The following is a 53490-nucleotide window of genomic DNA, read 5'->3' as shown; positions in this document are numbered from 1 at the left end:
CGCTTCCGACATCCTGCATGTGCCGCGGGTCGCCTATATCGGCATCGACAACCGCGCCGCCGGCCGGCTCGCCGGCTACCTGCTCAACCGCTTCATGGGTGCAGGGCGTCCGGGCAAGGTCGCGCTGTTCGCCGGTTCGCTCTCCTACCGCGGCCACGAAGAGCGCGAGATGGGCTTCCGCCACATACTGACGGAAGAATCGCCCAATCTGCAGATCGTCGAGATGCGCGAAATGCTCGACGATCGGGAAAAGGCCTATTCGGAGGCTTCCGCCCTGCTGGATCGGCACCCGGACCTGGCCGCCATCTACAATGTCGGCGCCGGCAACACCGGCATCGCCCGCGCGCTACGGGAACGCGGGCGTGCACTGTCGACGGTCTTTCTCGGCCATGAAGTAACGGAAGGCACCAAGGAGCTTTTGCTCGACGGCACGCTCGACGCGGTCATCGACCAGAACCCGCGCGTCGAAGCCCGCGAAGCGCTCAACACCTTGACCCATGCGGTCAGGGGATTGCCTTACGAACTGCACCAGCCAAGGCTGCAGGTGATCTTTAGGGAAAGCATCCCGGAGATCTGAACGGAAGCTTGGGGCAGATGGGGCGCGAGTACCCACTGAACATGACGTCATAAAGTTCATGACTTAGTCGGCGTCTGCTGTCTCCGAATACAGCGCCTGCGCCAGGTCGCGGACTGCATCGGCGGTGCGCGGGCCAAAGCCGACCATATAGGCGCCGTCCAATACGATCAGCGCCTTTGCCTTCGCCGCCGGCGTGGCGCTCAGCGCGCGCGTGGCGAACACCTGCTCGGCGGTGGGTCCGCCCTTGCCGTCGCTCATCATCAGGATGACGTCGGGCGCCATTTCGATCAGCTTCTCCTCCGACGCTGCCTTGTAACCCTGCATTACGGCCATCGATTGATGCCGCCGGCATAGCGGATGATCGCGTCGGCCGCAGTGCCCGCACCGGCAGCACTCAGCCGCACGAGGCCGTGGAAGAACACCACCTTCTTGCGGCGCTCGGCCGGCATTTTCGCGGCCAGGTCGGCAGCGGCCTGGAAGGCGTCGAGCACTTGCCTTGAAACCTTCCTGCCCTTGTCCTCGAGGTGGAGCGAGGCAGCGATCAACGTAATCTTGTGGTCGATGCCTTGAGGACTGTTGTCTTCCGGGACAAGAACAATCGGGATCGCCAGCGATTTGAGCACTTCGATCGCCTCCGGCGGCCCACTGTCTTCGGCCGCCAGGATCAGGTCCGGGCGAAGCGCGACCAAGCCTTCGGCGGACAACTGCGCCGGTAGCCGACATTGGGCTTTTGCGCGACGGAAGCGGGATATTTGCTGCCGCGATCGACGGCGATGATCCGCTCGCCGGCACCCAGCGCATCGACGATCTCGGTAACATCGGAACCGAGTGTCAGGATCCTGGTTCCCGGACCGGTCGCGACGGTGCGCCCCGATGCATCGACAATCGTCTCGGCGGCCAGCGCCTTGAAGCCGCAAGACGGCGCAAGAGCAGAAAGCGCCAGCATCAGCACCGCCACCATCCCGCCCAATTGAAACCAGCGCGTCTGCCTCCACCGTCTACCGCTGCAGACCCCGCCGTTTCGCTGCTCCATTTTAGATAATTCGGTCATGGTCGCGGCCTGTAAAATTAAGTTGACTATTATCATCATGTTTTAATAAGTAGCCCTGCCCGGCCCGCGTGTCGAGGCTTCTCCATCATGCCAGCCAGGGCCAACGGCCGCCGCCAGCAATCTTTGCTTTTCCGGGGCTGCACGCATGAAACTGACAAGCAACAAAACCTTGATGGCGTGCACCGCGCTCGCCTTCGCGCTCGGCCTGTGTGCCGCGCCGCCCGCCGCAGCACAGGAGCCGGAGAAGAAGGGCGCCGCCGCCAAGGCCGACCGGCCGGTCAAGCCGCCCCAGCAGGCCAGGACTGGGCAGAACGAGCCGACCGTGCTCGACCTGATCACCATCTCGGCGACGATGATCAAGACGGCGATCATCGAATCGATGGCCGCCATCAGCGCCGTCGATCAGGAAGAACTCGAACGCATCCAGCCAGACACCGCCGCCGACATGTTCCGCACCACGCCCGGCGTTGCCGCCTCGATGAACGGCGACGATCCGGCGACCGCCATCAACATTCGCGGCCTCGAACAATATGGCCGCGTGGTGGTGACGCTCGACGGCGCCCGCCAGGATTACTGGCGCGTCGGCCACGGCTCGGGCTCATTCTATGTCGAGCCGGAACTGATCAAGGAAGCGACCGTCATTCGCGGCCCGGTCTCGAATGCCTATGGTTCGGGCGGCATCGGCGGCGTCGTCTCCTTCGAAACCAGGGATGCCGGCGATTTCCTCAAGCAGGAGGAACGCTGGGCGCTGAGCGAAAAGCTGGGCTATGAGGGTAATGGCGACGGCTTCACCACCAGCACCACCGGTGCCTACCGTTTCAGCGACGACGCCGACATCATCGGCAACGTCATTTACCGCGACCGCGACAGCTACACCGATGGCAATGGCGACACCGTGCCATGGACCGGAGAGAGCATCACCAGCGGCTATGTGAAGGCGACCCTGCGGCCCGCCGACGGCCACGAGCTCAAGCTCGGCGCGATCCTTCAGCGCTACAGCGACCAGGTCACCGGATCGAGCGGCTCGACCTCGCCGACGCTGAGCCGCTACGACACCGACACGACCAACCAGACCTACACGGCTGGCTATACGTGGAGGCCGGACGACAACGAGCTGGTCGACCTCAGTGTCAACGCCTACCACAACCGCACGCGCGCCGAGCAGACGCAGGTCTGGCCGGCAACGGCGATCGGCAACTTCCGCTACTACGACGTCGCCACGAGCGGCTTCAACCTGAAGAACTCCTCACGCTTCGATGCCTGGGAGATCGCTCACACCCTCACCTACGGCCTCGATTACTACTATCTGAAGGCTTCGTCGGACGCCGCGCATTTCGGCGCCGGCGAACAGCAGGGCTATGGTGGCTTCCTGCAATGGCAGGGCGACTATGAGAACTGGCTGCAGCTCATCGCCGCCATGCGCTATGACGGCTATCAACTCGACGGTGAGACAAAGACCGTGCCGCCGGCGGAAGCCTCGATTTCCGGCGACCGCTGGTCGCCGCGCCTCACCGTCGGGTTAACGCCATTGGAAGGTTTCCAGCTTTACGGCACCTATTCGGAAGGCTACCGGGCGCCGGGCCTGCAGGACGTCTACCGCGGCGGCGGCGCGCATGGCGGCGGCGACAGCTACCAGCCCAACCTGCTTCTGCAGCCCGAAACGGCGAAGAACTGGGAAGCCGGGATCAATCTTAGATATGACGATGTGCTGGCCGCGGGTGACCTGTTTCGTGCCAAGGTCAACGTCTTCCACACCGCCGTCGAAGATTATATCGACGTCGACCTCACTGTGTTGCCGCGCACGGCGATCAACATCGGCGACGCACGGCTGAAGGGCATCGAGGCCGAGGCCGTCTACGACTATGGCTGGGGTTTCGTGAACCTCGCCGGCGCCCTGATCGACGCCAAGGTCGTCAGCGGCGTTTACTCCGGCCAGGCGCTGAACAACACGCCGCTCGACCGCTTCTCGGCGACCGTCGGTTTCCGCATGCTGGAGGACCAGTTCACCGTCGGTGCGCAATATCTCAGCGTCGGCAAGATCACCCGGACAAGCCGCACCAACCCCGACGCGCCGCCCGTGGTCGATGAAGGCTTCGACCTGGTCAACGTCTTTGCCAACTGGCGCATCAATGACCATGCCAAGCTCGATTTCGGCGTCGATAACGTCTTCAACACCGCCTACACCGACCCGCAAAGCGCCTGGTCGACGACGGCGGCAACGGAACAGGGCAAGGGCCGCACCTTCAAGGTGGCGCTCACAGGCAGGATCGGAGGTTGAGAATGAGGCAAGCATCAGCGAGCGGACTGGCCTGCGAAGCGCGCTTGAACCTGCGCAACCTGCCGCATTACATCGACCGCATCAGCGATAGGCTGCAAAGCTTCGATGCCGATGCCTCGCGCGAGGGGCAGCGGCTCGACTTCCGCTTCGCCTTCGGCGACGCGTCCCTTGACATGGAGCGGCTGGTGATGCGGGCCAACGCCGCCGACCGCGATGGGCTGGCCCGCATCAAGGACCTGCTGGCTACCGCTGTCGAAGTCTATGCCAAGGAAGAAAAACCCGAGATCGTCTGGACCGGCGATCTCGCCGAAGAAACCCGACTTGCGCAGTTCCGTGAGATGGTCGTCACCCAGGTCGGCGACCTGACCCCGCATATGCGCCGCATCCGCTTCGCCGGCGAGGATTTGACGCGCTTCGCAAAATTCGGCGGCATGCATATCCGCATGCTGTTCCCGACCAGGGATGTCCCCGATCCGCTCTGGCCCGTGCTTGGCAGCAATGGCTTGCCGGCCTGGCCCTCGGACGACAGGCGCCCGGTAGCGCGCGTCTATACCATTCGAGCCCTCGACGTCGAAAACGGCATCATCGACGTCGACTTCCTCATCCATCCCGGCGACAGCGTCGGCGCCTGCTGGGCCATGCAGGCGGCGCCTGGCATGAAGATCGGCATCATGGGGCCGGTCGGCCGTCCGGTACGACCGGCATCATGGTATCTCATGGGCGCCGACGAAACCGGCCTGCCGGCGCTGGCCCGCATGCTGGAGACGCTGCCCGCCGAGACCAAAGGCGTGGCCTTCATAGAGATCGCCGACGACGGCGAACGGCAGGCCATCGACAACAAGACCGGTATCGAGCTGCATTGGCTGCCGAGAAATAGCGTGCCGGCCGGGCTCGACGACAGGCTGGCGCGCGCCATCCGGTCGGTCGCATGGCCGACCGGTTCGGCATTCGGCTGGTTCGCGGCCGAAGCAGCCGCCGCCAGGACCGTGCGCGAACACTGGCGTGGCACGCTGACGCTCGGCCGCAACGAAACATTGGCGGCAGCCTACTGGCGGCGGGGCGCGGCGGGACTGATGGCCGGCTAGATCTTGCTCACCATCGCTTGGGCATCTTCGCCCAGATCGATTGCGATCCGGTCGCCGGAGACAATGCCTGATATCTCGCAGACGACCAGCGGCATGCTGATTCATAGAGGAATTCGGCAACGATGGCGCCGACGGCAAGGATCGGGTCCGGCCGCTCCAGGATAATGCCGGCCGGCGCCGTGCCCCTGCGGATCGCTTCGGCCAGAACCGAAGACGAGGACGACGACCCCCGCCCGCTCGGCATCACCAGGATCTTGCCGGCGATGTTGCCGCCGAGGTTCGGGTGCGAATGGTCGATGATGTCGCCCGTTTCGACGTCGATTCCGCCCCAGAAGCTGAGCGCCTGCGAAAGCACCAGCGCCGGGCCTTGTGCCGAGCCGGCAAGGTGGAATGTACCTGTTCTGTCCGGCCCCCTCATGGCGCGCCTCGCACGACGCGGCCGGCAGCAGCCGAGCGGACGCAGTCCTCCATGTCACCGAAGGCCACCGAGACACCGATATTGCCAGGTGCGTAATGCGCCCATTTGCCCGAATTGGTCATCACCACACCGTCGAGCCGCTCGATGATCGTGGTGACGTAAGTGCAGGTGTCGGCGACCGGAACGAGGCCGAATGCTCCCATGCCGGCCAGTGCGCCTTCGTCCTGCAGCCGCGCCAGGGTGGCACGCCCTGTGTTGACATAGATCGGAACGCCTCTGCCCGGCGCGACCTCGCGCAGCAACGGCAACAGGCGCATCCATTCCTCGTAGGAGAAATGCGGCGTGCCTAACGAGACGGCGGCAAGCAGCACACCGTCGGGGACGCTCGATAGCCTGGCCAGAGCATGGTCGATGTCGGCGCAGCTGATACGGATTTTTTGCTCCGGCACCAGGCCGTGCAACGCCTCATCGCGGGTCTTCGCCTCCGGTGTGATGCCGACGGCATGAAATAGCGCCACCGCGCCCGTCGTTGCCGCCGCCGCCCCCAGCGCCTTCAGTTGGTCCTCGTCGCGCGGCGGCGGCAGGCCCGATATCACCGGAATGCGGTCGCCACTCCTTTGCCCGACGATCAGCCCGACGCCGACAAACAGGGCGTCGGTAGGCTCGAGGCCGCCAGTCAGCTCGAACAGTACCTGGCCACGCCGGTTTTCGATCAGGTGCAACCCCCAGGCTGGCGCGCGCCCGGTGATTGCGCAGCACAAATCGATAAAATCGCCATAGCGGTTGGTCCGCGCACCGATCACCGAATTGGCAAAGACGATGGCGTTGGATTCACCCCAGGCAATCTGCTCGCCAAACCCTGGCCGAAACCGCGTCTGATAGGGCGCGCAGGTGAAAGTCGCCTGGCAGCCGAGTTCCAGATGCGCCTTCATCAGACGGCGCGCCGGCACTTCTTCCGCGGCTGTCCAGGATGGATCAGATCGAACGAGCCGACATTCAGCGTCGTTGGCACTCGAACGCGGCCGCCGCCCTCGATCAGCCTTTCGACGAAATCGAGGCTGGCCTGGCCGTGATAGAGGCAGCCGTCGATATGGGCACCGGCAATGTCCAGCAATTTGCGCGCGTCGACCGCCTTCGCGAAGGCGACCAGGATCTTCATGGCGGCAGCCGCTGCCGAGCCTTGCTCGCCATGCAGCATCGACTGGTCGCCCGCATTCAATTCAAGGGGCATCGAGCATTCCGCTTCGGAGTTTGCCCGACCATGCTTTCCCCGATTGCCGACCGCCTGGCAAGACTGAAGGATTGGATCTGCTAGCTCGCGTCGATCAGCACCGTACTCTCGGACGACCAGCGCAGCACCACCTGTTGTCCTTCCGCCAGCTTTTCGATGCCGGTGTTCTGCACGATGACCTTGATTGTCTGGCCATCGCGATCGACAAAATATGTGCTGTTGTTGCCGGCGAAGATACGCTTGGAGACCCGCCCCGTGAGTATGTTGGCATGGGCTCGGTCCGGAACGCCGGCATTGGTGGCGATGCGGATTCGTTCGGGCCGCACGGCGCAGCTCGCCTTCATGCCGGCGACAAGCGTAACCCCCGCGCTTGCGGCAATCCCCGTTCCGTCAGGCAGCCGGATGCCCGTACCAGTGGCGTTGCCGCGAAGGATGTTCGCGTCGCCCAGGAAGGTGGCGGCAAACTCACTCTTCGGCCGATCGTAGATCTCCTCGGGCGGGCCTTCCTGCACCAGCTTGCCATCGCGCAGAATGCCGATGCGGTCGCTCATCGTCAGCGCTTCTTCCTGGTCGTGGGTGACGAAGATCGTGGTGATGCCGATCTCGCGCTGAATACGCTTCAATTCGATTTGCATGTCCACGCGCAGCGCCTTGTCGAGCGCGCCGAGCGGCTCGTCGAGGAGAAGCACGCGCGGCGTGGTGACGATCGCGCGAGCGAGCGCCACCCGTTGGCGCTGGCCGCCGGAGAGCTGGTGCGGCCGGCGACCACCGAGCGTGCCGAGTTGCACGAGGTCGAGTGCGCGCTGCACCTCGCTGGCAATCACCGCCTTGGGCTCGCCGCGCACCGACAGTCCGAAGGCGACATTGTCGGAGACGCTCATATTGGGAAAGAGCGCGTAGTTCTGGAACACCATGCCGATGCGCCGCTTCTCCACCGGCACCCGCTCAACACTTTCGCCGCCTATGGAGATGCGACCAGAGTCGGGAAAGTCGAAGCCTGCGATCTGGCGCAGCAGCGTGGTCTTGCCGCTGCCGGAGGGACCGAGCAGGGCGTAGAAGCCGCCGTCGGCGAAATCGATCGAGACATCGTCCAGCGCCTTGTGCGCGCCAAAACTGCGCGACACATTCGATACCTGCACGCCCGCCATTATTTCTCTCCGCCGAATTTGAAGAAGCGCGCCGTCAGCAGCATCAGCGCCATCGACACAACAATGATGATCGTCGAGACAGCATTGATCTCGGGCGTGAAACCCTTGCGGATCGCCGCGTAGATTTCGACCGGCAGCGTCGTTTGGCCGGGCGTCGACAGAAAGTAGGAGACGACGAACTGGTCGAAGGACACGGCGAAGGCGAACAGCCCGCCGGCAATGACGCCCGGCATGATCCAGGGCAGCGTGACGCGGTTCGTCACCTGCCATTGATTGGCGCCGAGCGAGCGCGCCGCCTCTTCGAGCTCTGGCGCAAATGTCTGCAGCCGGGCCGAGACGACGACGATGACATAGGGCAGCGCCAACGCCACGTGGCCGAGCAGGATGGCATGCAGCCCGCGGCCGATGCCAACGCCGAAAAAGAAAATCAGCATCGCCGTGCCAGTGATCAGCCACGGTATGGCGATCGGCGGAAACAGCAGCGCCTGCAGGAATTTCTTACCGCGGAAGTCGTAGCGATAGAGCCCTAGCGACGCCGCGGTGCCGAGCGCGGTGCAGATGATGGTAGTGATGACGGCGATCTCGACGCTGTTTCGCGTGGCCGCGATCAGCTGATTGTTCTGCCAGAGCGAGGCATACCATTCCGTCGTCCACTCGAACGGCAGTTGGTAAAAGGGCGAGACGTTGAATGACATCAGCGCCATGATGATGATGGGCAGGTACAGGAAGGCGAGCAGCATCAGAATGTAGACCCGGCCGAGCCATTCCAGGATTCGGGTCGTCGCCACTAAGCGGCCCTCCGCAGCACCGGCGAAGTAACCGCCAGGATGACCAGCACCACAGCCAGCAGGATGAAGGACAGTGCGGCACCCAGCGGCCAGTTGAACACGGCAACGAACTGGTCCTCGATGACAGTGCCGTAGAAGGTGCCGGTGCGGCCGCCGAGGATGCGCGGTTCCATGAACGAGCCAACGACCGGCACGAAGATGAGTACTGCGCCCGCCACTAGCCCCGGCATCGACAGCGGAATGATGACCCGCTTCAGCACCTGCAGCCGCGAGGCGCCGAGCGAGCGCCCAGCCTCGATCAGCGAGTCATCGATGGCCTGCAGGGTCAGATAGCAGGTCAGCACCATGTAAGGCACGTAGGAGTGCACCAGCCCGATGATGACGGCCGGATAGGAATACATGAGATCAATGTTGATCTTGAACGGCAGCACGGCGTTGAGCGCTGTGTCGAGAATGCCCCCTTCACGCAGCACCATCGCCCACGAGAAGATGCGCACCAGCCCGTTCGACCAGAACGGCAGGATGACGAGCAGGAAAATCGCCTCGCGGCTGCGGCCTTTCAGCACCTTGGCCAGCACGTAAGCGGCGGGATAACCGATGACGATGCACCACAGCGTCACCTCGAGGCCGAGGCGCAGCGAGGCCACCAGCAATGTCAGGTAAAGGCTTTGTGAAAAGAAGGCGGCATAGTTTTCGAGCGTGAATGCCCACGGCTTTCCCGATAGCGGCAGATCGGTCATGAAGGAGAAGAAGACCATGGCCGAGAGCGGCAGGAAAATTGCAACCGTCAGCCAGAGATAGGCAGGCGCCAACAGCGGCAAGGCCGATCTCAGCCCGCTGCGCGACGCGGCTGCGATCTGTACTGCCATGACATCTCCTCCCAGGATAGGAAGGATCAGCCGACATTGATGGTCGGCTGATCGCGGCTTCCGCTGTTACTTCACGTCGACCTTGAGCTGCTGCCAGAGCGCCAGATAGGTCTCGCGCTGCGCGTCAGTAATCGGCGCCTGGAACTGGATGCGCTTGGCGACTGCCGGGTCGCCCATCACCTTGCGGTTGAAGGAACCCTCTGGCAGCGCTTCGACCGCCTTGGTGTTGGCCGACACCGGCGCGCCGACCTTGGTAACCCATTCGACATAGAACTTTGGGTCGATCATGTAGTTGATGAAGGCTTGCGCCCCGGCGACGTTCTTGGAACCGACCGGAATGGAAAAGGCGTCAAGCCAGGCGACGGCACCCTCCTGGGGAATGACCAGCGAGACCGGCAGCTTGAAATGCGTCTTGGCGCGGTCGGCCGAGCCGCTCCAATAGGTGCCGATGTCGATCTGGTTGGAGGCAACCATCTGGTTCCAGTCGTTCTCCGAGCTCCAGAACGTCTTGATCTGCGGCATCAGCGAGGTCAGCTTCGCCTTGACCGCCTCCATGTCCTTGACGTCGTTGATGTTCTGGCCGGTAGCGATGGCGCCGAACTGCACGGCCTCGACGGCATCGTCACGGATGGTAACGCGGCCCTTGTGGGCGGGATCCCACATTTCGGCGATGCTGGTCGGCGGCTTGTCGAATGACTTGTCGTTGATGGCGAGCGCCGTCAGCCCCCAAACCCACGGCACCCCATAGACCTTGCCGTCATGGACAAGCATCGATGATCCGGCCTTGTCCTTGCTGATGTCGGCATAGTTCGCCAGCTTGGACGTGTCGATCGGCTGAATGAGCTTTTCCGCCATCGCCTGATCGTTGAAGGCGGCATTGATCATGACGACATCGTAAAGGCCGGGATTGGTCCTGAGCTTGGTCAGCATTTCCTGTTCGGAATTGAAAAAGTCGTTGACGACCTTGTTGCCGGTTGCCTTTTCGAAGGCGGCTATGGCCCAGGGCTCGTCGGCGCCATAGCCCTTCCAGTTGAGTACGTGCACCTCGTCGGCCCTGGCGGCCAGCGTAAGCGCCGAAGCGAAGACAGCGGTTGCCGTCAGAAAAGCAGTCAGTTTGGGCATGCGCATGTTCGTTCCTCTCATTGTTGCCCGGTTGGCGGGCTTGTTATCCCATTAGGCTGTCAGAAATGGGCCTCTTGTTTCCGGCCATGCACGGTCGTCGGTCGATCGTCATGGCTGAGGAATCGCTGGATCTCCTGGTCGTTCGGCGCCATCGACCCGCCATGGCGGGTGACCGAGAGCGCCGCCGCCGCATTGGCGTAACGCGCCGCTTCGAACGGCGACACGCCGTGCGAGAGCGCGCTGACGAAGGCGCCGATATGAGTGTCGCCGGCGCCGTTGGTGTCTACCGCCGCGACCTTGAACCCGGGCACATCTTGGGCGGTGCCGTCGGCCAGCCGCACGAAGCAGCCTTTTGCGCCAGCGCGGACGACCACGCCTGCCGCGTTGGGGCAGTGGCTGGCCAGCAGCCGGGCAGCAATAGCCTCGACATCGCCGGTGCCGGCGATCTCAGCCGCTTCGGCGGCGTTGCAGCTCAGCCAGCTCGTGCGCGCCAGCACCCGGTCGAGAATGGTGCGCGGAATGTCTGAAATGATCGGCGTCGGATCGAAGACCAAAGGAATTTCCGCCGGCAGCACCTCGATCCAGTCGACAAGCGCCTCTCGGCTTCCCGGATAGCTAACCGTATAGCCGGAGGTGAACACCCAGTCGCCCGGTGCGACCGAAATGAGCGCCATCATGTCAAGGCTGAGCAAACTCTCTGCACCAGGCCACGAGACAAAGGTGCGCTCGGCATCGCTCGAGATCATGGCGACGCAATTGCCACTGTCCAGAACCGGCGATGCCCGCGTCAGTGTCTCGATCCCCTCCGTGGCTAAGGCCGCGCGCAGGAAGTCGCCATTGGGTCCGCTGCCGAGCTGGCCGCCGAACACCACCTTCATGCCGGTGCGGCTGGCCGCGACCATCATGTTGAAGCCGCCGCCGGCGACTTGTGCAAAGCTCGATGCGGTCTTCTCCGTGCCCGGTGCCGGCAAGGCATCGATGCGGTAGACATAGTCGACTACCGCGCTGCCGATGTGGACGAGACGCCCGCTCATGCTGCCGCATCCTTGCCGGACCTGCTCTTCGCCGTCCGCAGGGCGACCAAGTCGGCGGCGAGCGCGCGCACCCGCCCAATGTCTAGGCCTTTGATCCGGGCGATGTGTTTTTGTGGCAATCGGGAAAAGCCGGTGCAGGCACCGGCCATGCCGGCCGCGATGGCGCCGATCGTGTCGGTGTCGCCACCGAGATTGGCGCTGATGACTGCCGCTTGCCAGGGATCGCCGCCGGCGACTTCCAGCACCGCGAATGCAGCCGGAACGGACTCCTGACTGGCGACGCCGGTGCCGACCAAATCGGTGATCAGCCGGATCGCGTCGCTCGTCTCCTTGCCGCGTACGAGCTTCTGCGCCCACCCAATGCGCGCGGCGATGTCACCGCCGGTCACCCAATAGCCGAGCGTTGCCCCGTGCCTCGCCCCGGAGATGGCTCTGTCGGAAGCGGCGCGCCAGTCACCGCCAGCGATGCCGCGACTGATGGCGGCAGCGACCGCTGCGGCCGAAGCGATTGCGATTGACGTGTTGTGCGTCGCCCTGCAAGTTTCGGCCACTTTGCCGACCAGTGCGTCAAGCGGCTCTGGCGGCATCATGATGCCGACTGGCGCGATGCGCATGGCTGCACCATTTGTGTCGCCGCTGCGTCCCGCTTCCTCGGCTGGCATACCGTTATTGATGGCGTCGATGGCGCGTTTGGTTGATGGTCCCAGCAGATCGTAGCTGCCGCGCGCCTTGACATCGCGTTCCCAGTCGAGCAGCGCGTTGACCCACCGCGCATGGTCGAACCGGTTACCGGATTCGACCAGGATACGGCCAAGCAGAAGCGCCTGTTCTGTGTCGTCGGTGATCGTCCCGGCCGGGAGTCCCTTCGACACCGGATGGTCGGCGAAAGGAGCAATGAAGTCCTCGACATGACCGTAGAGTTCGGCAATCCGCGCCGGCGACAAAAGCTGCGTCGGCATTCCCAGCGCATCTCCCAGTGCCCCGCCCACAAGCGCTCCCATGGCCCGATCGGTTATGTTCCCGGTGTCGTCCGGCATCACTCAGAACCTCATATGCAGCGCAAAATGCGCCGGGTTGAGCAGGCTGGTCACATATTCGATCGGCCGGTCATCGGCGGCGCGGGTCAAGCGGCAACCGCGCAGGAACGGCGTGCCTTGCGGGCAGCCGAGGATTGCGGCGTCCTCTGGGTTGAGCATTTCGATGCCGACCCATTCCTCGCCATGGTCTGGAATGAGACCGGCGCCGCGGAGCGTCTGGTGGAGCGAGCCTTCGCGCAGACCGCGTAACGGCACGTCCTCCAGTTCGGGTGACAATGGCAGGCGGCTGCGCTCAATGGAGATAGCGTGGCCGTCGCTGGCATTGGTGCGCACCCGATCGACAGCGATGAAAAACGGGTTTTCTATACCAAGCAGTGCGGCAAGATCAGGGTCCTCGATCACCTCGAGCCGCAGCGTCCGCGTCTCGGCATTTGCGCCGGCGTTGGCGAGCGCCCGCGACCAACCGATTGAGTCATCGACGGGCTTGCCATCGAAGGTGACGAAAGAGCCGATGCCCACCTTGGTGGTGATCAGCCCGCGGCTGGACAGTTCCTCGAGGCCCTTGCGAACGGTGTTGCGGCTGACGGAGAAACGCTGGACGAGCTCGTTCTCGCTTTGCAACCGGTCGCCGAAGCCCAGAACACCGGAGCGGATTTCATGTTCGAGAACCGTGGCGATCTGTTCGGGCTTGCCCGTACCGGGAGACGATGGGACCACGCGGCGGACCATAGGCATACCTGTTCATTGCACCTGTATAGTCCTGTGCAATGTATCTGCAACGCCAGCTCTGTCAACCGACGGCGGAGGGGCCACACAGATAAACCAAGCTGCTTGATGATACCCAGTGGCCGTGAAGGCCAGCGAGGTGCGGCGGGCGAACGGGGTCGCTGGAGATTCACTGTTCGCTGCTGGAAGACCCCTCGGCTGCCCCGTCACCATCGGCAGAATGCGGCAGAATGCCGAAGTCGCGCGACTTGGTCCCATGCGCCGCCGTCAGGAAGCCATCGGCTGTGAGGCCTCGCCTCAAAAGTTCGCGTACCGCAGCCGACCGGCTCGGCATGCGCTTGTCGAAGCGCCAGTTCTCCAATGCCGCCAGTTCATCGACGGTCAGCATGATCTGCAATCGTTCCGGGCGTTCCAGTTCGGACATCTCGGCCTCCAGCCATACCAGGCTAAAATTAGCTGAGTTAGTATGTTCCTAATTCTTTGTAGAGTTAGGTATATTGGCAGAGTACGTCAAGACCTCCAGATGCATGATCCGTGCAGAAGTCCGATGAAGCGGATCAAGCATCAAATGGGCAATCAACAAAATACGCTAACTACTTGGCACAACACGATTTTTGATGATTTTCGCTTGCCAATCGCGGACCCTGGGCGCATGGTAGAACACGAGGGACAAACCGCTCCCGAAAGGAAGGTTTTCCATGCGCTACGGATTTTCGGTTCGCCTGCACGAAGACGTCAGTTCCCGAGTCCGAGCTACATTGCGGTCCGGGATTGCCATCAATCTGACTGCTGTCGCCGAAGCCGCGCGACTGCAGAACCTTGCCGAGAATGTTGCGCGCGAAGACATCGAATGGCTCGTCATGCAAGCAGCCCAGCTCCAAGGCGCAGCTATCGAGTTCGACGGCTTCGCGGAAACCGATCTGGCGGAGTTCGCGTGCCCCGAACCGATGCAAAGCAGTCCCGCGCTGGGTCGGGACGCCTTGGAGGGCGGGGTGACCGTTTCGCCGGATTTTGGCCGTCAAACGCATTGAGGCGCGTGCTCTTGTGAGCCCCCGTCATGCTGCCGCCACGTGCTCGGCAAAAAGCCCGCCATAATGGCGGGCTTTGGACTGATGGAGGTTTGGTGGACGAAGGCCTCTCGGCCGGTCGGACATTTCATTCCGATGTATTCGCCCTAGCGGCGCGCGATCAGCAGGCACAACTGGCGCAAATCGCTGTCATAAGTGCCTTCGCTGCTGAGCACGTCGACGCAGCGCCTCTTCATCCTGGCCAACTTGTCGCTCGACATGTCGGCGACGACCTGGGGTAAGTTGGGATTGCTGGGATTGTTGGGATTGTTGGGATTGGACGGGCTGCCCGGGTTGGACGGATTGCTCGAATTGGTACCACCGCCGATCCCGACACCGGCGCCGACATTGATGCCGCTGCCGATCCCGACCCCCGCGCCGGCCCTGACGCCGCTGCCGACACCTACCCCCGCGCCGGCGGCAATGCCACCGGAACCGCCGATCGTGGCGCCGGCACCGGCGTTGATGCCGCTTCTGCCCCCGACCGACGCGCCGGCGCCCGCGGCAATGCCGCTGGAACCGCCAACCGTTGCGCCGGCGCCGGCGTTGATGCCGCGACTGCCGCCCAGCGACGCACCGAGGCCGGCCTTGATGCCGCCGCTGCCCCCAACCGTTGCGCCGGCACCAGCGTTGATGCCCCGGCGGCCACCAACCGTCGCGCCGAGGCCGGCTTTGATGCCGCCGTTGCCGCCAATGGAAGTGCCAACACCAACGGCAATTCCGTCCGCGGCATTCACGGGCATCGAGAGCATGAAAACAACTGCGCTGCCCGCCACCGCATCGGTGATTGTTTTGATTATGATGGTCATAACACTCTCCTTGCTGTAGTTGCGCTGAACAGCCCGCGACATCGCCGGTGGCATACCTACTAATTTGCAAGAAGATTATCGGTTTCTTTGCCGATAAACTTACTGGCCTCATGGTATCTGTTCACACAACAGCCGAGTGAAGTTTGTAGTGAAATTTTCCGAAAGTTTTACTTTGGGAAGGTCCTCTGCCGGGTGAAGCAATGCGAGCGTCAACTGATGGGCGCCGCGATAGACGAACGTCGCCCCAACGGTCGGTCGCCATGCGATGACAACCGAATGATGGAGATCAACATGCTTACGAAAATCCTGACAGCCTCCATACTTGCAGCCGGTCTGGCGACCGCGGCGATGGCCCAGAATGCCGGCTCGGACAACAATGCGCCTGGCAGTGAGAAGAGCATCGTCGCAAGCCGAATGGCATCGACCCTGGCACGACCAGCAGCACGATGCGCACGACGGGTGCCATGAACTCCAATGCGGATCAAAACTGCCCTGCAACCCCGCAAGGTGCCCAACCCGATGCGTCCAACAAGCCTGCCGGGACGGTTTCCCCGACTGTCAACGACAACAATTGCGGTAAGTAGTAAGCCACGACAATCAGGCTTACCATCGAGGGTGGGCGGCAGCGGGACTGGTTAGGACTGGTCCCGCCTTACGATGGGCCGACCGGACCGCGAGATCCAGCGATGGAATCAAATCCGCTCGAGTTCACGCTTTGCGTGGTCGCGCCTTGGGTTTGGCTCCCTCCTTGGTGGCCGGCTTAGGCTGGCGTGGTTTCGGCTTCGGCCGGCTGGCTGTCTCCTGCGCGGCGGTTTCTGCGTCGATCTCGGCGGTAGCCTGATCCCAATGCTGCTGATGCGCCCCGTCGGGCCTGCCTGCCTGTTCCCAGATCGCGTGTGCCCGCTGGCGAATCCGTTCCTGCCTGTCCGTCACTGTTGCCTCCGTCGGCTCGGTTCATGCGTAAGCAACTTTGTTCTAGCCGAAATTTCGACCCGCGTCTTGAGCGGCAGGCACCGTTATTGAGCCTCTCTGTCACACAGGACAGCAACGCCGAGGAGCGCCGCCTTCTTGATGATCAGCCCTTCAAGATCGGCGTCCGAGCGCTCCGTTCCGGTGCGTTCGCGCAACAGCGCTATCGCCGCCTTCATCGACAGCAGGCCATCGCCTCGTTCAGCAAGCAGTTTGTCGACGGCTGCGGCCACGTTGGTCGGCTCGACATGCGGCAGCATGGGAATGGCTCCTTCCTTATTCCGAGACGACAGCGGCAGCTCCATCCCGATCGCTCGGGATGGAACTCGATTTCATAAGACCGTGACCTTTCCAAATCCGGTTCGCGGTTTGGGAACGCCGGTCACTCGATGACGTGCACGATCCTGCGCGTGCCGGGGTCGACGAGCACGGTGCGACCGTCGACGACGACGTATCTGTATTGCACGTCGGGAACATCGATCGGTTGCAGCTCGACCGTATCGGGCAACGTGGAACCGATATTGAGCTCCACCCCCAGAAGATTGATCGACGCCAACGGGTGCTTGTGGACGTATTCGCGGATGACCGTCTGCTGTTCGGGTGTGACAATCACCTGGTCTGCGGTGGCCACGCCGACGCCGGCGAGCAACACCAATCCCGCCGCAGCAGGAACAAGGTGGATTTTCATCGTCTACTCCTGTTGTTACGGGCCTCGCCTTTACGGTTGCGACGCGGCATTCCGGTCGAAGCGGCGAACCCTCTAGGCAAACGCCCAGGCCACCTTGTTGTTCCGTAAGTGGCGGCTAATCGAATAGCGGTGAAGTGCCCGTGCGTGCGGCGAATGGACTGCGGATGAACTGCGGTGGCCCGCGTCGCAAGACGCGGGCCGATCGGTTTCCCGATCAGCAGCGATACCGGAGGGGGTGATATCGGCTGCGTCTAAAACAACATTTAGGACAAGCTAATGTTCCTAGGCGACTGCAACAAACCTGCCGGCTCGAACGGCGCGGCGTTACCGCCCGTCGCAGCCCCATGGGCAGCCCCTGTGGCAGCAAATGAAGCGGCTACTGCTTGGGCGGCTGTGCGGCACATCGCCGGGCTTGATCACCGGGGTCCTACCCTCATCCGGCGGCGGCGCCGCCATGCCCTGATCGCCCGTTGGCGGCGGGTTCAGCACCCCACCGCATGGCTCGAGCATATCGGACAAATTGTTGCCGGCCGGCTGCTGCTGCTGGCTGTTCTTGTCCGGCGGCTCGACCTTGCAGCGGTCGAATTGCGACTGTTCGCCCGGCTGCGCGGACGCCGGCACCGCCAGCACCAGCGCGCCTAGCATGTACGGCAAGAAAATGAGCGGTCTCATGTCGAGCTCCTTTCGCGCCAGGATCGTCTGACTTGTGAAGCCAGGCAGGCGCGATTGGTTCCGTCGTGCGGCAATGCGCCCGGACCGCAGTGGCCCGGGAACCGGCCGCCAGACTTATGAGTTCAACCACTGAGCCAGTTCAGGGCCGCCGACATTATGGAGAACCAGCGATGGAACCGCGCAGGAAAGAACGAACCGACGACGAGACGGAGAGCCCGACCATCCAGCAACAGGACTGGGATGCCATCCGGAGCGGGAGAATTCTCCCAGACGGCGTGCCGCAAAACGGCGACATCCGTTACGACGTCGAGAAAGACGGCGAACTGCCGGAGGAGGACGACGATAACGCTTACCAGGAAAGCGACGAGGCCTTGCCGGACGATACCGATGAACGCGTTATTTCACGCGATCTCGCACGCGAAGGTGGTCCTTTCGACGAAGAATGAGCCACCGCCTTTCGCACTGCCCTCGCTGTCCGCGTCGGCGGCCGGATGAAAAAGCCCCTGCTTTTCAATTCGGGAGGTCGAAGACCGGCTCCTGGCAGCGATAGACCAGACATTGACCGTCACGCGTCTTGATATAAGCGACGCGCGGCATCTGCGGCCAGTCGCATTCATTGCCGAATTGGCGCACGTATCGGTCGTAGGTGTTCCGTCCGGTGGTCAGCACCACCGAGCGGTGCCTCTGGATCAGAAGCTGTGTCTGTTCGCACGTCATCGCGCGGCTGTCCGGCCGGGCATGGGCCGTCGCGGCAAACAGAAGCGCCCCGGCTGTCAGGACTGCCGCTTGTGTCAGGACTCTGGCAAGCATGACACCATCTCCCGTGAAGCCTAACGCGCATCTTGGTTTCGCAAGCGCCGGATCGAGCCGCCCTCGCAGAGAAAAGATCGTACAGATTGCCAGGGAAAATGCAAAAGCCCGCCGCACCTTTCGGCGCCGCGGGCTTCAACTGAACGTCACTCTTTTGTCAGCTTGGGCGGCTTACTCCTCCTTCACCGGCCCGAACCGGCGCACGATCACCTCGAAGACGATATCCGAGATCCACATCGCCGAGACGCCGATGAGGAACGCGGCGGCGAGCGTCGTGGTGTCGTCGTCCGGAGAAGGAATGGGCAGGCCGGCGGCGCGGAAATAATGCACGACCGGCAGCGTCAGATAGGCCGCCGCCAGCGCGCCGCAGATCGGCGAGGCCACCATTTCGCGGACCTTGTAGCGATGACGCGACAAAGCCCGCAAAATACCGCCGGAAAGGCCGGCGACCAGCACCGGCGCCTTGATGCCCAGAACGTCGAGCAGCTCATGCATCATGGCGTCCACCCGCACCATCTGGCACCCTGCCCGTTGAAGGCGTTCATCTCGTCGAGCTCGGGCCGGGTCACGGCGGCAACGACGGCCGCCGATGGCCGGCGCGGCTGGTTGTGGTCGCACCAGACCTGGCGCGGATTGCCGGCCGGCGCGGTTGTCGTGCAGCCGGCGAGCACCAGGCAGAGGATCAGCGCTTTGCCCATTTCCCAGCCTCCGCTCGTGCTGCCGCATCGGTCATGCCGGCGGCCTTGCGCTCTTCTGCGGCGGCCTCGCGGTTCATTTCGAGGCGATCTTCTCCGGCCGCGACTTTTGCCTCGGCCTGTTTGGCCGCCTCCTTCTTCGCCCGGTTGATGCCGCCCGCAACATAAAGGCCGATGCCGCCGGCCACAGCAGCGAATATCGTCATGACGAGCTTGTTGCCGATGATGGCGCCGAGAATGGCGAGGAGTGCGGCCATCACAAATCCTCCGCGCGGCGGCGGCGCAGGAACTCGGTCAAAACGCCGTTGACCACAAGAAACCAGGGGAACCATTCGCCCGGAATGATCGGCGAAAGAACCTGCGGGTCGACATAGGTGACGATGCTCGCGATGACGCCGATGGCGGCCTGAAGCCGCGCCCAGAATATTGTCTCGCTATCGCAGAAAAAGCTCTTGATCCGGGTCCACATGTCATTTCCTTCCAAACAGTTTGAGGATGGCTGATAGTTTCAGGACGGCGGCAATCAGCGCTGCCCGGAAGCCGGGCTTGGCGACAGCCACAGGAGGCGCAGAGAGCGCGGCGGCCGGCGGTGGAACGGGAATCGATTTTGCGGGCTCTAGCGGAGCTGCAGGCCGAAGGACCACCAGACCGGCAGACGGCCACGGCGTATCCTTGATGCGCGACCATTTGCGATAGGCCTCGGCAAGCCTCGTGTCGTAGGCGTTCTTGCGATAGCCGGCGCCGTTGTAGCCCTTGGCGAATCCCGCCCAGTCGTGATTGCGCAGATTGTCGTCGAGCCGCTTCTCGACGATGAAATCGATCGCCGCGCCGAGCTGCAGCGCCTCGTCCGCCATCATCGCCTCGACCATCGCCTGCACGGTAGGAAAGCCGGCCGCCTTGAAATTCTCGCCGAGAACCTGGCCCAAGCCCCACGAGGCCGATTTGAGCGCCGCGGTTTCGTCGATCGCACAAGCTGCCCTGAGCCATGGGTAGCTATCCCTGGGATAGCGCTTCTCGCCCCACTTCGGATAGGCGAGGCCGGCGGCTACCGCTTGTGCCCGCTTGGCACCCGACAGGTTGCGGTAGAAGACGTGCGGTTCGAACAGGATGACCGGCCGGCCGACGGCGTCGAAGCCGTGCCCGCTGGTTTCAACATCGAGGAACGCGTGCATCTCGTCCTCGCCGACGCCGATCCGGGCGCCGAGTTTCGGCAAGTCTATGTCATCGAGGCGCCTCGCGGCGCCCTTGAATGAAAGGTCCATGGGCAGTCCTTTCCGCCCTTGTGGGCAGGTTTTGAGGTTGAAAAACGGATGCGTGGCGGCAAAGCAGAATTGGGCGGCAGCGCGTGCCGATGTGGCAAGGAAGGTTGATGTTTTCGACCCGCCGTGTGAAATGGCCGCGGGATGGTGCATATGCCTGATGATGAACAAACCGCTGCGGCGCGCTGGTCGGTGAGGTCCGAGCTCCGCGCCGTCGGTCGCGACAAGCCGCTGCTCGCGGTGCTGGCAGCGATCCTCTGCCTTTATTGTGCGTTTATCGCCGGACCGATCGTCTATGCGGTGCTGGCCATCAACGGCATTGCGGATTTCTTCAAATAGAGCCGGTTCCGGCGATCTCGCGCCGGTCCGGCGCGCTGTATCGGCCCCGAAATTGCTCGGCCTGGATGAAATTGCTTAGCCGGGATGAAACTGTTCGCGTATATCGTTCGTACCTGTAGCGGGTGCGGGAGGACACGTGACGATAAGAATCAGGCTCCCAGGCGGGACTTTGAAGATCAAGAAAAGGGACGAGCTGCGGCGCCGCGAGCAGAATCGCGAGGTGCCGGTTTGGCAGGTCGGCAATTACTTCGTCATCTGGTGGCCGAGCGGCATGTCCGATCGTCCATCCTCGCCCAAAAAATCCCCGCCCAGGAAATAGCCGCGCACCCGACGATCCCCGATTGGGCGCTGACGCTTCCATGCGGGATCAAGAACCGCCTGCGCTCCGAAACCTCCGAAGATCGCTCGCCAAATCCCAAAAATAGTCAGCGGGCGGGCATTGACTCTTCCGTGACGGAAGGTCTCTTGTGCTGCATTGCACAATGGGGCGGCAGAATCGATGGCGGTGCGTATCAGAATGCCTGGCGGCACGCTGAAGGTGAAGGTGTATCGCGAATTGCGCGATCGCGAACGCGCCCGCCGCATACCCGTCGTCAGGCTCGGCCGGGTTTATTTCACCTGGTGGTCGAACCGCCAGCGCCTGATTGACGAACAGTCGCCAGGATGAAGCTCCGTCGCCCGGGCATTCGCTTGCCCGCCCGGCACCGCGAAGCCTCCGCAGCTCGCAAAATAAGTTGATGATCCTGCTGTTGACTCTTCCGTAACGGAAGGTCTCTACTTACCGCATTGCACACAATTGCTGCGTTGCACAACGGGAGTTGGACCGATGGCAGTGCGTATCAGGTTGCCGGGCGGCACTCTGAAGATGAAGACCTATCGTGAGTTGCGCGCACGGGAACGCGACCGCCGCGTTCCCGTGATGAAGATGGGCTCGCTGTATTTTGTCTGGTGGTCGAAAGGCCAGGAGCCTCACGAGAAGCCGCAGGACAGCAGGCGGTAGCCGCTGGCGGCGGCGGACGCAGTGTTCGCGGTTTTGCTCGGCTTTTTTCTGCTGTCGTGACTCTAAATGTCTAGGCAGATTGTTTGGCTAGCGAGGGACCCGATCCTCCCGCGAGATTAAATGCTACTGCGACGAGCAGAGCGCTCCAGTCAGCTCCGCCCTCGCGGGTAGGTTGCTGCCGAAATATTCAGTCGATGGCACGCATATTACGGGAGCCGCATATACTTTATGGGCGGAACAGATTAGGGCGTTTCTCCCTGCGAAGCCGCGCCAGAATAGCAATTGACGTTGCGCATTCAGTTGCCGGATGGCACACCTTGCGGCTTAGCGACGAACTCACGGCGGGGAAGAATGCGCAACCAGACACTAGATGCCCTTCGAGGCATCACGGCTCTCATGGTGTGTCTTCCATGTCGTCGGTACTGCCGGGATTGGAAACGGCGTCGATGACGTGTGGAGCTATGGCCGCATGGGCGTGCCGCTGTCCTTCGTGATTTCAGGCTTTATCGTTCCGCTGTCGATGGACCTCGCTGGGCACAAGATCAGCGGCTATTTCCGCTTCATTGCCCGGCGCATGGTCCGCCTCGAACCGCCCTACTTCGTGACGATCGCCTTCATCCTGATCAGCGGCGTGGCGCTGGCTCACATCCCGCAATTCAACACCTCGCATCCTCCCTACACCGTCACCAACGTGCTTTTGCATATCGGCTATGTGAACGCCTTCGTGGGTCAGCCTTGGCTTAGCGGACCGTTCTGGACGCTGGCTATCGAGTTTCAATATTACGTGGTGATAGGACTGCTCTTTCCGATCCAGGTCAGCAGCAGGACTGCAGGCTTGGCAATGCTTGGCGGGTTTGCCGCGCTCTCTATCGTGAGCACCGGATATGTCGAATTCCTGCCGGCCCATTTGAGCGTGTTCGGCACCGGCATTCTGACCTTCATGTTCTAGACGAAGCGGGTTGACCTCAACACGTTCTGCGTCGGGATCGCTGCCCTTTGCGCCGTGGTGGACGCTTGGACCGGAGCGGGCAATCACCTGTCTTCTAGCCTCGACTGCGATTGCAATCTCTTGGGTGCCGGCGTCGTCCCTGTTCAGCAGGGTCGGGATGATCTCGTATTCGCTTTACCTCGTGCACGTCCCTATCGGCATGAGGTTCGTAAAACTATCCGAGCGGGTGTTCCCCGGCTCCCCATGGCTGGCATCGGCTATTGCGCTTGCCGCGTGTTTCGGCGCGGCTTTGTTGCTCTGGTATTTTGTCGAAGAGTGGGCCAAGAAGCAGTCGAAGAAGATCGACTATGGCAGCAAAGCGCGCCGCGCTGCGCCAGATATCGTAAAAGCGCCCATCTCAGATGCGGAACCACAGGCGCCCTTGCTGTCATCAGAAGGCTAGGGACCGACCTTTATCCCAACAGGTTCGCCAGAGGAACTGAGCAAGCGTCGCCGTAGGACTATGGTTGCGTCGCGAAAGCTTTATAGGTGGAACCGGCTTGAAGCGACAAACCGCAGAATCCCACCCTCAACAAGCGCAACTGCTGAATCTGCGCCATCTGCGGCAAGGCATTGCACGACAGCAGCTCACCCAATTTAGCGCCAATGTTCCGATCGCAAGGCGTTCCTGAGCCGACAGCTTTGCAGGTTAGTGAAACGCTCTGGTAGTCTCGGCGCCTCGGCCATCAACCTCAGCCGGAGCGCCTTTTCCGGTCAAATGCCTTTGCAGATGCGACTCGCGCCGCTCTCGAGCGCAGTTCTTCTTTTCGGCGGTTCGAACGAAGCGTCTGGCAGGCGGTCGCGGTCGTTGCGCAAGGTTGCAAACCGTCGCTGTTTGTTGCAAATAATTTGCTGCGGGCGGGCGATCGAGGAGTCATCTAGCGATGAATGTCCAGTCGCGCGTGCATGCCTTTCTTCGCGCAACCCCGCTCCGCTATTGTTTTCACCTCGCAAAAGCTCACCTTGGTGGGTCTCCACAATCCGACGAGAGCGTGATCCTGTCGCGGATCGTTGGTCAAAGCCCGAAAACATTCTTGGAGTTTGGTTTTCATCCCACGGAATACAACTGCATTGGGCTTAGCGACTTCAGGGGTCTGCTCGTCGACGGCGACGCAACGACCGTGCGGTTGGCCCGCTCGCTGCTTCCAAAGCGAATCGAAGTGCGCCAGAGCTTCATCGATCTTGACAACATCAAAAACCTCGCCACGCATTTTCCACAGCTTGGAGTGCTTTCCGTCGACGTCGACGGCAACGACTACTGGTTTCTGCAAGCCCTGCTGCCAGTGCGTCCGGCTGTCATTGTCGCGGAGTACAATGCCAGTTTCGGTCTCAACCCAATCACCGTGCCCTATGATCTCGCGTTCGACCGCACGGCCAAGCATGACAGCGGCTGGTATCACGGTGCATCGATCACCGCCCTGACCAAGCTATGCAAGACGCACGACTACAAGCTCGTTGCCGTCTCGGCCGCCGGCGCGAACGCGTTCTTCTTACCTGACGCTTCGGACATACCGGAATTAGAGCCTGCCCAGGCCTATCGAGAGAACGTCCTGCGTAACCGCTGGTCTAGAACTACGGCTAAAGACCAATGGGAGCGCATCAAGCATATGCCTTTTATCGAAGCGCCCTGAGATCGAGACGAGAAATGTAGACTGGACGACCGGCTCGACATGCAGTGCGATACGACGGCACGACCCTCGTTGATGAGCGGCAGCGACAGGCATCACTTCACTAGGTCTGCTGGCCGCACCAATGCATCGGCCGGAACGTCGTATCGAACAATTGACCCGGCCGAGATAATAGCCCGATCGCCGATGGTGACACCCTTCATGATCATGGCGCTATTGCCGATCCAGACGTCATCTCCAATCACAATTGGCGACGATCGGATGCCGGGGTCGACGCGCGGGTGACCTTCCTTGAAGATGGCCTGCATTTGCGCAAACCGCTTCCGAGGGTCCATGGGATGCGAGTTGGTATCGTGGATCGCGACCCCCCATGAAACGTGCACCCGCTTGCCGATCTTGATCCCCACCGGATCAGACGACCAAACCGTTGAGCCGGGTCCAAGGTAGAACCAATCGCCGATCTCGATGCGGCCTGCATGGGCGAAGATTTGCAAATGTCCATCCAAATGGCTGTCGGCACCGATCGAAACCCTCGCTCGGTCGCCGTGGATGTTGAAGATTTCCGCCCCTGCACCGAACCGCGTCCGGGGTCCGACGATCGCATTCTCCCTGGCAGCGCCGGTGGCGATCCATGACCAGAAGAGACGGCGAAAAGCGAGGAAGGTCGAGAAGATACGCATTCACCGGTATCTGCCACAAGCGAGCGAAATTTCCAACTAGATCAAGTGCCAAAGAATCCAACCCGCGATAGCGCGCGCAGCTTATCGGCAACGAAGCTGGCGTATCTCTCCCCGCCGACGCTGTTGAGGTGCAATTCGTCCGACATGTAGAGTGTCGAGGTCAGGTACCCGATACCACTGCCGCCGCCGACGTCGATGAAGCCGATCCCCATCATTTCACAGACCTCGCGTTCCCTCCGCATGAACTGGTCGAGAGTGTTCCCCTGACTGTTTGTCCTGAAAAGCCTATGAGTAGCGTGGCCAGGACCACCGCTGTAAGTACCGAGGCATATGATCTTGGCAATAGGGGCTCGGAGGCGCATGGCCTTGAAGGCATCAACCATGGCCCCGGTGAAGCCGGAAGCAAGGGTTTGATCCCCCAGGTCGCCTAGAACTACGTCGGCCGCTCCGAAATTATTCGGACCCGGCTCTAAAGTGATGATCTCGGCATCTACCGGAATAAGGGCAATCTGGTCGTAGATCTTTTGCGACCCATAGTGCCCATTGGTGGCAATTCCCAAGGACCCACCGCTATAGGCAAGATTTGTCGGAACCATGCCGGTCTTCACGGCCAGCGGTCCCCTATAGAACGCCTGGGCTGTGATGCTCGAACCGAGCAGCGTCCATTTCTTGCCGACAAGCGCTGCCCGACCGTCGTCGGCATCCGCGTCAATCGCGCTCGGATCGAGCGCGCCGACATAGCGGATGGTGTTGGCGGCAACCGGCGGCATTCCAGCAGCCTTGATCCAGGCTGCGGACGAAAAATCGCGCGGCGAATTGAGGATGTTCGCGCCCCCGTTGATGCTCAGGCTAGAGCTTTGGAGACCGAGGCCCGACACGCCGTCGCCGACGTAAGGATGGCCACCGGCGGCCGGGAACACGCGATGCTGGACATTGGCGATGCCGGTGCCGTTCGCAGTGCCGGTCACCCGGCAACGATACCAGTTGGCGCCGATCGCCTGCGTCGAAACGGTGCCGAATGCCGCGCCGCTGCCGGAAGCGGTGCCACCTGCAAGATCGAAGGTGCAGTCGAAGGCGCAGGCCCCGTTGGAAAACAGGTTAAGGCGTGTCCTCTCGGCCTTTTGGGCATACACATCCCAAACGAAGGTCTGACCGATCACCCATGCGATGGCCTGATATACAGACGGGCTGCCCGAACCGGATTGCTCGATGATCTTGTCGGCCGTTAGCCGGCCATTGACCAGCACATCGATGACGTCGACCAGCGCCTGCAACTGCGGCACCACCCTGACTTCCGGGACGGTCGCGGCCGCGGCTGTGCAGTTGGTCTTGGTGAAGACGGCGTTCGTCGGGTCGCTGCTCGGAAACAGATTGGTGGTCGTTGACGGAAGCCGCAGGACGATGTTCCGCACGTAAACGCCGGAGGCGCCATCGCCGGTGAAGGGGAACACGCCGGCCGGCGAAAACCGCGTCTGGACGTTGGCAGCGCCGTTCGCAGTCGGCGTGACTACCGCTCTGCATTCGTACTCGCCACCGCCCAGCGCGATCATAGAGAAGCTGGTGAGTGCCGGGCCGGTACCGGTGCAGGTACCGTCCGACAGATCGAAATTGGCGGTATAGACAGCTGGCCCGTTGGAAAGCAGCTGCAGCAGCCGGCGCTCGGATGCCCTGGCGGTCACGACATGCTCGACTACGACGCCAGTCGAGAATGTATAGGTTCGGAAACAGGTCGGCGCGACGGAACCAGTGCCCTCGGTCAGCTTGATCGTAGTGACCGCAAGCCCTTCTATGCGCGACAGCGCATCGACGTTCGTCACAATGCTGGCCGTCGATGAACGAACTCCTATGTCGGTTGCAACCGGCCCGGCGTCAACTCGGAATAGGCCAAGCAAGCCGGCGCTGACCTCCGTCCAGAAATACTCGCCGACATCGACATTCCTGCCCATTACCGCCACCGCCGCTGCGCCGGCCAGCCCCGCCGACGCCGCAAAGCTCAACGTCGGCGCCACTGTGTAGGAGCCCGGCGCCGTGATCAGTATCTGCGTCAGCGCCCCGCCCGCCACCACGAAGCGGCCGGCGGCGCCCGAACCGGTGCCGCCGGTAAACGCCAGGTCGAACGTGCCATTGGCGCCGCCCGAGCCTGCCGTGATCGGACCGTTGCCGACGATGCCGAAGCCGATTGCCGCCCCAGTCGTCGGGAAAATGCCTTTGCCGTAGAGCGAAGCGTCGCGTGCGGCCTGGGCGCTGACGACGGCCGCCGCGGCGGCGACGGCATCGGAATTGGTGGCAGCCCGGTCCGCCGTGGTTTGGCCGGCATTCGCGGCGGAAGCGGCTGCGCTGGCCGATGCCTGGCCGGCGCTGGTTTCCGCAGCATCCTTCAAGGCCTGGGTTTCATCGCGCAGCGCTTCGACCTCTTCGACCACGTCGGCGATGTCGGGCGGAACGGATGCGGCGATGGTGATGGCATCGGCGCCGACGGCCGGCTCGTCGGCCGTGAATTCGAACACGCGGTCGGCATTGACCGACCCGATCTGGGTGTGAACGGTCGTGCCCTTCTGCAGGGTGCGCGTCGTGCGGGCGTCGGCGGCACGGAACCAGTCGCCTGCGCTCGCCGTGTAGATGCCGTTTTGCGTCGGGTCGGCCTGGTCCTTGACCAGCACGCGGTCGCCGATTTCGGCCGGCACGCCGTCGATGGCCTGCAGGCCGTGCAGGAGGATGTCGGCCGTGGTTGCGAGGCGCACGGGTTCGCGTTCGCCGGTCAGGAGACGAACGGCGGCAGTTGCAGGTCGGGACATGAGGGGTTGCTCCATAAAAAAAGCCCCGCATAAGCGAGGCTGGAAGGGGTTCGGTGCTGGCGGTGGGAAATCTAAGCTAGCCTGCCGGACACCGCGTTATCCGGCGCGGCAGGCACGGACGATTTTGCGGACAGCGAGCAACGCGGTCCAGGCCTATAGCAATCCGCCAACAAGCCTTCTTGTGCCGCCGATCGCCGCCAGCCCGCAGGCCATGCCGGCGCAGTCGGCGACCCAGTCGAGGATATCCATATCGCGCGCGATCAGCTGCACGCCCTGAAGCAGCTCGATCGCCGCGCCGGTAATGGCAAGGAGCACGACCAGCCTCGTCTTGTGTTCCGGCCAGCCGAGGCTTCCGAGCGCCGCCAGCACAGCGAACGCCGCGGCGTGGTTGAGCTTGTCATGGTGGAAGGTGAAGCCCATGTCCAACTCCTGCAGGAAGCGCACCGGCGAAAGCGCGAGCAGGAGAACAGCGGCCAAGGTAAGCAAAAAAGCGATCCTTGCCATGGTCGCAAAAGAGTCGGTACGCAACAGGTCAATCCTTCATCTGAAACAGGGGGCGATCCAAAAGGCACCGCCAACTGACCGCTCTGCGGTTAGCGGGCCATAAGCCAGCATCGTGAAAGCACTAAAAGATTAGTATAGCTGGTTGAACCAAGCTGCTTTGCCGCGGCTCTTTGCGATCGAAGTCTGGGCAATGCGCCTGCTTGCTGCTCGAGTTCGGGGCTTGCCGATGATCACCGCACGGTAGAACCTTTAGCTAGCTGACGGCGCTTGCAGAGAAGCGCCTATACATCACTTCGGAAGTAACGGAAGCACATTCTCATCAAGGAACTTGAGACGGCTACCCACATTTCGGCGTTGGCTGGGCTAGCCGGCACATCGACCGGGATTAGATCCGCCACCGGGTCCCCTCGTCGCGCAGCTTCGACCCACTCTTCCATGGCGCCGACATATCCATCCAGCGCCTCGTATGGAGTCTTGGCGTCCTCACAAGTCAGGTATGTCGGAGGCACATCGCCTACGATCACCCATACTCACGGATCCACTTCCGGCCTGCCAGGTACAATCTCGAAAAGGAAAATATATATTATGCCGTCGGCCCCATACCCAAGATATTCTCCCTTGATGTCTGAAACCAGTCATAAAACTCAAGATATTTTCGGGCTTCCAGACGTGCAGCATCAAGCTCTTCATCGCCTGTGCTTTTGTCAGCCGACGGCAAGCGGGTGACGCTAGTCAAGTCGGGTTTGACGTCGCTACAATTTCGCTCGACCACTTGTGTTCCCTTTCATTTCTTGCTTGAGCCATCTTCTTCTTGCCCAGCGAGCATAGTCTCCTGCATCGCTATGGTGTTTAATATGATCTGCTCTCGCACGATGCGTGCCCCCGGTCGGCCAGCGCTTTCTCGTGAGACACATCCATATTCAGCGCTGCACAGGCTTGTCGCGAGTGCGCTGCACGGCTCTACCGGAATGGGCTCGCAAAGCTCAACGCTGCTCATGCCAAATGTCGAACGGCTTGATGGTAGCTGAAGGGAGACCTCGTTCATCAAACACATCGAAGACTCGCTCTGATAAGACGAGGTCAAGGTTCTTGGCGATGCCGAAGTCATCGTGACCCGCCTTCCCGCTCACCTTCAGCCACACGAAAGATGGAAGCTCTACCTCGGGCTGCTGTTCGCGAAAATCTTCGGACGTTATGACTTCAACAGGGGCGAATGCCGCTCCGGTGAAGCCGATTTCTGACAATGCGTGCGCGGCCTCTTCCGTCACGAGGAAACATGGAAAGCTTGTTATAAGAACATCACCGATCCATCCCTCCATCTGGTACACAAGCTTGCTCACGATAGGAGGGTGGACACTGGTATCCATGACAGTGCCGTCGCCCAATCCGCCGGCCACATCGGGCAGAATGTCAAAGTATCTCATCAGTCACCTATTGGTAGATAGAACAAATGTCCATACTTCTTGTCGATTTCCGTAACATAGTCAAGGACATTCTGGCGAGTAGCATGAGGGTTTTTCTTATAGAAATATTCCCACTCGTTCCGAATGACCTTCTGGTGCAAATTTATGTCGAACTCGTTCCGGATTCCACGAAGATTCTCGATTGAATGCAGCTCTTGCTCTGCAAAAAGCCCGGGATACCTTTTAAAAACTCCCTGCTCGACGCCATGATGCACTATATAGTCGCTTTTGTTGAGACTAGGATTCGCGTCGAAAAAGGTTTTTCGATAGTCCTTGGATGGAGCCCACCCAACCTTCGCCCCGGCATGTTTAACTTTGGACGTATCCCTAGCAAGCATCGCACCTAGTAACGCGGTATCAAAGGCACTATCGGACATTTCACCGGCTCGCGTCTTCCGGCGTGGGATTGGTGGCGAGACCGAGCGCGCAAGCGCTTGCTGGTGCCTAAGGGTTTCGGCATCGACCCCACGAACAAGTGCCTCGCCGCCTTCGACTAGGTCAGTCGGCCGCCTCGAAAATATTGAGAGTTTCTCTACCCAGGGCTTGGCAATCTTCGCCGCGGCGCGTTCCAGGGCCACCACCGCCAACCTATCGCCAGGAATTGCGCCCGCGGCATTGAGCAGTGTTTGGTCGTAGTTGCCTTCCAGCGCTGCATTTCCAGCCTTCTCCAGTGCAAATGACGTCCCCAACGGCGTGAAGTCGGCCACCGAGATGCTGTCTTCGCCAAGCCCATCGGAGCCCACGAGTTTTTGCGCGAGAAGACGCCATAGGCTCCCCCGCTCACTGTCGCCGGCTATCAATCTCCCGAGCCACTCTTGATTCGTCGGTAAGTAGTTGGTGAGTTCCGCGTTTGATACCGATCGTCCTGGCTCGACAGTGTTGGCTAAATCGAGCAGCATCATCGGGTCGACTACAGCTGCCCGGACCGACCTGTCCGCGATGCTGTTGTCCGTTTGGGACGCGCTGGTCTGAAACAGGTGGCTCAGCACCGCTTCGCGCGCGGCTTGATTCGGTAGCGCGGCGAACACATTGCGCAGCTCTGCGGTCTGGTGTTGCGGCTGGGCCTTGAGTCTGCCGACAATGTCCTCAGCGACAGAGTTGGGTAGCGGCTGGGCGGTCTCAAAACCCAACTGTTGCTGGGCGGCGATGGAGCCAATGATCGCCGCCCGATAGTCTCCCGGCTTCGACAGGTTGCTCCAGGCCGCATCAAGGTTCGCGAATGCCTCGCGGACATAGCCGCCCGGATCGGCCTGCCTGGCCTTGAACGTCAGGTCCGCGGCGGCGGCGATAGCGTCATGGCGTGCCTTATCCACTTCCGGCGTTGAACTATCTGCGGTGGGGTCGGCGTCCTTGACCATGGCCCGCACGGCGTTATTCGACAGGTCGCGCATGCCGTGGAATTGGCGATTAACCTCAACGGTCCTGTTGAACGCCTCGAAGCGCCCGGCGCCTTCGGTAGCGCCATAGAGAGCGACGAATTGTTCCGGCGTTGGGATCGGGCCGGAATAGGTTCCACTGTCCCTGATGTCGGCCGGCGCATTCTGCTCGGCCAGGATAATGTTTGTGCGTTTTTCGACTTGCCGCATCGCGTCGGCGGCTCGGGCCTGCTGGACCAACCCTGGCCGCTCTTCGGGGGCAATGTCGTCCCCAAAGGCCTGCGCCGACCTTTCGTCCGGCGTAAGCTTGCCTACCCGGTCACGGAGCGAAGCCGGTGCGGCAGTTCCATCCGCCGGAGGCCCACTCACAGCCTCGACGGTATCGTCCTTGGTCTTGCCGTCCGTTGCGGCCAACACCGCCCCCAGCATCTCCGCAGCGCGCTTCGGGTCCCGCGCGATCATCGCCTGGGCGAGCGCCTTGGCCGTGTTGCCGCGCCAGGCGGCCTCGGCGGCCTGCCGGGCCGCCGGATTGCCCATCTTGCCGATCAGCTCGAGCCCGCTCTGCCTGATCGCCTCGAATGTTTCTGTGTCGTTCGGGTCGCCCTGCGCGATGGCGCTCGTGTAGCCGTCCTCGACCTTGCTCCACTCGGCCTGCTCATAGTTCTGGCGCCGCGCGTGCTGCTGCGCGGCCATGCGGGCCGAGCCGGCGAGCCGCAACGCCTGCTTTTGCGCGAGGAAGTTGGCGCGTTCGCCCTCCGGCACTTTCGCCGCGGCGTCGTCGAATATCTGGTCGAACAGGCCGGGCTTGACGACGCCGTCGCTGCGCGGATCGAGCTGGCCATACATGAAGTCGTGCAGGCCGCCGCCGTCGGCCGGCGCGGTCTGCACCGCCACGGCCTCGGCGTGCGCGATGCGTGCGTTCAGCTCGCGGCCGATAATGTCGGCGTCGAACGCATCCTGCTGCTGCTTCTGCTGCCGAAAGCGCTCGGCCACCGCCGAGAGCTCGTCGCCAAAGCCTTGCATGGCCGCGCCCACCGGCGAGCCGTTCGGATAGGAGGCCACAGTGCCGGTATCGAGCCGGCGCTGGGCAAGCTGGAGCGGGATGGTGGCCATCAGTAGAGGCCTCCGCCCGGCGCCGGCGGGAAGGCGCTTCTGCCGAACGTCACCGCCTTGGCCGGGTCGTAGAGCCCGGAGATGCCCGATACGAGATTGCCGCCGGCCTTGAAGATCGAGGCGCCCACCGCCTGCCTGCCGGAAAAGCGCGCGATCGCCGCCTGCGTGCCGAGACCGTTCTGGCGCAGCTGCGAGCCGTACTGGATCGCCTTGAGGTCGAGCTGGCCCTGCCTGGCATTGGCGGCCAGCACCTCGGTCGGTGATCCCGCCATGGCGACGCCCGAAGCGCCGGCCTGGGCACGCGCCTGCGCCTGCAGCAGGTCCTGCTTATGGCGCTCCTGGCCCTGCTCGAAGGCCGAGCTTTGGGCGTCGGCCCGCGCCTGCTGTTCATAGGCTTTGGCCTGGTAGTCGGCCATCTGCCTGGACTGCTGGCCTTCCGCCAGCGCGCCGCCGACCGAAAGCGCCGTGCCGATAAGAGCTAGTGTGCACATGGTCAACCTCGTTCGCCGGCGGGAATGAATTTGCTTTTGATGCCGTCGACCGGCGCGCCGAGCGAAGGGCGCCGGTCGAGCACGCCGCCGGGGCTGAGAAAGGACAAAAGCAGTCGGTCGGCCTGGATCGCCGGACGGCTGAGCCGCGTGGGTGCTGTGGCCCGCGGGCCGGCCATGGCGGTGCGCCGGATGGTGGTCAAGTTGACCTTGACCCCGGCGTCGCCGTCGGACACGCCGTTGGCGGCGGTGACGGCGCGGCTCAAGGCATCGGCCGCGAACAGCTCCTGGCGCAGTTCCTCGATCAGCCAGTGGACCATGCGCCAGCGCTCGCCGAGAGCCTCGGCGTTTGTCCTGACCTCGTCGCCGGGCGCCGGCGTGGCGGCGACGGGTTCGGCGGGGGGGTCGTCCAGGGGGACGCCAACGCGGCGCTCGTACGCGTCCTCGATGGTCTTCTCGATCAGCGCAATTTCAGCGTTGCAGTCGTCCAATGCGGCACGCGCCGCCGTCAAATTGCCGGCGCCGACGACCGCGTGAAACTTTTCCGTTTCCAGCTCGCCCTTGCGGGCGATCGCATTGTTGAGGTCGGTGTCGAGCAAGGCGATGACGGCGGCAAAATCGGCAGCCGTCCGCGCCCTGCCGAGGTCTTCGGCATGGGGGAGTTGGGTCACTGGAGAATTTCCTTCTTGAGGGAGGACATCGCAGCTGCCAATCTCCCCCCTTGTGGGGGAGATGCGCGGCAGGGCAGAGGGGGGCGCGAAGGATCGCGGCTTTAAGCTAACTGCGGTCAGGCCAGAATGGATAAGGACGTAATTACGATTGGTCGGCGGGACAGCGCCCCTCTCTGTCCTGCCGGACATCTCCCCCACGAGGGGGGAGATCGGCCGTCGTCAAGAGTTTCGCCAACCTGCAATGCGTCTAAGGCTCGGCGTCGAACACCGGTGTCATCGCCCTGATCGTGCAGGGCGTCGGATTGACGTGGCGGATCTTCACCCGCCCCTGCCCTTCCCAGCTGTCGTCGATCGGCACCTCGACATTGCCGGTGAACAATTTCGCCATGGCACCCGGAGCAACCACGGACGAGATGCGAACCTGCTCCCATCGGCTGGTAGCCGAGCCCGACCTGCCATTTGGCTGCCGTAGCCCCACCGGGCAGCATCACCTGGCCGGACGCGACCGTGAGCCCTTTGTAGACCTTGCCGCCGGCCAGCACGTCGACCGCCTGGCCTTCGAGATGATCGAGGCCGGAGACGACATTGACGGCAGCACCCGAATAGGTCAGCCCGCAGTCGATCTCGAAAGCGTCCTCGATTGCCGCATATTCGAACGGCAGGGTCTTTATTTCGATATAGCGCCTGGTCACGCCGCCGATCGTGCGCTTGACGATCAGCCACAGGTCGTCATTGCCGTCCTGGCCGGGCGTCACCACGGCGCTTTCGACAACGGCCCAGTTCGATCCGGCGAAGCTTCCGGCGATCTGGTGGATATGCATGCCGCGCACGTCTTGCGACGGCTGGTGCGTGTAGCCGCCGAGTTCGCCATTCCCGAGCGGGAACCAGAGCAGCGGGTCGGGGTCGGTCTGAAAGGCGAGTTCGACGACGCCTTTCTTCGGAATGTGCTCCGATATTTGACCGACGTCGTCGGAGGTGAAGCGGCCGGTGGCGTTTTGTGTCAGCTCGGCGATCGATTTGCGGGAGCGGGTGACATAGAGGAACGACTGCCCCGCATCGACAGGACGCATCGGGGCACAGCCGAAGGTCCGCGACCGGCGGTTCTTGAACGAGGACGGTGTCAGCGCCTCGTCGATGCCGGAGCCGGACAGCGCCCTCACCCCGCCAAGCGTTCCGATGATCAGCGCACCGTCCGATTCCGCCACCCACGTGATGTCATTGGCCTGACCGCCGCCGGCCTGCACGAATTCCAGCGCGTCGGTGTCTTTCTCGCCGGTGGCGAAGTTGTCGAAATCGCCGGTTTGCGAGGCATAGACCGAGAATTTTCGGCTGAACGCCAGGCGCTCCTCGTAAAGCGAACCGCTCTGCACGTACCTGCCGGGCACGAACGTGCCGAGACGCCAGCGGATGATCGGGCTGAGATCGGGCAGAGCATGCCCATACAACTGGACCGTGACCACCGTCATGCTGGTGCGGGCAGTGACCTTGGCCCAGCGCCAGAAGCCATCCGCGCCAAGCAGACGAATGGCGCGGCCGACATCGCTGGTCTGGAAACCAGTGCCGTCATTGATGCCGACGGCCGAGGAGGCCGAGAGATCAAACGGCGTTTGCGACGGCGCGTATTCGTGCAGGGCCAGTTCGGCGATGGCGGTTCCGTCGCTGTCGCCGCCCGAAAACAGCAGCTGATAATATTCATAGGCAACCGTGTTGTTGAAGCCGTCGAAGAAGCGGGTTTCCGATTTGGACCAGCCGGTCTCTCCGTCCCGGCTGTCGAGCGTCGTCCAGTCGGTGCCGTTGTGCGAGGCCTGGAATTGCCACTGGGTCGGCGAGACAGTGTCTGAGTGATCATTCGTCGCGGTAATCCAGTAGGCGTCGACTGTCTTGGCCTCGCCGCCGCCGAACTGGTAGCGCAGATACCCGCTCGGAAATCCCGCTATGTCCACCCCCTCCTGCTTGTCGCCGTCGAACACCTGCCACACGTCGGATGAGCCGTTGCTGTTGCTGACCGTGCCGCTTGGCAGCGTATTCGAGGCCATAACCGGCATGGCGTTGCCGGTTGCGGCCGGCGTCAAGGTCGTGGCGGTGGTGTTGATCTTGTCGTATGGGCCGTCGAGAAAGACAAAATCGGCGAGCGTCCAAGTCGTGTGCGCGGTGCGCGTCAGCACCTTGACCGGATAATCCTTGTGGGTGATCCACATCTGGTCTGCCGACTGGACGAACTGCAGGTCGAAGAGATCGGCCTCGAGATAAGGGGCCGCCACCTCGACCGTACCGACGCGGGCGCCATAGGCGTAGACGCGGATGTAAAGGTCGCCGAATTCGAGCGCATAGGCCTGATCGGCCGAGAAGATGAACGGGATCAGCCGTGTCGCCTTTGACGGAGCCTTCACCTCCGCGCAAAAATAGGTGCCGCCGCGCTTTCTGATGCCGCCATGCGGCAGCGTGACGAAGTTCGTGCACTTGGACAGCGCCGCCCGGTAGAGCTCAAGCGAGGCGCGAGCGTGCAAGCGGGGAGAAATCTCGCCGCGGATGAAAGCGTCCTGGACCGGATAGAGCGTGGTCATCGGCCGACGAACCTGTTGTCGCCGCGCTGGAAAGCCCAGGAAATCGCGGACAATCTGCCGCCCCGCTGGATGGCATTGGCCGAGTAGGCGGCATCCAGCGCCCTGTCATAGGCGCTGCGGGCGACGTCGATCATGCCGGCCTTGTGGGTCAAGGGATGCGCGATCTTGATGGCGAGCGCCGCAACCAGCACCTCGGTGAACAGCGCGTCCCAGTCGTTGGGGTCGGTCAGGTTAGCGATATAGCGGATGAGGCGCGGCCCGGCCTGATCGGAATAGACCAACCCGGCCTCCTGCCGCCATGAGAGCGGCACGCCGTCCGGCTCGCCATTATGGGTCAGCGGCAAGGGCCGCAGGCAGTCGGCGGGAAGTTCATAGGCAAAGTTCAGCGTGCCAGCGCCGCTGCCGGTGTCGAAGCCGGCGACCGAGGCCGCCAGGATAGCGAAGACATAGGCGTGCTTGGTCAATTCGGCCTCGCGGGTCAGGTCGAAGTGCAGATTGAGCAGACGCGCCGCCTTGGCGTCCTGGTCGAGACTGTCGATCGGCGCCTCGTCGAGCACGGCGAGCGCCATGTTGGCGATATCGAGCGGGGTGATGGCCATGGCTCAGGCCTCTGTCTGTGTGGTTGGTCGGGGAAAACGGGGCATGGTGCCTCCACGGCAAAAAGCCGCTTCAAGGCGGCTGGGGATTCTTTGTGATTGTTGCTTGGGCAGAACGTTGCACGTCTCGTGCATGGAGCCGTCACGATGCCAGCCGCCCGTCAGGGAATGGGTGGCACGTGCTGCGTGATCCGTCTTTTTCCATTCGAGCGAGGAAGACGGCAATGCTTCGGTTATTGCGGTTTCACGACACCGCCGCGCAATGCGGCGATGTCTTGCCTGGATTGAGTCAGCCGATGCGTGCGCTGGTCGAGATCCCTGTTTCGGCTGACTTGGCAAAGACGCTTGCTTTCACCCTTCCGATACCTCCCGCCATAGCCAAGCCCTTGTCCAGGGCATCTTGAAGACTTGGTGTGTAGTAGGCGGTGTCCTCCAGACCGCTGAAGAAGTTTATGCGATGAACTTCCCCCTTCTTGCTCATGACAATGCCCGCTTTTCGGAGCACTTCCTGAACTGTTTTGTACTTCACGTTCATAGTTACCTCCCTTGCTCAGACAAGGCAGCATCGCCCTTTCTTGTAACTGTTTGGTGCCGTCGATTGGCCAAACGAGCAACATGAACGTTGTGGCGAACCGCAAAATTCGCATCACTCCGGCGCGGCGCAGCGGGCGAACTTGGGATTCGCCACACCGGCCGACCTGGTGTCCAGAAGGGGCGGGACGTCTGATGCCCGCCCCTTCCGGCCGGATCAGGCCTCCATCGTTTTCAGCGCGATGAACGTCATGTGCTTGACGCTCGACGCCGTGCGGTCCCAGTTTGCCGCCAGTGCCAGCTCGGCATCGGTGGCGAATTCGCCGGCCGAGGACGCGTCGAGGAAGCGGGTGCCCGGCACATGCGGCACGAAATGCCGGCGGCCGACCATTTCGGTGACGCCGCCGCCATGGCCCTGCCGCGGCTTGCGGTCGAACTCGAGCGGGCCGCCTTCGGTGTTGACCGGCAGCTCGTTCCACAGGATCGCCTTGTCCTTGAACATGAAGGCGGTGTAGACGCCGCCGGCGACCGGAATATCGTCATCGACGACGGCCCTGAGCCCCATGTAGTAGGGGATCAGCGGCCCGCCCTGCTCGGACGACGGCACATAGTCGATGAGGTCGGCGAGCTTCAGCGCCTTCATCTGTTTCGAATGCATCCAGATCGTCTTGAACTTGTCGGCGCGGTCGCCCATCAGATAGGCGGCCTCGATGATGTCGGTGTCGACGATGGAAGCACCGGTAACGCGCACCAGATCGCTGCCGTCATTGGCGATGTTGTCGGCCAGCACGCCTTTCAGGATGCCGAGCAGCGTCAGCTTGTTGGCGCGCTGCCAGTAGTCGGTCTGGCGACGCACGATGAGCTTCTGCGGATCGTCGCCGGCAAGGATCGAAGTCAGGTCCGGGATGCCCCAGGCCTGCGCACGCACATTGCGGGCCGCGACTTCGCGGCGCGCACCGATCTTCTTCATCTCGATCGAGTCGGCCGGGTCGTCATTGACCGGCTCCGAGGGATCGTTGCCGAGATCCTTCCAGCCGGGCATGTCGACGGAACGCCCGCCCATGGAGAGCTTCGAGGCGATGGCCGGGTCGGAAAACAGGATCCCGGCCTGGTAGATGTCGAGCGACTGGACGTGCTCCTCGAACGAGTATTGCGCATAGACGGACGGAACGATCGCGTCCGCGATGCGGGTATAGGCGTCTGCCATTTTTGTCTTCCTTCAGGTTTGTGGGGATTGGCAGACCATGATCCAGAAAAGTGGAAACCGGTTTCGGAAAAGATCATGGTCCAATTTCAGAGAGGATTATTGGGCATCCACAGATCGGGGTTTTCGCCGGCCTCGCGTGCCAGCCGCCGGGCACGGGCGGGGTCGCTTTTGACCAGCGCCGAGATGCCGGTCAGGTTGCGCTCGCCGGCAGCATTGCGCTTGAAGGGATTGCCTCCACTCAAGGCCGCGCCGCCGTCGATCGTGTCTTCGCGGAACATCGCCTCGCCGATGGCGTGGAACGCCTTGGCGATCTGCGGGTCGGTCAAGGCGCCATCCGGCAGAAGGATGCCCTTCGCCTTATAGGCATTGACCAGGCCGAGCTTCTTCATCGCCCTGTTGGCGACCTCGAGCTTCTGGCGAAAGCCATCGCTGCCGGTCGGTCCCCAATCCCGCACAAGGTCGTCGTGGGTCGTCTCGACCGAGCGGGCAACGGCGATTTGCTGTGCCTTGGCCTGCTCGGCCATGTAGCCGACGAAGCGGTCGTGATAGGCCTGCGCGACCTTCGGGGTAGCACCTGCCTCGACTGCCCAGGCCTTGGACGCATTGGCGAGCTCGTCCGAATAGGCGAAGTTTTCGGGGAGCCCGTCGGGGCGCCTGTACTCGACCTTGTCGGGCGAGGTCAGCGGACGCATCGCCTCGGGCAGTCGGGCATGGAACCTGTCCCAGTCTTCCGCGGCTGCATCGGCTGCCGGAACGCGCAGGCTCTCACCCTGCTGCCGCTCCAGCTCCGCATAAGAGGTGAAAACCCGATCGAGGCTTTCAGGCTTGGTCCAGCCCTTGGTTTCAGCAAGCTTGCGGTTGCCTTCGGAAAGACCGTCAAACCAGCTTTTGGCCGCAGGCGGGGCGGACCCGTTGTCCCCGTTGGCCGGTGGCCGTGCAAGGTTGCCCGCCGGTGGCGCCGCCACCACGGACCCGGCGTCTGCCATATCTGTCATGAAAAGATTCCTTATGTTGAGGTTTAGAGAGAGCCAGCGGCGAAGCTGCCAATCTCCCCCCTCGTGGGGGAGATGTCCGGCAGGACAGAGGGGGCGCGAAGGAACGCGAGGATCCGGTGCACTTCGTCACCAACGCCCCGGGAAAGATTGCAAGCACGAATCAGCTGGATAAGCCGGCGGGACAGCGCCCCCCTCTGCCCTGCCGGGCATCTCCCCCACGAGGGGGAGATTGGCCGTCACTTCCGCTTTCGCCAATCACCCATATCTGGAGGGAACCTAGATATTGTCGCCCCAGTTCTCCCAGAGCAGCGTGATAGTGCCGGTGACGGCAACCGTGCCGTCAGCGTCGATATCCGTGCCGGTGGCAAACGCCAGGTTGAGATAGAGGTCGACCGGCGTCACGGTGCCGTCGAGCGTAGCGGCTGCGGCAACATCGGCAATCGACGCGTTCGACAGCGCGGCACCCGCGCCATCCAGCGTACGGCCGGTCGCGCCCAGCACATTGACCATGGTGCCGGCGAGCGCAGCACTCGACGCCGCCGTCGAGCCGAGCGACCAGGTCAGCGCGGCATTGTCGTTGATGGTCGAGGCTCGCGGCGTCAGCACGGCGAACTGCAACCTTGCCGTGCCGCCCTTGATCCGCACCTTGCCGTCGAGGAAATCGAACAGCTTCTGGCTGGCATAGGCCAGCGCATCTGCTACTGGCACCGGCATGGCATTGAAGGAGAAGACGGTGCGGTAGGCGCCGCCCTGCCCGGTCGTCCTGGCGGTAAGCCCCGCCTTGGGCGGGGCAAGGCCGGCTTCTCTGGCGGCGGCACGCGAAAGCGTCCGGGGAAGACCTCGGGTCATCTGGTATCTCCATTTTTTGGGGATTTGAGGAAGGTTCAACTGGACCGCGGCACGTAATCTGCCGCAAATCTCATGGACATTTAGCCCTTCTGTGTGTATCTATACACAACATGAAGAGCGCCGATGTCATTCATAGGCTGCTGGCGGATGGCTGGTACGAAGTGGCTCGAAAAGGAAGTCACGCCCAGTTCAAGCACAAAGCCAAGCCGGGCCGGGTGACGGTTCCGCATCCCAAGCGCGACATCCCGATCGGCACTTTCAAGAGTATCGAAAAACAATCCGGCTTGAAGCTGAGGTAGAGAAATGCGGAACTACATCGGACTGATCCACAAGCAAGCGGACAGCGACTTCGGCGTCTCCTTCCCCGATTTTCCGGGCCTGGTGACAGCAGGCGTCAATCTGGATGATGCCCGCGCCATGGCCGAGGAAGCACTGGCCTTTCATGTCGAGGGGCTGGTCGAGGATGGCGAAGCAATTCCCGAGCCGTCGTCCCTGGAGGAAGTGATGTCGGACAAGGACAATCTGAGCGGTGTCGCCATCCTGGTTCCCTTGAAAGCCGAAGCGGCGAAAGTCGTGCGCGTCAATGTCACCATTCCGGAAGATATCCTCGATCAGATCGATCGATATGCAGAGCGCCACGGCTACAGCCGATCCGGATTTCTGACCGCTGCGGCAAAAAAGGTGATGCAGATCGAGGCAGCGTAGCCCCTCGAAGGTCGATTTGAGATGAAGCTCCGTCGTCTTGTTCGGTTACATTTCTTTCCGGAACGGAGCTGTCAGACAAAAACAACCATGTCTCATTTCGTGACAAAGGGTGCCTATGTTCCGCCGCAAATGCGACCGCATTTGGCGAAATCAGCCAGCGTATTAGTTCATAGGCTTCAAGGGAGTACCAGATGATGACCATGTACAAAGCCATTGCCGCCATGCTTGTGACTGCCGCATTGGCAGGCTGCGCGCAGACCGAAGCACAACAGAGAACCAGCACGGGCGCGCTGCTCGGTGCGGGCGCCGGCGCTCTCGCCGGCCAGGCGATCGGCGGCAACACCAAGAGCACGGTCATCGGCGCGGGCGCCGGCGCCCTTCTGGGCGCCGTCGTCGGCAACGCCACCACGCCGCAGCCGCGCGGCGAACAGCTTTGCCGTTATCAGGATCGCAACAGCGGCCGCATCTACACCGCGCCCTGCGACGACCGCTACTACAACGGCGATTATTAAAGACGCGACGGCCATCAGCCCCTTCGCCCCGTCACTATACGGGGAGAAGGTCCCGGCAGGGGGGCCGAAGGACGGGCAGCGCAAAGCTCTGAAATGCCGGCACCGCCCCTCACCTGCCTGCCGGCATCCTCTCCCCGTAAAACGGGGAGAGGAAAGCAGCTTTAGCCTCGGCGCATCCTTTTCCCTGATTTGGTCCTTCCGCTGATTAGAGGTCAGCGCTATCTCCCCACCAAGGGGGACGAGCGATGCGGGCTATTGCAACTTCGAGGCCGGTGATCCTCCGCCTCGTAATCCTTTTGCTGGCTTGCTTGTTTGCGATGGAGCCGGCAAACTCGAAAGACGGCGACGTCTTCTTATGTACGGTGAGCGACTTCCGCACGTGGTCCGACATACCGTCATCTGGTAGCCCGGAATTCGTCGCAAATAACAAGGCCAGGAAATTCGATATCCAAGCACGTTCAAACCATCCTCAACGAAATACGATATCTTCCAACGCAGCGTGTATCAGGTCGCTGCATTTGATAGCACGACATTCATGCTCGACACGTTCGTTATGAGGACAGCAGATGTTGAAGGTCCTCCGACCAAGGCGCGGGTCACGCTGCAAACTCCAACATATCTGAACACGTGGTATTTGGACTGCGCCTTGCAGAATTGATGCACCGCAGAACCGATGGCTATTCGCGTTCAGATATCCTGTAGCCGCAAACCCTACCTCCCCTCCGCCCTCGCCGCCTTCTCCAGTGCCGCCAGTTGCGCTTCGTCCAGCATCAAAAACCCCATAATATGCTGCACCACTTCGGCGCGGGCATTGCTCAGCGCGCTGTGCAGCTCGAACCCGTTCGGCGTCTTGGTCTTGGCCAGCCACTCGCCATAGGATGGCCGGCGGTAATAACCCGTCGTCGCCGTGAGGTCGGCCAGCACCATCTCGCCGTCCTGGCCTGAGAACACCCTGAGATAGGCCTTGGCCAGCGCATCTTGCGCCTTGGCCGGGCCGCCGGCCTGGCTGGAATGGGCGAAGCGTTTGCCACTCATACGCCCTGCCCGCCCGAAGCATCTTGCACACCCTGCGGCATCAGCTCGCCGAGTCCATCCAGCAGGCCGCTATCGCGCGCCTGTACGGCCGCCGGCACCGCATCCCTGGCGACCTTGCCGGCGGCGGCGACCGCCGCCATGCCGGCCTGTTCCTGCTGGGCCTTGGCACGAGCATCGCGAATACCGGCCACCTCGTCCTGGCGGCGAAAGATGCGCTGCGGGCTGCGGCCCGCGCCCTGCACGATCTTCAGTGCTTCATCGCCGTCGATATTGTCCATGATGCCGGGATCGAATTGCGCCATCTGCATGGCCGTCGTCACCACCTGGATGGTGTCGCGGGCTTCGGCCGAGCGGCGCAGCACGTCGAGCGGGCCGGTGAAGGTCGGCCGCAGCGCCTTGCCGGCGAGGCTCGCCGGCGGCAGGAAGCGGCTGTCTTCCTCGTAAAGTCCCTTGTCTTCCAGAATACCCAGCTCGCGGTCGAGATTGCTGGCAAAGCCGGCCTGGATGATCGAGCCGGACGGCCCGAGCAGCGCGCCCTTCTCCTCCTGCCGGATCAAGGCCTCGGTCGCCGTCATCTGCGGGTTCTGCACCAGCGTCTGGAACAGGTTGACGAACATCATGTCCCGGATCTCCTCGGCCCGGCTGTCGGCATAATTGAACGCATAGGTCGGGTTCTGGCCGGTGGCGATGGGCGCGATCAGCGGCCGGCCGGCATCGTCGATCAGGCCCGGATAATTCTCGCCGGGATTGAGCACCGGCACATAGTCGAGCCGCGCCTTGGACGCGGTCGCCGGATCGGTGATCTGCTGCAGGGCGCGCAGGCCGGAGCGCCGCACGGCGTTCTCCTCGCGCACCGTCGTCAGCGCCTCGATGGTCGGCGAGATGCCGTAGGGATCGCCCTCGTAGCGGCGCCAGTTGAAGCACGATACCGGGAACGAGCGAAAACCGCTTTCCCTGACGATCACCTCCTCGTCCTCGATGACGTGATAGGAAGCGAACGCCGTATCGAGATACTGATAGGTGCCGCTCAGACTGTACATCTTGCGCTCGTCGCGCGGCTGGATGCACTGGATCAGCGAGATCTTCGTCTCGCATTTCGAGGGGTCGTCGACCAGAACCTTGATCCGCACCGGCAGCTTTTCATAGCCGAGCAGTTGCGCCGCCTGCCGCGCCGTGCGCTCGTAGCGGCGGTGGAAAATATCGACCTGGCCCCAGCGGTTGCGCGAGAGATAGCCCTCGACCACGGGGATCGAGGCATAGCGGATCAGCGTGCCGCCAAAACCCTCCTCGGCGTAGAGATAGGCTGGGCCGTAGCGCACGACATTGCGCAGGCATGCCTGTGTTGCCGGCACGAAGTTCGAATTGGCGGAGTAGCGCAGCGAAAACAGGAAATCGCGCAGCGCTTCCGCCCATTCCTTTTCCTCGTCGGTTTCCTCGTCGTTGATTGCCGCGGTCGACAGCCCATGCCATTTCTCTGACTGCGGGATGATCAGGCTTTCCAGCCCGGCGGCCAGCCGGTTGGCGGCCGAGTTGATGGTGTTGGCGTAGACGCGCGCACCGCGCCGCTCCTGCCGTTCGGCCTGCGAATCCGTGCCGGCCTGGCGGCGGCCGCTCCACATATCGGGCGCATCGGGGTCGCAGAATTCGGACACCGCCTCCCAGACATGCTCGTACTGGCTGCGTTCGCTCTCCAGTTCTGCCTGTCGCGACAGAATATCGCGAGCACGGGAATCGCTCATGGTCAGCCTCGCTTGATGGATTTGATTGAAAAGAAGCGGCGGGACGCCGAAGCTGCCGACCTCCCCCTTGTGGGGGAGATGTCCGGCAGGACAGAGGGGGGCGCGAAGGATCGCAAGCCTGCGTTTTTTATGTTTTTCCGACCGGATTCGCCCAACCGGAATTCGCCTAACGTCGCGTTACAAATGATCCACAAGCCGGCGGGACAGCGCCCCCCTCTGCCCTGCCGGGCATCTCCCCCACGAGGGGGGGAGATCGGCAGTTTCAGTTGATCATGCGCTGCCCTCGAGCGCCGGGCTCCGCCCAAAACGCTGCACCACGAAACGTCCCATCTTCTGGCCGGGCACTTCGATCAGCGTGTAGGTGATCCAGGACAGCAGGCACACCACCGGCAGAACGACGACAGTGACGACCGCAAAGCGCAGCGGCGCCGACAATTCGTGGCCGAACTGGGTGATGACCAGGGCCGCGACCGGCTGGAGAACCAGCAGATGGATCAAATAGATGCTGAAGGAAAGCTCACCCATCAGATGAAAGAACCTGTTGGCGAGCGTCATGGCGATCTTTCTGGCCACGATGCCCATCATTCCCGGCAGCATCCGGTAGAGAACCAGGGCAAAGAAACCCAATACGAGCGCTTCCCGCATCAAAAGCTTGCCAAGCCCATAGCCGCCGCCGAAGGGCAGCGCGGCCAGAGCCATGGCCAACGCCAGATAAGCGAAGGGCCGCTTTTGCCTTTGATGGACGACGCCCGCCAGCAGCATCCCGCACAGGAAAATCTGCATCTTCAGCGGCAGGAACGACGGCATCGGAAAATGCACCGACAATTGCCCCATCAACAACACGATCGCGCTGCCGGTGGCCGCTACCAGAATGGCGCTCCATACCCAGTCAAGCCTGCGCACCAGCAGCATGATCGCCGGAAACACCGCATAGAACTGCATCTCCAGCCCGAGGCTCCAGTCCGGCAGCGGCGTGCGATAGGCGAAATTCGGCACCAGGCCGAACAGGAACAGCAGATGGGCGCCAATATTCTTCAGGCCGCTGTCGAGATAACGCTCGGGCGCCTGCGGCGACCTCAGCAGGAACTCGTCGATGACCATCCTCGACTGGTAGAGATAGGGGCCAAGCGCCAGGGCAGCGAACAGCATGATGTAGAACAGCGGCGCTATCCTGAAGTAGCGGCGGGTCCAGAATTTCAGCCAGGTTTCCGGCCTTTGCCAGGGCTCCTTGTCCTGGCGCAGCTGGTAATGGAACACCATCAGGAAGCCGGACAGCATGATGAACAGATCGACGCCGAGGTCCGGTTCGCCGAGGATAGGAACCTGCCAGCCGGTCAACAGCAGGCAGTGCCCGATAAGCACCCAGATCGCGGCGAGCGCCCGAAGCCCGTCCAGGCACTCGATGCGCGATGTTTCCGTCATGCCGAACTTCTCGATAGCCATGTTGCAATGCAGCATGGCGGCTGAGGGAAGAATGTCAACCGTGCGGAAGGAACACGATTTGCGCTCGGTTGTTACGGAAAACGCGGAAGCTGCGATCTCCCCCCTCGAGGGGGGAGATGGCCGGCAGGCCAGAGGGGGGCGCGAAGGAACGCCAGCCTCTGTTTTCGTTTCCCGCCGGAATGAGCCGATGGCGGCAACTTACAAATTGATCACCAAGGCCGGCGGGACAGTGCCCCCCTCTGCCCTGCCGGGCATCTCCCCCACGAGGGGGGAGATCGGCAGCATCACCCGCCTCTCTTCTTCACCAACCTTGCGTGCCGGCGCCAGTACCACCACGCCAGCACGCGGTTGCGGAACACTCTTCTCATCGCGCCCATGTCAAACCCCCAGCAGCACGCGGCGCTGGCCGGTGAGCTCACTGGGCGACAAATCGGTCTTCACCGTTCCCGCGGTCCCATCATTGGCCGCCAGCTGGGCCCGCAACGCGGCCTCGCGCGCCTGCACGTCCTTGTCGGCAATGGTCGGTGTCGGCGGCAACGGCTTCAGCGCCGGCGGCTTTTGAAAAAGGCACATGGTTTTCTCCAAAGTGAGAGATTCTCGTCCAGTCGTAGAGCAGAAAATCCTCGCCGTTCCGGCCGTAGCCCGGCAGGCGGCAGCGTTGCGTGGCACCAAGCCGGGCCAGCCAGCGCAGCGCCAATTCATTGGCGGCCAGCGCTCGCGCCTCGACCCGCCAGGCGCCGTGCGCCGCAACCTGCGGCCCGAGCACGGCGTGAAAGAATTCCGTAATCCCAGGCACGCAGCGCCTCATGCGGCGCGTGCCCCAGCTCCAGGCGATCCACAGCCCGCTGCGCTGTTCGGCGGCGCCGAAGCCGGCCTCCGGATTGCCGTCGAGCTCGGCAACATAGGCAAACCCCTGCAGCGCCGTCAGCGCCAGCAAAGCCGGCGACCACTCGTCGAACTGGCAGTCGATCTCGGCTCGGTCCTCCGGCCGCAGGTTGGCGGCGATATAGGAGAGATCGCGCAGTGTGGCGGGGATGATGCGGATGGTCACCGAAACGCCCCCAGCGGATCGGCCTGCCCCGCCTTCCGCCGCGCGGCTTTGAACACCGCCGGGTCGACCACCGCTTCCCTCAGCATCATCACGCCATAGCGGGTCGCCGCCATCAAATCGTCGCGCAACTTCACCACCTGGCCATCCCGGCGGTGATAGAGCCGGAACTCCTCGAACCACGGCAAAAGCGTCGAAAACACCTTGAAGCGGCCTGATTGCATGCGATCGAGCATGTCCATCAGCCCGGCCTCGACCGATACCGAACCGTCGGCGAACTGCGCATGGCTGGCGAGCATGTTCAGCCCATGGGCTGAATATTGCTTCGCAAGTGCGGTGCCGGCGCCTTCCAGCGTCTCGCGGCGGCCGTCGCGCGGCCATGCCCATGGCAGCCATTCGCCCCATGGTTTCAGAGTCAGCGCCTGCATGGCGGGAGTCTGCTGCGAAGCGCGGCAGGCCTTTGTGACATAGACGACGTCGGCCTCCGTATCCCAGGCGAGCTCGACCGCCGCCGAGGGATGGTCCCAGCCGAAATCGAGTGCGCCGAGCCGCGGCCAATAGCGCGGCAGCGGGAACGGCTCACAGGCGATCAGCTCCTCGGCCACCGGAAATATGCGGCCGGAGCCGAGCACCGGAATGCCTTTGGCCCGCGCCTCACGCTCATGCGCCGGATAGGCGGCAATGATCTCGGCGCGCTGCTGCGGCGTATAATGCTCGGCATCGTCGATGGTCATGAAGGTGACGTGACGGGTCATTGTTTTCACCCTCGCGGCATTGAATCATGGTGGCAGGTGTTGGACGTATGCTGCTGTTCGGTAAGATGTTTTCATGATGGCGGGACAGCGCCCCCCTCTGTCCTGCCGGACATCTCCCCCTCAAGGGGGGAGATGGCAGCTTCAGCGTCTCGCTTATCCGCAAGCATTGGAGATTGGCGAAAGCCAATGCGACATCCAATCTCCCCACTAGAGGGGGAGATGTCCGGCAGGACAGAGGGGGGCGCGAAGGAACGCGAGTTGCGCGATTTCGCAGCGCTGTCATCCCCTCCCCATCCCTCCCACCTGCTCCGCGGACAAAAACAGCAGCACCACGTCCGACATGCCGAGCAGCGGCGTGAAGGTGACGATGGTGATGCCGCCGGTGGCGTTGGTGCGGGTCAGCCCTTCGGAATAGATGTCGAGCGGCGGCTCCTCGTCGAACCAGACGCCGTGCAGCGTTTCGCCCTGCCATTTCTCGCGGCCTTTCTCGTAGCTCTTGAACGACAGCACCGATTCGTAGGCCTGGACATCGCCGCCGCCGCCCCAGCGCACCACGACGCTGTCGAGCGCGCCCGGCGCCCGTCCCGCCATCGTGCTGACGAGGGCGTCGGCCGGGATCATCCCGGTGCCCCAGGCCGCCTGCTGCTGTGGCGGGCCGATCAGGATGCGCTGCGGGTTGTCGCGCGTGCTTTCACCGGTGACGCCGGCCGCCCACATCCGTACCGCACAATCGAAAACCTTGCCTTGCCACCAATCGGGATAGCGGCCGGTGAGGTGCATCGCCCACTCGGCGCCGCCCGCCCTGGTCTTGCCGAGCTGGTTGCCGGCCATGAACAGGCGCTCGCGATTGGTCGCGCCGGCTGCGTGAAATTCGGCCTGTCGGGGATAAGGCCGATAGGCGGCAAGCTGGTTAGTGCGGCGCCTCCGGTCCAGCTCCGCCAGCAGGCTGAGATATTCCTTCCTTGCCGCCCGGCTGGGCGAAGCCTTTTGCGAAGTCCGGCTTCTCGAGGAACGGCCTAAGGACGGCTTCGAGGCCGCGGATGCGCTGCCTGATTTCGTCATCGCTCAATGCATCCAGATTGTTGATGTTGACACTAAGATCCTTGGGCAGCACCGAGAGCACGAGCTTCAGATACTGATCGGGCTTTTCGGCGCGCACCTCGGCGATGACGCCGGCGCCATGGGCGCGGAAATCGGCGCGGATCGCTTCGAGGAAGCCGTCGGCCAGCGTCTTCTTCGCCCGCTTGGTTCGCTTGCCGGGTGCTTGATCGTGCGGCTGGGGATCGCCGGTGGAAGGAGCCTTGGCCATGCCCTACTCTGCCGTCCCGGCGGAGATCGCCGGCTTCTTGTTGGCTGGCCGCACAATGCGCTTGCGCGGCTTGGCCTTCTTGCCGGCGCGTGCCGACTTCGGCTTGTGCGGCTGGCTCGCCGGCTTCGCATCAGTCAGCGTGCCGGGCTTCATCGCACCGGCGTCAAGCAAGGCATTCAGCCGTGCCCTGAGAATTGCCACCGCCTTGCCGTCGAGTGCTTCCGACGGGAAGCCGAAGCCGCCGACCGCATCGACGATACCGCCACGCAGCATACCGATCCGCACGCCGGCGGCGACCAGTTCGAAGCGGCCGATGCGTGCATAGGGTGCGGCGCCGGCGAACTCGCCAATGGCGCTGACGACCTCGTGGCCGTCATCGTCGGTGATGATGGTGGCGTAACGGTTGGACATGGGGATGTTCTCTGGGGTGGGCGCACGAGCGCGTTGCGGGATTCATGGTTGGTGATTTCGCGGTTCCGACGATCGTCAGGTCGCGTTCCTTCGCGCCCCTGTCCTGCCGGCCCCACAGCTGGCAGCTCACGTAACGTTTGGTCGAAAAGGAAGCCTGAAACAAAAAACCCGCCTCGGCGGGCGGGTCGTTGGAGCCAATTGGCACCATACCCAAATTAGTAGCATAGCTGCCGGCACAAAGCAAGAACAAAATGTGGCATCAGCGGAAAAAAATGCACTGACGACCTCGCACCCTTCATCGGTGGACGGCTGGAAAGAGGGGTTCTTTGGCGAGAAAGGCGGGGCATTGCGTGAGACTTGCGTTGATGGGATGGTGTTTGCGCTTGAGGGGAACGCGTCATGGACAATGTCACCAGTCACTACGGCAGCGACGGCATCATCGATCGCATCTTGGCCGCGATCCCGGACGCCGACCCGGCCGGCAAACTCGCCGCCGCGCAACTCTATCCATTCGATCAGCTCCATGGCCGCGAACTGATCGCCACGCGGGAGCATGCGGCCCGTCTTGCGCCTTCGCCGACAGATCGGATCCTGGATATCGGCAGCGGCATTGGCGGGCCGGCAAGGTTTCTGGCCTCGACCTATGGCTGCCAGGTCGACGGCATCGACCTGACGCCGGCCTTTGTCGCCGCGTCGAGCCGACTGACCGCCCTCAGCGGATTGTCCGACAAGGTTCGCTTCCATCAGGCCGACGCGACGAAATTGCCTTTTGGCGACAGCACCTTCGATGCGGCGATCTGCTTCTATGTCGGCATGAACATCGAGAATAAGGCCGCGGTCATCGACGAGGCCTGGCGCGTGCTGAAACCGCGGGGCAGGCTGATCTGGACCGAGGCCGTGCTCGCCGGCGGCGCGCCATACTACCCCATGCCATGGGCGGTTTCGCCGGCGACCAGTCACCTCGCCGATCGGGAAAAATTGAAAGCCCTGTTTGCAGATGCCGGGTTTCGCATCGACGAGATCGTCGACGAAACCGGCGAACATGTTGAGCTGGCGCTGCAGAGAGCCAATTCCGGCATCGTGCCCTCGCCGACGCAGCAGCAGGCAAATGAAATCGTCATGGGCGCGGAATTCCTGCAGCGCCGCCGCAACTACATCCGAAGCCTGAGTGACGGAAAGCTCGCCTCGCTCGCCGTGATCGTCTCCAAACCGGCCTGAAACAAAAAACCCGCCTCGGCGGGCGGATCGTTGGAGCCAGTTAGCACCGTACCTAGATTAGTAGCATAGCTGCCGGCACAAAGCAAGAACAAAATACGTTGCGGCGGCAAAAAATGCGAGGTGGTGGGCGAAGCACACCGGCCGGCGAGACGCCACCGTCCGGATCAGAACAGGCATTCGCGCGTTTGAAGCTTAGCCAATGGGAGCAAAAGCCATGAACGTCGCCAATCTGCAACTCGAAGGCCTGCTTATGGCCATCGCATCGATCAATCAGGTCCTGGTCCGCAAGGGCGTGCTCTCTGTCGAGGAGATAGACATCGCCTTGCGCAAGGCCGAAGCCAGCGAGACCAACGAGGAAAGGTCCGAAGGCATGTCGGCGTCGAGCCGCGACGCCGTCAACTTCCCGATCCGACTGCTGGAGTTGGCCAATCAGTGTCAGCCGGAGACGGACATGCCGTCCTTCTCGAAACTGGCGCGCATGGTCGGTCAGATCAAGGAACCTTACAACGACCAGATGTGACGCGGCGATCATAACTGGCGCCGCGATCGGAGTTGACACAGCGATAACGGCTGCCGTGCCGGGCTGGCGGCGACTGCTAGCGGCCCTGCATGATCCTGATGACCTTGCTGTTGTCGGCGGTTGGCGAATGCAGCTTCACATAGTCGGCGTAGGTCAGTCTGCCACTGGCAATGGCATTGCTGATACGGCTGCACAGGGCCGTCTCGTACTTCGCCACGCTCACATTCATGAACGCAGCGTAAGTCTTCTTTTCGCCGAGCGACGTGGATTTCTCTCTTGCAATGCAGTCCTTGATGACCAGGCGCTTCACGGCAGGGCTGCCTTCAAGCGTGGCATGCATCGTGTTGAATTCGCCTTCGGTCAACGTGGTGCAGCCGGCAAGCAGTGACGCGCCGATCATGGCGGCAGCAAAACGCGTGGCGATGTTCATGAATTCCCCCTCAAGACCCGTGTCTTGCTTAGCCCGTCGAAAGTTGGAAGTACAGAGGGAATGCAGGCGCCTCTACAAAAAGCATAAACCTAGAACGCCCGTTACTTTAGCTGTCGCTTTTATTGCAGTCGACCTGCGATGGCCTGAATGACGGGACCCGGCCGTCCTCGATGTCACGACGATGCTGGTGCGGATCGAGACGCCGGATCCGAAATTCCGGCATCACCCCCTGCCAAGCTTCAGCGCCAGGACGCGGCCTGGCCCGTGCACGGCGGCAAACAGCAGCCCGGCCAGGAAGGTGAAATGGTCGACGAAGAAGCCGAACTCCGCCTGGTTGCCGGCCCAGTGCGATGGCCCGTGGAAGGCGAAGCCCAGGAACAGCACATAGGCGCCGGCGACGAGTGCTGCCCAGGAGAAGAAGGCGCCGGTCAGGAAGCATAGGACGAGGACGACCTCGAGCAGGGCTGCGCACCAGGCCAGGAACAGCGGGAACGGAAATCCGGCCGCCGCGATATAGCCGGCGGTGGCGCCGATATCGATGAATTTGAAGGTCACGGCCATCAGGAAGACGGCGGCAAAGATCAGGCGGGCGACAAGGATTGCCGCGGTCTGCCACGGCGACTGAACGGATGATTGAGTGGTTTCCAAGGTCATGATGTCCTCCCAAGAGTTGCGACGGTTTCGCCCCAAGGACGCACCACCAGCCGCAAGCCCGACATCATCCCCCGAAAAACCTGCAGGATACAAGCGCGTAGCGGGCCAGACATTGCAGAACCTGGTTCCTCGCCCAATGGAGGCAGGGCGCATATGGGCATGTGCCCCCTCACCCGGATTGCCAACCTAATTCCGACGGGCATTTGGGGGAAATCCGACCTCTCCCCGAGGGGAGAGGAGGTCGCCTGCGTTGATGCCAGCCTCTTCTCCCCAGCGGGGAGAAGGTGGCCGCCCACGGGTCTTGCCTCCGGCAAGCCCGAGGACAGGCTCCGCGGCCGGATGAGGGGGACTCCCTATCGATTGTCTGCCTTTACTAGGGCGAGGAACCAGGTTCAGGACTACCCCACCTTGGCCCCCGGCTTGCTGATCGGCTCCCGTATCGTTCCATACTGGCTGCCCCAGCGGTCGGTCATCGCCCAGCGTATGTCCCAGAGCTCCGGGAAGAAGCGGTGGCGGGCGCCGGCCTCCAGCAATTCGACCGGCCGGCCCTTCAGCGATTTCGCGCCGAGGCCGATCGTGCGGTGGATGAGGTAGAGGTGGTTGGCGCGGAATTTCTGGAACAGCTCGTCGAACTCGACCAGCGCTTCGGCAACGACATAGCTGTCGCCGTGATCGTAGCCGGCATCGTAGACGTCCTCGACCGAGAGCCCGCGGCCATCGAGGTAGGACGCCTTGAAGGCCCGCCACAGATCGGGCGGCAGCCGCAGCAGCTGCTTGAAGCCCGGCGATTCCTGGCCGCTGCCATTGCCGAGCTGCAACCGGATCTGCTGGTATTCCTTGGGCGACATGGTTTCGAGCAGGTCGAGCTGCGCCGTCATCATGCGCATCAGCCGGTGCACGCGCCCCATCAGCGTGACGATGCGATGCGTGTCCTGCTTTTCCAGGAAATCGACGACGTCGACCAGCGTATAGGCGATGAGCTTCATCCACAGTTCCTCGACTTGATGCACGATCTGGAACTGCAGCTCGTCGGCATTGACCATCTCGGCCAGCGGCTTCTGGCAGGCGAGCAGCCTGTCGCATTTGAGGTAGACGCCATAGTCGCGCATCTCAGGCGTTTCGATGCGGGCATAATAGTCCTGCTTGTCCATGGCCATGCTCCTTGCCCCGGCCGTCGGGCCGCAGGCGCTTGTTGGGTCCCGGTCCCCGAGTCTAATCGCTTTCTTGCCGAACATTGTCCCTTTCTGTTATTCGGCTGGCGGGAAACAAAGGACAAAAACTGCATCTGAAGCGGAAGGAAAGAACGAATGCTGCTGGATGCGGTCGACCGGAAGATCGTCGCGGCGCTCGAACGCGATGCCCGCATCTCCTTTGCCGCGCTCGCCGACGAGGTTGGCCTGAGCAAGACGCCGTGCTGGAAGCGGGTCAAGGCGCTGGAGGACGCCGGCGTCATCCGCGGCTACTCGACCCGCATCGACCCGGCCAAGCTCGGCTTCGGCATCGAAGCCTTTATCCAGGTGTCGATCGATTTCGAGCTGTCGGACGCCTTCGAGGCGGCGGTGCAGAAGCATCCGCTGATCCGCCGCTGCCA

64 protein-coding genes and 2 pseudogenes (2 of these 66 cut by a window edge) are annotated in these 53490 nt (G+C 62.5%); 18 read left to right on the top strand and 48 right to left on the bottom strand.

Annotated features, from left to right (window positions below):
* Positions 1-577: the 3' portion of a LacI family DNA-binding transcriptional regulator gene (locus NKH05_RS18880; protein ID WP_023721287.1), read on the top strand. It extends 455 nt beyond the left edge of the window; the window shows 577 of its 1032 coding nt (coding positions 456-1032); its start codon lies beyond the left edge, outside the window; the stop codon is at positions 575-577.
* A gap of 63 nt (positions 578-640) precedes the next feature.
* On the opposite strand, the gene NKH05_RS18875 is transcribed toward NKH05_RS18880, so the two are convergent.
* The 3 genes from NKH05_RS18875 to NKH05_RS18865 are packed head-to-tail and all read right to left on the bottom strand — an operon-like array spanning position 641 to position 1523.
* Positions 641-910 carry a hypothetical protein gene (locus tag NKH05_RS18875; RefSeq protein ID WP_352481603.1) on the bottom strand — a complete coding sequence of 90 codons (270 nt, stop codon included), beginning with the start codon at positions 908-910 and terminating at the stop codon, positions 641-643.
* Positions 901-1266 (bottom strand): ABC transporter substrate-binding protein, encoded by a 366-nt coding sequence (locus NKH05_RS18870; protein WP_352481604.1) that lies wholly within the window; start codon positions 1264-1266, stop codon positions 901-903. The genes NKH05_RS18875 and NKH05_RS18870 overlap by 10 nt, the downstream gene beginning before the upstream one ends.
* The gene (locus NKH05_RS18865) at positions 1242-1523 is read right to left on the bottom strand and encodes a hypothetical protein (RefSeq protein WP_352481605.1); all 282 of its coding nucleotides are present in this window, start codon (positions 1521-1523) and stop codon (positions 1242-1244) included. The genes NKH05_RS18870 and NKH05_RS18865 overlap by 25 nt, the downstream gene beginning before the upstream one ends.
* 250 nt (positions 1524-1773) lie before the next feature.
* Here NKH05_RS18865 and NKH05_RS18860 point away from each other — a divergent pair, with 250 nt between their 5' ends.
* Together NKH05_RS18860 and NKH05_RS18855 are read left to right on the top strand one after the other, a co-directional pair.
* Complete coding sequence (locus tag NKH05_RS18860) at positions 1774-3906, top strand: TonB-dependent hemoglobin/transferrin/lactoferrin family receptor (RefSeq protein ID WP_352589779.1); 2133 nt, start codon at positions 1774-1776, stop codon at positions 3904-3906.
* Between the two features lie 2 nt (positions 3907-3908).
* The gene (locus tag NKH05_RS18855) at positions 3909-4991 is read left to right on the top strand and encodes an SIP domain-containing protein (RefSeq protein WP_352496041.1); all 1083 of its coding nucleotides are present in this window, start codon (positions 3909-3911) and stop codon (positions 4989-4991) included.
* Here the strand turns inward: NKH05_RS18855 and NKH05_RS18850 are convergent.
* The 10 genes and pseudogenes from NKH05_RS18850 to NKH05_RS18805 form a co-directional block, all read right to left on the bottom strand.
* A pseudogene (locus NKH05_RS18850) lies at positions 4988-5409 on the bottom strand (aconitase X swivel domain-containing protein). The gene NKH05_RS18855 and the pseudogene NKH05_RS18850 sit on opposite strands and share 4 nt — an antisense overlap.
* Positions 5406-6640: pseudogene (locus tag NKH05_RS18845) on the bottom strand (aconitase X). Before NKH05_RS18845 ends, NKH05_RS18850 begins: the two co-directional pseudogenes overlap by 4 nt.
* 80 nt (positions 6641-6720) lie before the next feature.
* The gene (locus tag NKH05_RS18840) at positions 6721-7788 is read right to left on the bottom strand and encodes an ABC transporter ATP-binding protein (RefSeq protein ID WP_023721291.1); all 1068 of its coding nucleotides are present in this window, start codon (positions 7786-7788) and stop codon (positions 6721-6723) included.
* A complete protein-coding gene (locus tag NKH05_RS18835; protein WP_031194613.1) occupies positions 7788-8576 on the bottom strand; it encodes an ABC transporter permease in 789 nt (262 codons plus the stop codon). Before NKH05_RS18835 ends, NKH05_RS18840 begins: the two co-directional genes overlap by 1 nt.
* Positions 8576-9445, bottom strand: coding sequence for an ABC transporter permease (locus tag NKH05_RS18830; protein WP_352481611.1), 870 nt, complete (start codon positions 9443-9445; stop codon positions 8576-8578). The genes NKH05_RS18835 and NKH05_RS18830 overlap by 1 nt, the downstream gene beginning before the upstream one ends.
* A 66-nt stretch (positions 9446-9511) precedes the next feature.
* Positions 9512-10573: an ABC transporter substrate-binding protein gene (locus NKH05_RS18825; protein ID WP_352481612.1), complete on the bottom strand. Its 1062-nt coding sequence runs from the start codon at positions 10571-10573 to the stop codon at positions 9512-9514.
* A 53-nt stretch (positions 10574-10626) separates the two neighbouring features.
* Positions 10627-11601 carry a PfkB family carbohydrate kinase gene (locus NKH05_RS18820; RefSeq protein ID WP_352481613.1) on the bottom strand — a complete coding sequence of 325 codons (975 nt, stop codon included), beginning with the start codon at positions 11599-11601 and terminating at the stop codon, positions 10627-10629.
* Positions 11598-12638, bottom strand: coding sequence for an ADP-ribosylglycohydrolase family protein (locus NKH05_RS18815; protein WP_353025879.1), 1041 nt, complete (start codon positions 12636-12638; stop codon positions 11598-11600). The genes NKH05_RS18820 and NKH05_RS18815 overlap by 4 nt, the downstream gene beginning before the upstream one ends.
* Before the next feature lie 3 nt (positions 12639-12641).
* Complete coding sequence (locus tag NKH05_RS18810) at positions 12642-13367, bottom strand: GntR family transcriptional regulator (RefSeq protein WP_023721297.1); 726 nt, start codon at positions 13365-13367, stop codon at positions 12642-12644.
* A gap of 166 nt (positions 13368-13533) precedes the next feature.
* Positions 13534-13788, bottom strand: a complete 255-nt coding sequence (locus NKH05_RS18805) for a hypothetical protein (RefSeq protein ID WP_023721298.1) — start codon at positions 13786-13788, stop codon at positions 13534-13536.
* A gap of 274 nt (positions 13789-14062) precedes the next feature.
* On the opposite strand from NKH05_RS18805, the gene NKH05_RS18800 reads away from it, so the two are divergent.
* Positions 14063-14395, top strand: coding sequence for a hypothetical protein (locus NKH05_RS18800; RefSeq protein ID WP_023721299.1), 333 nt, complete (start codon positions 14063-14065; stop codon positions 14393-14395).
* A gap of 143 nt (positions 14396-14538) precedes the next feature.
* Here NKH05_RS18800 and NKH05_RS18795 read toward each other — a convergent pair whose 3' ends face one another.
* From NKH05_RS18795 to NKH05_RS18775, 5 genes are all read right to left on the bottom strand, one after another.
* A complete protein-coding gene (locus NKH05_RS18795; protein ID WP_352496038.1) occupies positions 14539-15240 on the bottom strand; it encodes a hypothetical protein in 702 nt (233 codons plus the stop codon).
* Positions 15241-15948: 708 nt separating this feature from the next.
* Entirely contained in the window at positions 15949-16173 is a 225-nt protein-coding gene (locus NKH05_RS18790) for a DUF2934 domain-containing protein (protein ID WP_352481615.1), read from the bottom strand.
* Positions 16174-16256: 83 nt separating this feature from the next.
* A complete protein-coding gene (locus NKH05_RS18785; protein WP_352524156.1) occupies positions 16257-16469 on the bottom strand; it encodes a hypothetical protein in 213 nt (70 codons plus the stop codon).
* A gap of 122 nt (positions 16470-16591) precedes the next feature.
* Entirely contained in the window at positions 16592-16897 is a 306-nt protein-coding gene (locus tag NKH05_RS18780) for a DUF1236 domain-containing protein (protein ID WP_031195423.1), read from the bottom strand.
* A gap of 324 nt (positions 16898-17221) precedes the next feature.
* Positions 17222-17569 (bottom strand): hypothetical protein, encoded by a 348-nt coding sequence (locus tag NKH05_RS18775; RefSeq protein ID WP_353025878.1) that lies wholly within the window; start codon positions 17567-17569, stop codon positions 17222-17224.
* A 170-nt stretch (positions 17570-17739) separates the two neighbouring features.
* On the opposite strand from NKH05_RS18775, the gene NKH05_RS18770 reads away from it, so the two are divergent.
* Positions 17740-18015 (top strand): hypothetical protein, encoded by a 276-nt coding sequence (locus tag NKH05_RS18770; protein ID WP_023723033.1) that lies wholly within the window; start codon positions 17740-17742, stop codon positions 18013-18015.
* A 64-nt stretch (positions 18016-18079) separates the two neighbouring features.
* Here the strand turns inward: NKH05_RS18770 and NKH05_RS18765 are convergent, their stop codons facing one another.
* From NKH05_RS18765 to NKH05_RS18740, 6 genes are all read right to left on the bottom strand, one after another.
* On the bottom strand, positions 18080-18379 hold the full coding sequence (locus NKH05_RS18765) for a hypothetical protein (protein WP_023723034.1): 300 nt from the start codon (positions 18377-18379) through the stop codon (positions 18080-18082).
* 171 nt (positions 18380-18550) lie between these two features.
* A complete protein-coding gene (locus NKH05_RS18760; protein WP_036245970.1) occupies positions 18551-18874 on the bottom strand; it encodes a hypothetical protein in 324 nt (107 codons plus the stop codon).
* Positions 18874-19077: a hypothetical protein gene (locus NKH05_RS18755; RefSeq protein WP_352589760.1), complete on the bottom strand. Its 204-nt coding sequence runs from the start codon at positions 19075-19077 to the stop codon at positions 18874-18876. Before NKH05_RS18755 ends, NKH05_RS18760 begins: the two co-directional genes overlap by 1 nt.
* Positions 19062-19331: a hypothetical protein gene (locus tag NKH05_RS18750; protein ID WP_023723037.1), complete on the bottom strand. Its 270-nt coding sequence runs from the start codon at positions 19329-19331 to the stop codon at positions 19062-19064. The genes NKH05_RS18755 and NKH05_RS18750 overlap by 16 nt, the downstream gene beginning before the upstream one ends.
* Positions 19331-19543, bottom strand: coding sequence for a hypothetical protein (locus NKH05_RS18745; RefSeq protein WP_023723038.1), 213 nt, complete (start codon positions 19541-19543; stop codon positions 19331-19333). The genes NKH05_RS18750 and NKH05_RS18745 overlap by 1 nt, the downstream gene beginning before the upstream one ends.
* Position 19544: 1 nt before the next feature.
* Positions 19545-20336, bottom strand: coding sequence for an N-acetylmuramidase family protein (locus NKH05_RS18740; protein ID WP_353025877.1), 792 nt, complete (start codon positions 20334-20336; stop codon positions 19545-19547).
* Positions 20337-20486: 150 nt separating this feature from the next.
* On the opposite strand from NKH05_RS18740, the gene NKH05_RS18735 reads away from it, so the two are divergent.
* From NKH05_RS18735 to NKH05_RS18705, 7 genes are all read left to right on the top strand, one after another.
* Positions 20487-20672 carry a hypothetical protein gene (locus tag NKH05_RS18735; protein ID WP_023723040.1) on the top strand — a complete coding sequence of 62 codons (186 nt, stop codon included), beginning with the start codon at positions 20487-20489 and terminating at the stop codon, positions 20670-20672.
* A gap of 169 nt (positions 20673-20841) precedes the next feature.
* Positions 20842-20991, top strand: a complete 150-nt coding sequence (locus NKH05_RS18730) for a hypothetical protein (protein WP_353025876.1) — start codon at positions 20842-20844, stop codon at positions 20989-20991.
* Between the two features lie 180 nt (positions 20992-21171).
* Positions 21172-21339, top strand: coding sequence for a hypothetical protein (locus tag NKH05_RS18725; protein ID WP_352549019.1), 168 nt, complete (start codon positions 21172-21174; stop codon positions 21337-21339).
* Positions 21340-21498: 159 nt separating this feature from the next.
* Positions 21499-21672: a hypothetical protein gene (locus tag NKH05_RS18720; protein ID WP_023723043.1), complete on the top strand. Its 174-nt coding sequence runs from the start codon at positions 21499-21501 to the stop codon at positions 21670-21672.
* A gap of 370 nt (positions 21673-22042) precedes the next feature.
* A complete protein-coding gene (locus tag NKH05_RS18715; protein WP_352496031.1) occupies positions 22043-22621 on the top strand; it encodes an acyltransferase family protein in 579 nt (192 codons plus the stop codon).
* Between the two features lie 157 nt (positions 22622-22778).
* Positions 22779-23063 (top strand): acyltransferase family protein, encoded by a 285-nt coding sequence (locus NKH05_RS18710; RefSeq protein WP_352496030.1) that lies wholly within the window; start codon positions 22779-22781, stop codon positions 23061-23063.
* A 481-nt stretch (positions 23064-23544) separates the two neighbouring features.
* The gene (locus NKH05_RS18705) at positions 23545-24291 is read left to right on the top strand and encodes a hypothetical protein (protein ID WP_352496029.1); all 747 of its coding nucleotides are present in this window, start codon (positions 23545-23547) and stop codon (positions 24289-24291) included.
* A gap of 92 nt (positions 24292-24383) precedes the next feature.
* On the opposite strand, the gene NKH05_RS18700 is transcribed toward NKH05_RS18705, so the two are convergent.
* From NKH05_RS18700 to NKH05_RS18640, 13 genes are all read right to left on the bottom strand, one after another.
* Complete coding sequence (locus tag NKH05_RS18700) at positions 24384-24968, bottom strand: acyltransferase (RefSeq protein ID WP_352496028.1); 585 nt, start codon at positions 24966-24968, stop codon at positions 24384-24386.
* Positions 24969-25009: 41 nt separating this feature from the next.
* Positions 25010-27763 (bottom strand): phage head spike fiber domain-containing protein, encoded by a 2754-nt coding sequence (locus tag NKH05_RS18695; RefSeq protein ID WP_353025874.1) that lies wholly within the window; start codon positions 27761-27763, stop codon positions 25010-25012.
* A 153-nt stretch (positions 27764-27916) separates the two neighbouring features.
* Positions 27917-28249 carry a hypothetical protein gene (locus tag NKH05_RS18690; RefSeq protein WP_352516071.1) on the bottom strand — a complete coding sequence of 111 codons (333 nt, stop codon included), beginning with the start codon at positions 28247-28249 and terminating at the stop codon, positions 27917-27919.
* A gap of 1001 nt (positions 28250-29250) precedes the next feature.
* Positions 29251-29691, bottom strand: coding sequence for a hypothetical protein (locus NKH05_RS18685; RefSeq protein WP_023723056.1), 441 nt, complete (start codon positions 29689-29691; stop codon positions 29251-29253).
* On the bottom strand, positions 29691-32219 hold the full coding sequence (locus NKH05_RS18680) for a hypothetical protein (RefSeq protein WP_353025872.1): 2529 nt from the start codon (positions 32217-32219) through the stop codon (positions 29691-29693). Before NKH05_RS18680 ends, NKH05_RS18685 begins: the two co-directional genes overlap by 1 nt.
* A complete protein-coding gene (locus tag NKH05_RS18675; protein WP_352589734.1) occupies positions 32219-32710 on the bottom strand; it encodes a hypothetical protein in 492 nt (163 codons plus the stop codon). Before NKH05_RS18675 ends, NKH05_RS18680 begins: the two co-directional genes overlap by 1 nt.
* 2 nt (positions 32711-32712) lie before the next feature.
* Complete coding sequence (locus NKH05_RS18670; protein WP_353025870.1) at positions 32713-33378, bottom strand: hypothetical protein; 666 nt, start codon at positions 33376-33378, stop codon at positions 32713-32715.
* A gap of 116 nt (positions 33379-33494) precedes the next feature.
* Positions 33495-35942 (bottom strand): phage tail protein, encoded by a 2448-nt coding sequence (locus tag NKH05_RS18665; RefSeq protein ID WP_353025869.1) that lies wholly within the window; start codon positions 35940-35942, stop codon positions 33495-33497.
* Positions 35939-36541, bottom strand: coding sequence for a phage connector family protein (locus tag NKH05_RS18660; protein WP_352589725.1), 603 nt, complete (start codon positions 36539-36541; stop codon positions 35939-35941). The genes NKH05_RS18665 and NKH05_RS18660 overlap by 4 nt, the downstream gene beginning before the upstream one ends.
* 286 nt (positions 36542-36827) lie before the next feature.
* Positions 36828-37073, bottom strand: coding sequence for a hypothetical protein (locus NKH05_RS18655; RefSeq protein WP_023718157.1), 246 nt, complete (start codon positions 37071-37073; stop codon positions 36828-36830).
* 213 nt (positions 37074-37286) lie between these two features.
* Positions 37287-38276, bottom strand: coding sequence for a hypothetical protein (locus NKH05_RS18650; RefSeq protein WP_023718156.1), 990 nt, complete (start codon positions 38274-38276; stop codon positions 37287-37289).
* 86 nt (positions 38277-38362) lie between these two features.
* A complete protein-coding gene (locus NKH05_RS18645) occupies positions 38363-39271 on the bottom strand; it encodes a hypothetical protein (RefSeq protein ID WP_353025868.1) in 909 nt (302 codons plus the stop codon).
* Positions 39272-39547: 276 nt separating this feature from the next.
* The gene (locus tag NKH05_RS18640; protein ID WP_352589717.1) at positions 39548-40120 is read right to left on the bottom strand and encodes a hypothetical protein; all 573 of its coding nucleotides are present in this window, start codon (positions 40118-40120) and stop codon (positions 39548-39550) included.
* 110 nt (positions 40121-40230) lie between these two features.
* Here NKH05_RS18640 and NKH05_RS18635 point away from each other — a divergent pair, with 110 nt between their 5' ends.
* From NKH05_RS18635 to NKH05_RS18625, 3 genes are all read left to right on the top strand, one after another.
* The gene (locus NKH05_RS18635; RefSeq protein ID WP_352858059.1) at positions 40231-40419 is read left to right on the top strand and encodes a type II toxin-antitoxin system HicA family toxin; all 189 of its coding nucleotides are present in this window, start codon (positions 40231-40233) and stop codon (positions 40417-40419) included.
* Positions 40420-40423: 4 nt separating this feature from the next.
* Positions 40424-40825 carry a type II toxin-antitoxin system HicB family antitoxin gene (locus NKH05_RS18630; RefSeq protein ID WP_023718152.1) on the top strand — a complete coding sequence of 134 codons (402 nt, stop codon included), beginning with the start codon at positions 40424-40426 and terminating at the stop codon, positions 40823-40825.
* Between the two features lie 194 nt (positions 40826-41019).
* On the top strand, positions 41020-41337 hold the full coding sequence (locus tag NKH05_RS18625; RefSeq protein WP_352524211.1) for a YMGG-like glycine zipper-containing protein: 318 nt from the start codon (positions 41020-41022) through the stop codon (positions 41335-41337).
* 711 nt (positions 41338-42048) lie between these two features.
* Here NKH05_RS18625 and NKH05_RS18620 read toward each other — a convergent pair.
* The 8 genes from NKH05_RS18620 to NKH05_RS18585 all read right to left on the bottom strand — a co-directional run bounded on the left by NKH05_RS18620 (position 42049) and on the right by NKH05_RS18585 (position 49077).
* Positions 42049-42372 carry a Bbp19 family protein gene (locus tag NKH05_RS18620; RefSeq protein WP_352858057.1) on the bottom strand — a complete coding sequence of 108 codons (324 nt, stop codon included), beginning with the start codon at positions 42370-42372 and terminating at the stop codon, positions 42049-42051.
* Entirely contained in the window at positions 42369-44111 is a 1743-nt protein-coding gene (locus NKH05_RS18615; RefSeq protein ID WP_352642935.1) for a portal protein, read from the bottom strand. Before NKH05_RS18615 ends, NKH05_RS18620 begins: the two co-directional genes overlap by 4 nt.
* A gap of 270 nt (positions 44112-44381) precedes the next feature.
* Positions 44382-45533, bottom strand: a complete 1152-nt coding sequence (locus tag NKH05_RS18610; protein ID WP_352516075.1) for an acyltransferase family protein — start codon at positions 45531-45533, stop codon at positions 44382-44384.
* Positions 45534-46011: 478 nt separating this feature from the next.
* The gene (locus NKH05_RS18605) at positions 46012-46605 is read right to left on the bottom strand and encodes a hypothetical protein (protein WP_352496074.1); all 594 of its coding nucleotides are present in this window, start codon (positions 46603-46605) and stop codon (positions 46012-46014) included.
* Entirely contained in the window at positions 46602-47357 is a 756-nt protein-coding gene (locus NKH05_RS18600) for a phage terminase large subunit family protein (protein ID WP_051409635.1), read from the bottom strand. The genes NKH05_RS18605 and NKH05_RS18600 overlap by 4 nt, the downstream gene beginning before the upstream one ends.
* Before the next feature lie 279 nt (positions 47358-47636).
* Complete coding sequence (locus NKH05_RS18595) at positions 47637-48188, bottom strand: terminase large subunit domain-containing protein (RefSeq protein ID WP_353025866.1); 552 nt, start codon at positions 48186-48188, stop codon at positions 47637-47639.
* Between the two features lie 79 nt (positions 48189-48267).
* Positions 48268-48666, bottom strand: coding sequence for a hypothetical protein (locus tag NKH05_RS18590; protein WP_023718144.1), 399 nt, complete (start codon positions 48664-48666; stop codon positions 48268-48270).
* A gap of 3 nt (positions 48667-48669) precedes the next feature.
* Positions 48670-49077: a hypothetical protein gene (locus NKH05_RS18585; RefSeq protein WP_023718143.1), complete on the bottom strand. Its 408-nt coding sequence runs from the start codon at positions 49075-49077 to the stop codon at positions 48670-48672.
* A gap of 399 nt (positions 49078-49476) precedes the next feature.
* Here NKH05_RS18585 and NKH05_RS18580 point away from each other — a divergent pair, with 399 nt between their 5' ends.
* Together NKH05_RS18580 and NKH05_RS18575 are read left to right on the top strand one after the other, a co-directional pair.
* Positions 49477-50295: a class I SAM-dependent methyltransferase gene (locus NKH05_RS18580; protein WP_353025864.1), complete on the top strand. Its 819-nt coding sequence runs from the start codon at positions 49477-49479 to the stop codon at positions 50293-50295.
* 214 nt (positions 50296-50509) lie between these two features.
* Positions 50510-50815 carry a hypothetical protein gene (locus NKH05_RS18575; protein ID WP_023675713.1) on the top strand — a complete coding sequence of 102 codons (306 nt, stop codon included), beginning with the start codon at positions 50510-50512 and terminating at the stop codon, positions 50813-50815.
* Positions 50816-50891: 76 nt separating this feature from the next.
* On the opposite strand, the gene NKH05_RS18570 is transcribed toward NKH05_RS18575, so the two are convergent.
* The 3 genes from NKH05_RS18570 to NKH05_RS18560 form a co-directional block, all read right to left on the bottom strand.
* A complete protein-coding gene (locus NKH05_RS18570; protein WP_023718140.1) occupies positions 50892-51245 on the bottom strand; it encodes a hypothetical protein in 354 nt (117 codons plus the stop codon).
* A gap of 222 nt (positions 51246-51467) precedes the next feature.
* Positions 51468-51899, bottom strand: a complete 432-nt coding sequence (locus NKH05_RS18565; protein WP_352481623.1) for a DoxX family protein — start codon at positions 51897-51899, stop codon at positions 51468-51470.
* Between the two features lie 398 nt (positions 51900-52297).
* Positions 52298-53050 carry a tryptophan 2,3-dioxygenase family protein gene (locus tag NKH05_RS18560; protein ID WP_352481624.1) on the bottom strand — a complete coding sequence of 251 codons (753 nt, stop codon included), beginning with the start codon at positions 53048-53050 and terminating at the stop codon, positions 52298-52300.
* A 156-nt stretch (positions 53051-53206) separates the two neighbouring features.
* On the opposite strand from NKH05_RS18560, the gene NKH05_RS18555 reads away from it, so the two are divergent.
* A protein-coding gene (locus tag NKH05_RS18555; protein ID WP_031193729.1) for an Lrp/AsnC family transcriptional regulator crosses the window boundary here: on the top strand, positions 53207-53490 show its 5' portion. 193 nt of this gene lie beyond the right edge of the window; 284 of the gene's 477 nt are visible here — the first part of the coding sequence; its start codon is at positions 53207-53209; its stop codon lies off the right edge, out of view.

The organism is Mesorhizobium sp. M1399 (assembly GCF_040317735.1).
Taxonomy (GTDB): domain Bacteria; phylum Pseudomonadota; class Alphaproteobacteria; order Rhizobiales; family Rhizobiaceae; genus Mesorhizobium.
The sequence above is the reverse complement of the archived record's forward strand: the minus strand, read 5'-3'. Positions and strand labels throughout refer to the sequence as shown.

Coding starts and splice junctions, on each gene's coding strand:
- NKH05_RS18750 (WP_023723037.1), bottom strand. CDS start 19,331: ATGGCCGCACTCCTCGCCATTCTCGGCGCCATCATCGGCAACAAGCTC.
- NKH05_RS18575 (WP_023675713.1), top strand. CDS start 50,510: ATGAACGTCGCCAATCTGCAACTCGAAGGCCTGCTTATGGCCATCGCA.
- NKH05_RS18735 (WP_023723040.1), top strand. CDS start 20,487: ATGCCTGATGATGAACAAACCGCTGCGGCGCGCTGGTCGGTGAGGTCC.
- NKH05_RS18785 (WP_352524156.1), bottom strand. CDS start 16,469: ATGCTGCCGCATGTCGAGCCGACCAACGTGGCCGCAGCCGTCGACAAA.
- NKH05_RS18615 (WP_352642935.1), bottom strand. CDS start 44,111: ATGAGCGATTCCCGTGCTCGCGATATTCTGTCGCGACAGGCAGAACTG.
- NKH05_RS18825 (WP_352481612.1), bottom strand. CDS start 10,573: ATGCGCATGCCCAAACTGACTGCTTTTCTGACGGCAACCGCTGTCTTC.
- NKH05_RS18695 (WP_353025874.1), bottom strand. CDS start 27,763: ATGTCCCGACCTGCAACTGCCGCCGTTCGTCTCCTGACCGGCGAACGC.
- NKH05_RS18625 (WP_352524211.1), top strand. CDS start 41,020: ATGACCATGTACAAAGCCATTGCCGCCATGCTTGTGACTGCCGCATTG.
- NKH05_RS18705 (WP_352496029.1), top strand. CDS start 23,545: ATGAATGTCCAGTCGCGCGTGCATGCCTTTCTTCGCGCAACCCCGCTC.
- NKH05_RS18780 (WP_031195423.1), bottom strand. CDS start 16,897: ATGAAAATCCACCTTGTTCCTGCTGCGGCGGGATTGGTGTTGCTCGCC.
- NKH05_RS18600 (WP_051409635.1), bottom strand. CDS start 47,357: ATGACCCGTCACGTCACCTTCATGACCATCGACGATGCCGAGCATTAT.
- NKH05_RS18655 (WP_023718157.1), bottom strand. CDS start 37,073: ATGAACGTGAAGTACAAAACAGTTCAGGAAGTGCTCCGAAAAGCGGGC.
- NKH05_RS18875 (WP_352481603.1), bottom strand. CDS start 910: ATGGCCGTAATGCAGGGTTACAAGGCAGCGTCGGAGGAGAAGCTGATC.
- NKH05_RS18650 (WP_023718156.1), bottom strand. CDS start 38,276: ATGGCAGACGCCTATACCCGCATCGCGGACGCGATCGTTCCGTCCGTC.
- NKH05_RS18645 (WP_353025868.1), bottom strand. CDS start 39,271: ATGACAGATATGGCAGACGCCGGGTCCGTGGTGGCGGCGCCACCGGCG.
- NKH05_RS18570 (WP_023718140.1), bottom strand. CDS start 51,245: ATGAACATCGCCACGCGTTTTGCTGCCGCCATGATCGGCGCGTCACTG.
- NKH05_RS18675 (WP_352589734.1), bottom strand. CDS start 32,710: ATGTGCACACTAGCTCTTATCGGCACGGCGCTTTCGGTCGGCGGCGCG.
- NKH05_RS18855 (WP_352496041.1), top strand. CDS start 3,909: ATGAGGCAAGCATCAGCGAGCGGACTGGCCTGCGAAGCGCGCTTGAAC.
- NKH05_RS18700 (WP_352496028.1), bottom strand. CDS start 24,968: ATGCGTATCTTCTCGACCTTCCTCGCTTTTCGCCGTCTCTTCTGGTCA.
- NKH05_RS18860 (WP_352589779.1), top strand. CDS start 1,774: ATGAAACTGACAAGCAACAAAACCTTGATGGCGTGCACCGCGCTCGCC.
- NKH05_RS18715 (WP_352496031.1), top strand. CDS start 22,043: ATGCCCTTCGAGGCATCACGGCTCTCATGGTGTGTCTTCCATGTCGTC.
- NKH05_RS18610 (WP_352516075.1), bottom strand. CDS start 45,533: ATGACGGAAACATCGCGCATCGAGTGCCTGGACGGGCTTCGGGCGCTC.
- NKH05_RS18765 (WP_023723034.1), bottom strand. CDS start 18,379: ATGCTTGCCAGAGTCCTGACACAAGCGGCAGTCCTGACAGCCGGGGCG.
- NKH05_RS18590 (WP_023718144.1), bottom strand. CDS start 48,666: ATGGCCAAGGCTCCTTCCACCGGCGATCCCCAGCCGCACGATCAAGCA.
- NKH05_RS18630 (WP_023718152.1), top strand. CDS start 40,424: ATGCGGAACTACATCGGACTGATCCACAAGCAAGCGGACAGCGACTTC.
- NKH05_RS18815 (WP_353025879.1), bottom strand. CDS start 12,638: ATGCCGGACGACACCGGGAACATAACCGATCGGGCCATGGGAGCGCTT.
- NKH05_RS18585 (WP_023718143.1), bottom strand. CDS start 49,077: ATGTCCAACCGTTACGCCACCATCATCACCGACGATGACGGCCACGAG.
- NKH05_RS18840 (WP_023721291.1), bottom strand. CDS start 7,788: ATGGCGGGCGTGCAGGTATCGAATGTGTCGCGCAGTTTTGGCGCGCAC.
- NKH05_RS18560 (WP_352481624.1), bottom strand. CDS start 53,050: ATGGACAAGCAGGACTATTATGCCCGCATCGAAACGCCTGAGATGCGC.
- NKH05_RS18580 (WP_353025864.1), top strand. CDS start 49,477: ATGGACAATGTCACCAGTCACTACGGCAGCGACGGCATCATCGATCGC.
- NKH05_RS18680 (WP_353025872.1), bottom strand. CDS start 32,219: ATGGCCACCATCCCGCTCCAGCTTGCCCAGCGCCGGCTCGATACCGGC.
- NKH05_RS18755 (WP_352589760.1), bottom strand. CDS start 19,077: ATGGGCAAAGCGCTGATCCTCTGCCTGGTGCTCGCCGGCTGCACGACA.
- NKH05_RS18665 (WP_353025869.1), bottom strand. CDS start 35,942: ATGACCACGCTCTATCCGGTCCAGGACGCTTTCATCCGCGGCGAGATT.
- NKH05_RS18805 (WP_023721298.1), bottom strand. CDS start 13,788: ATGTCCGAACTGGAACGCCCGGAACGATTGCAGATCATGCTGACCGTC.
- NKH05_RS18865 (WP_352481605.1), bottom strand. CDS start 1,523: ATGCTGGCGCTTTCTGCTCTTGCGCCGTCTTGCGGCTTCAAGGCGCTG.
- NKH05_RS18710 (WP_352496030.1), top strand. CDS start 22,779: ATGATCTCGTATTCGCTTTACCTCGTGCACGTCCCTATCGGCATGAGG.
- NKH05_RS18810 (WP_023721297.1), bottom strand. CDS start 13,367: ATGGTCCGCCGCGTGGTCCCATCGTCTCCCGGTACGGGCAAGCCCGAA.
- NKH05_RS18830 (WP_352481611.1), bottom strand. CDS start 9,445: ATGGCAGTACAGATCGCAGCCGCGTCGCGCAGCGGGCTGAGATCGGCC.
- NKH05_RS18660 (WP_352589725.1), bottom strand. CDS start 36,541: ATGGCCATCACCCCGCTCGATATCGCCAACATGGCGCTCGCCGTGCTC.
- NKH05_RS18820 (WP_352481613.1), bottom strand. CDS start 11,601: ATGAGCGGGCGTCTCGTCCACATCGGCAGCGCGGTAGTCGACTATGTC.
- NKH05_RS18565 (WP_352481623.1), bottom strand. CDS start 51,899: ATGACCTTGGAAACCACTCAATCATCCGTTCAGTCGCCGTGGCAGACC.
- NKH05_RS18745 (WP_023723038.1), bottom strand. CDS start 19,543: ATGTGGACCCGGATCAAGAGCTTTTTCTGCGATAGCGAGACAATATTC.
- NKH05_RS18760 (WP_036245970.1), bottom strand. CDS start 18,874: ATGCATGAGCTGCTCGACGTTCTGGGCATCAAGGCGCCGGTGCTGGTC.
- NKH05_RS18725 (WP_352549019.1), top strand. CDS start 21,172: ATGGCGGTGCGTATCAGAATGCCTGGCGGCACGCTGAAGGTGAAGGTG.
- NKH05_RS18800 (WP_023721299.1), top strand. CDS start 14,063: ATGCGCTACGGATTTTCGGTTCGCCTGCACGAAGACGTCAGTTCCCGA.
- NKH05_RS18795 (WP_352496038.1), bottom strand. CDS start 15,240: ATGACCATCATAATCAAAACAATCACCGATGCGGTGGCGGGCAGCGCA.
- NKH05_RS18620 (WP_352858057.1), bottom strand. CDS start 42,372: ATGAGTGGCAAACGCTTCGCCCATTCCAGCCAGGCCGGCGGCCCGGCC.
- NKH05_RS18635 (WP_352858059.1), top strand. CDS start 40,231: ATGAAGAGCGCCGATGTCATTCATAGGCTGCTGGCGGATGGCTGGTAC.
- NKH05_RS18720 (WP_023723043.1), top strand. CDS start 21,499: ATGGCAGTGCGTATCAGGTTGCCGGGCGGCACTCTGAAGATGAAGACC.
- NKH05_RS18685 (WP_023723056.1), bottom strand. CDS start 29,691: ATGAGATACTTTGACATTCTGCCCGATGTGGCCGGCGGATTGGGCGAC.
- NKH05_RS18640 (WP_352589717.1), bottom strand. CDS start 40,120: ATGACCCGAGGTCTTCCCCGGACGCTTTCGCGTGCCGCCGCCAGAGAA.
- NKH05_RS18770 (WP_023723033.1), top strand. CDS start 17,740: ATGGAACCGCGCAGGAAAGAACGAACCGACGACGAGACGGAGAGCCCG.
- NKH05_RS18740 (WP_353025877.1), bottom strand. CDS start 20,336: ATGGACCTTTCATTCAAGGGCGCCGCGAGGCGCCTCGATGACATAGAC.
- NKH05_RS18775 (WP_353025878.1), bottom strand. CDS start 17,569: ATGAGACCGCTCATTTTCTTGCCGTACATGCTAGGCGCGCTGGTGCTG.
- NKH05_RS18595 (WP_353025866.1), bottom strand. CDS start 48,188: ATGGCCGGCAACCAGCTCGGCAAGACCAGGGCGGGCGGCGCCGAGTGG.